Raw genomic sequence first — 57,671 nt, 5'->3', positions numbered from 1 at the left:
TGTACCGCAGCGGCGACCTCGGCCGCTGGCTGCCCGGCGGGGAGCTGGAGTTCCTCGGCCGGCGTGACCTGCAGGTGAAGGTCCGCGGCTACCGGGTGGAGCCGGCGGAGGTGGAGGCGGTGCTCTCCGAGCATCCGGGGGTGACGGGCGCCGTCGTGGATCTGAGAGGCGGGCGCCTGGTCGCCTACCTGGTCGGACAGGCGGGCCCGGCCGCCCCGGAGGCCGCCGAGATGCGGTCCTGGCTGGCCGAGCGGCTCCCCGACTACATGATCCCGGCCCGCTACGTGTGGCTGGACGAGCTGCCGCTGAAATCCCACGGCAAGGTCGACAGGTCGAAGCTGCCGGATCCTGCCGCCGAGGTCTCGGCGGCGGGGTTCGTGCCGCCGCAGACCGCGCTGGAGGAGACGGTCGCCGGGATCTGGGCCGAGATCCTGGAGGTGGAGCGGGTCGGCGCGCTCGACGACTTCTTCGATCTGGGCGGCCACTCGCTGCTCGCCATGCGGGTGATCGCCCGGCTGCGCGCGCAGGTCCCCGAGCGGGCGGTGACCGTGCTGGAGCTGTTCAAGAACCGCACGGTCAGGGAACTGGCCCGGCTGCTGGAGACCGGCGGCGACGGCGGGCGAGAGCTGCTGCACCGGCTCACCCCGCCCCGCGCCGCCAGGGCCACCATGGTCTGCGTGCCGTTCGGCGGCGGCAGCGCCGTCGTCTACCAGCCGCTGGCCGACGCGCTGCCCGCCGACTGGGCGCTGTACTCGGTCGCGGTCCCGGGGCACGAGCTCGGCGAGCGGTCGCGGCCGTTCGACGAGGTCGCCCGCGAGTGCGCCGAGGAGATCCTCACCGGGGTGCGCGGGCCGCTGGTGCTCTACGGGCACTGCGGGCTCGGCGTCATGCTGATCGTGGAGATCGCCCGGCACCTGGAGGCGGCGGGCCGCCCGGTCGACGCCATCTACCTCGGCGGCGTGTTCCCCTTCGCCCGCCCAGGGCGCGGCCTGGGCTGGCTCGGCACCCTGATGGACCGCATGACCAGCGACCAGGGCAGGATCAACGCGCTCTCCGCGGCGGGGCTCGACGTCGAGGAGTTCGAGCGTGACCAGCTCAGACTGATCATCGAGAACCGCCGCCAGGGCACCCGCATGGCGGAGCGCTACTTCACCCGGCTGTTCGAGGAGGAGGAGGCCCGGCCCTTCGCGGCACCGGTCATCGCGGTGGTGGGGGAGCGGGACCCGGCGACCGAGTTCTACCAGGAGCGCTACCGCGAGTGGCTGCGGCTGTCCGGCACCGCCGCCTGCGTGGTGCTGGACGAGGCCGGGCACTTCTTCGTGAAGTACCGGGCGCGGGAACTGGCCGACATCCTCACCGGTACCCACCTGGCCCTGGCCCGAGGACAGACCGCGCCGCTGGAGCGCGCCGAGGACTCCACCTGGTGGCTCCAGGGCGTCTCCGGTGAGCCCCACCGCTCCGACTCGCCTCCCGCCCTCGTCCCCGTGTCCGGCGCCGTGGAGGGCTCCGACGGCGCCATGCGGACCGGCGGCAGCGCCGATCTCCGGGCCGATCTCCGGATAGTCGGCCCCGACGAGCCCGTCACCGCCCCCGTCACCGCCCCCGCCACCGCCCCCGCCGCCGGCGGGCCTCCGCCCGGCATGCGGCGGTTCCTGCTGGTCTCGGTGGGGCAGCTGGTCTCGATCACCGGGTCCGCGCTGACCGAGTTCGCCATCCCGATCTGGATCTACCTGACCACCGGGTCGCTGGCCAGGTTCGCGCTGTTCGCGGTGCTGGGACTGGTACCCGGCATGCTGGTGGCGCCGCTCGCCGGAGCGATCGTGGACCGTTACGACCGGCGCAAGGTCATGCTGTGCGGGGACATCGGCGCCGGGAGCACGCAGCTCGCGCTGGGCGTGCTGCTCTGGACCGGAAATCTGCAGATCTGGCACATATATCCGTTGCTCGTCTGCCTGTCGATCGCGCTGACCTTCCAGCGGTTCGCCTACGGCTCGGCGATCCCGCAGTTGGTCCCCAAGCGGTTCCTCGGCCACGCCAACGGCGTCGTCCAGATGGCCACGGGCACCGCCCAGCTCGTGGTGCCGCTGATCGCGACCGGGCTGATGGCCACGATCGGGCTGGAGGGCATCCTCGTCATCGACGTCGCCAGCTACCTGGTCGCCACGCTGGTCCTGCTGTTCGTCCGCTTCCCGACCGCCATGCCCTGGCGCCGCAGGGAGAGCGTCCTGGCCGAGATGGCGAACGGCATCCGCCACTCGTGGGGCAACCCCGGCTTCCGCGGCATGCTGGTGTTCTTCGCGGTGCTCAACGTCTTCCTGTCGCCGCTCTTCCTGATGATCTCCCCACTGGTCCTGTCGTTCGCGACGCTCGACGACGTCGGCAGGGTCGCGTTCGCGGGAGGGCTCGGGGTCTTCCTCGGCGGCCTGCTGATGACCGTCTGGGGCGGGCCCCGCAGGCGGCGGCTGTACGGGGTGCTGCTCGCCACGCTCGCCCTGGCGGTGTTCTGCGTGCTCACCGGATTCCAGCAGAACCTCGCCCTGATCGCGGTCGGCTCGTTCGGCATGTCGTTCTGCCTGACCCTGCTGAACGGCGTCTACGCCACGATCATCCAGGTCAAGGTGGCACAGCGGTTCCACGGCCGGGTCATCGCGCTCAACACCCTCGTCGCCTGGTCCACGCTGCCGATCGGCTTCGGCCTGGTCGCACCGTACGGCAGCGCCCTGTTCGAGCCGCTGCTCGCCCCCGACGGCCCGCTGGCCGGCACCGTCGGCCTGCTGATCGGCACCGGCGAGGGCCGCGGCATCGGCTTCATGTACGCCTGCTTCGGGCTGGCCATCGCCGTCATCGCGCTCGTCGCCATGCGCGTACGGGTGCTGGCCCGCTTCGACGCCGACGTACCCGACGCGCTCCCCGACGACCTGGTCGGTTTCGAGGCTCTACGGAGCCGTACCCGCAAGAAAGAGGAGGTTGGGTCATGAGTTTCCTGGTGGTGCTCAACGACGAGGAGCAGTACTCGATCTGGCCGGCGGGCAGGGAACTGCCCGCCGGATGGCGGGCCGAGGGTTTCGAGGGGGACAGGGAGGGCTGCCTCGCCCACATCGACGAGGTGTGGACGGACATGCGCCCGCTCAGCGCGCGCGGGGAGGGGGCATGACCGACCCGCTGGCCTCCAGGATCGCCGGGATGATCTCCGTTGCCTGCGACGGGCGGCTCACCGCCGACGAGATCATCGGCTCCGGCACCTCCCTGTCCGCGCTGGGCGTCACCTCGCTGGCGCTGCTCCGGCTCATCGACGCCGTCGAGGACGAGTTCGACGTCGCCCTCGACCTCGGCGGGGGCGCCGCCTACCTCGACAGCTTCCCGCTGCTGGTCGGTTATGTGAGCGAGCGGACCTCGTGAGCCCGGAGACCGTGCCGCAGCTGCTCGCGCTCCGCGCCGAGCAGGACCCCGAACGGGAGGCGGTGATCGTCGAGGGCGTCGCGTCGATGACGTTCGGCGAGTGGGACCGGCGCTCGGACGACGTCGCGCACGGGCTGCTCGACCGCGGCGTGCGGCGGGGCGACCGGATCGGGCTGCTCTTCGGGAGCCGGGACTGGGTCGACTTCGCCGTCGCCTACTGCGCGGTCCAGAAGGCCGGCGCCGTCGCGGTGCCGCTCTCCGACCGGCTCGCGCCCGCCGAGGTACGGCACATGCTGGCACACTGCTCGGCCTCGGCCCTGCTGTGCGGGCGCGACCTCACCCCGCCGGACGGCGACCGCTGGAGCGCGGCCGTCGCGGAGCTGGAGGGTGGGGCGGCGGGGCCGCCCGGAGTGCGGGTCGAGCCCGCGGACCTGGCCCAGATCCTCTACACCTCGGGCACCACGGGGCTGCCCAAGGGCGTGGGCGCCAGCCACGCCAACCTGGCCTTCGGCTGCGAGATCCGCCCCAACCGCCGCAGGTTCGGCCACTCGCGCCACCTGCTGCACGCCTTCCCGATCGGTACCAACGCCGGTCAGACGATGCTGATGAACGCGCTGGACGCCCGTCCGGCCATGCTCACCCTCGGGCGCTTCACCCCCGGCCGCCTCGCCCGGCTGATCGAGTCGCGCCGGGTCGGCACCGTGTTCGTGGTACCCGCCATGGCCATCGAGTTCCTCAACGCGGGACTGCACGAGCGCCACGACATGTCGAGCGTCCTGCTGCTCGGTTCGGCCGCCTCGGCCCTGCCGCCCGCGGTGGCCGCGCGCCTGGCCGAGGCCTTCCCCAACGCGACGGTCACCAACTACTACACCTCCACCGAGGCCGCTCCCGCCCAGACCATCATGATCTTCGATCCGTCCAGGCCGGGGGCGCTGGGACGGCCCGCGTTCGGCGGGGCCCTGCGCATCGCCGACGCGCACGGCGACCCGCTGCCCCCGGGAGAGACCGGCGAGGTCTGGATGCGCTCACCCACCGCCACCCGCTTCTACTACCGGGACGAGCAGGCGGGCGCCGAGGCGTTCAGGGGCGGCTGGGTGCGGATGGGGGACATCGGCCGGCTGGACGCCGAAGGCTACCTGCACCTCGTCGACCGGGAAAGCGACGTGGTCAAGTCGGGCGCGTTCAAGATCTCCACGCTTCAGGTGGAGGCGGCGCTGCACGAGCACGAGGCCGTCGCGGAGGCCGCGGTGCTCGGCGTTCCGCACCCGGTACTCGGCAGCGTACTCGCCGCGGCGGTGGTGCTGCGGTCCACCGGTACCTCCGGCGGGGATCTACGGGCCTTCCTGATGGACCGCCTGGCCGGGCACGAGCTCCCCGAACGGGTGCTCGTCGTCGACACCCTGCCCAGGAACCAGTCGGGAAAGGTCGTCAAAAGGGAGCTGCGGGGCCTGTTCGAGGTCGCCGCGACAGGTCAGACGGAAGGCACTTGACATCCTCCCTCTCCTGAAGGAGAGGGATTCCAACAGCAACTACCCCACCAGGAGGAGGTCGCGTTGAGGTTCACGGTTCACAGGCTCCGGAAACCCGGCGCCTCCCCGCGCAGCCACCGTCTGCCCCACGGCGGTATCCCTGATGTTCTTCGCGGCGTTGACATCGGCGTTGTCCCGATGCCCGCAGGCCACACACAGGAAGAGAGCTTGGCTCTCGCGACTCTCCCCGGCGCGATGCCCGCAGGCGTTACAGGTCTGCGACGTATACCGCGGATCGACCTTCCGCACCCGACCCGGGGCCTTGTGCTCCAGCCGGGTTACCAGCCGGCCCCACCCCGCGGCGAGGATGCCCCGGTTCAGGCCCGCCTTCTGACGGACGCTACTTCCCGGCGCCTCCAGGGTGCCGCGAGCCGACCGCGTCATACCGGCGATTGTGAGGTTCTCCACTGCGATGAGGTCGAAGTCGCGGGCCAGATCGGTGCTGGTCTTCTCGATCCAGTCCGTGCGCCGGTCGCTCTCGCGGGCCTTCAGTCTCGCGATGGCCGCCTTCACCCGCTCACGCCGCTTCGAGCCGCGCCGAGCCTTGGCCAGCTTGCGCTGCAGGCGCAGCAGGCGCGCCTTCTCCCTCTCACGCAGCGTGGGAACGTTCAACAGGTCGCCCGTGGACAGGGCGGCCGATACGGTCACTCCCCGGTCCACGCCGACCGCCTTCCCGGTTGCGGGGGCGGGGATCGGCTCGGGGATCGTGGCGAACGCGACATGCCAGCGGCCCGCCCGGTCACGGGTGATCCGAAACGACTTCGCCTCGGCGCTCACGGTGCGAGACCGGCGGAACCGCACCCACCCCACCTTGGGGACCCGCACCTCACCGACGTGACGCGACAGGCGGCGCACATCGCCGGGTTTGACCGCGACGATGCGAAATCCCTCGGCCTGCCCGCGCCTGCGCCACGTCGGCCGCTTGTGGGTTTTGCCGAAGAAGTTCGCCATGGCCTGGTGGAAGTCCTTCAGCGCCTGCTGCTGCACGATGATCGACCCGCCGCGCAGCCACTCGAACTCCGCTCGCGCCTCGGTGAGCTGACGGCACTGCTCGGCGAACCCCGGCGCCGATTTTCGGCCGCGCTTCCAGTGAGAGTGCTGCTCCACGGCGAGATTCCACACGAACCGGGCGTGCCCGCAGTGCTCGGCCAGTGCCGCCTCCTGGGCGGGCGAAGGCTGCAGCCGGAAACGGGACACGCCGATCAACCTACCGAAAGGCACCGACAGAACATGGACGAACAGAAGGGCTTCCTCCCCTCCCTGAAGGACGGGGCATCCGCCCTAGATGTCGGGTGAAGATGTCGATGTCGCTCACAGCGGGATGGGACCGGGCGACCTTCGCCCAGCACGGTATGTGGATCACCGAGCGGATGGGGGCCGGTGGCCGGGTCTACGCGATGCCGCTCACCCTGCGGCTCGACGGCCCGCTCGACACCGGCGCGATGCTCGCCGCCTGTGCCGCGGCCGTCGAGCGACATCCCGTGCTCGCCGCGGTCCTGGCGGAGCGGGACGGCGAGGTTCGCCTGCTCCCCGGCAAGGTGCCCCCGCCGATCCGCTTCGAGGAGACTCCGCCCGAGCCCGGCCGGCTTGAGGAGGAGGTGGCGCGCCCCTTCGACCTGGAGTCGGGTCCGCCGGCCAGGTTCACCCTCTTCAGGCTGGGGGACGAGCGGCACCTGCTGCAGATCGTCGCCCACCACGCCGTCTTCGACGGCGTCTCCAAGGATCTGCTGCTCCGTGACATCGCCGCCGCCTACGGGGGCTCCGCCCTCGCCCCCCTGACGCTCTCCTGCGACGAGATCGCCCGCGCCGAGCAGGGCCGGGTCGCCGCCGCGCTGGAGGCGGCGGCGGAGTTCTGGCGGCCGAGATGGCAGGACGGGCAGGACCTGCTGCTGCCCGGCCTCACCCGCACCTCGCTGCGCGCCGCGCCCGGCGACACCGTGGAGTTCCGCCTCGGCGGCGAGGTCGCCGCCATCGCCGACCACCTGGGCCTGACCCGCTTCGAGGTCGTGCTGGCCGCGCTGCACACGCTCCTGTACGGGTACGGCAACGCCCGCGTCACGGTGGCGGTGGACCTGTCCACCAGGACCGAGGAGACGCGCGAGCACGTGGGGGCGTTCGTCAACGAGCTGCCCGTGGCCTCCAGCCCGGCCGGGACGTTCGCCGAGTTCGCCCTGTCGATCAGGGAGGAGCTACGGGCGATCTACCGCCATCGCGAGATTCCCCTGGCCAGGGCGCTGGGCGGGATCAGCCCGCGCTCCGCGCTCACCCCCGTCTCGGTCAGCTACCGCAGACGCCCGGCCGGTGACCCCTCCTTCGCGGGACTGGACGCCTCGGTCGACTGGGCGGCGTCCAACGGCGCGGTCCGCAACACCCTGCACCTGCAGATCGTCGACGGCGCCGACGACACGGCCGGGGCCGAGGCCCGGCTGCGGTTCAACCCCGAGATCCTGGACCGCGCCGCCTGCGAGGGCGTCGCCGAGCAGCTGCGGGTCCTGCTCGCCGGCATCGCGGCCCGCCCCGGCGCCCCGCTCGACGAGCTGCCCCTGCCTCCCCGGGTCGTCCCCGCCGATCAGCCCGATCAGGCCGATCACGGCCTCGTCACCGGTCCGGTCTCCGGCGGCGAAGGCGCCAGGGGGGAGGACACCGAGCTCCTCGGGCAGGTCACGGCGATCTGGTGCGAGGTGCTCGGCGTGGACACGGTCCAGCCGGACGACGACCTGTTCGACCTCGGCGGTCACTCGCTGACGATCACCCAGATCATCGCCCGGGTCCGGGACGGGATGGGCGTCGAGCTCTCCTTCGAGGTGTTCATCGACTCCCCGACCGTCGAGGGCGTCGCCGAAGAGATAGCCAGAGCCCGATGACGGCCGAATCCGGACGGCCACCGGTGGTGACCGTCGAGTTCTCCGGGACGCGGGGCGGCGAGTCGCCGCTCACCTGGGGCCAGCTGGCCATCTGGAGGATCACCCGGTGGCTTGAGGACGGCGACCCGTACTTCAACATGCCCTGGGTGCTGCCCGTCTACGGCAGGCACACCCAGGGCGCCGTCATCGGCGCCCTGCGCGGCCTCGTCGAGCGGCACGAGACCCTCAGGACCACCTGTGAGGAGACCGCCGGCGGGCCGGTCCAGCGGGTGGCGAGCCGGGGCCGGTTCGACGTCGAGGTGGTCGACGCCGGGGAGGACAAGCCACTCGCCGCCGCCAAGAGGGTCTCCGCGGGGCTGGCCTCCAGGGGATTCGAGTACGCGGTCGAGTTGCCGTTCCGCTGTGCCGTCGTGACCGTCGGCGGCCGCCCGCGCGCGGTGGCCTTCGCGCTGTCCCACCTGGCGGTGGACGGCTGGGCGCTGGACGTGCTCGCGGGTGACTGGCGGGCGCTGCTGGCCGGGGACGAGCTGCCCGCGCCCGGGTGGCAGCCGCTGGACCAGGCCGTCTTCGAGCGTGAGGGGGCGGGAGCGGCCCGCGGCGAGCGGGCGCTCCGCCACTGCCGCGCCGAGCTTTCGAGGGTGCCGGAGACCATGTTCGACTTCCCCCGCATCACGGCGGAGGAGCCGAGGTTCGTCCGGGTCGGCATGGAGTCGGTGGCCGTCGCCGCCGCCACCGAGATCCTGGCCGGGCGGTGGTCGGTCAGCACGGCCAGCGTGCTGACCACGGCGAGCGCGGTGCTGCTGGGCGTGCTCACCGGGCACCGCCGGGTGGTCATGCAGCTGATCGTGGCCAACCGGCACGACCCCAGGACCGCGGCCATGGCCGGCACCGCGGTGCAGGACGGGCTCCTCGTCCTCGACCTGCCGGACGGGACGTTCGCCGACGTGGTCCGTGCCGGGCACCGGCGGGCGTTGATGGCCTACCGCAACGCGCACTACGACCCGTACCGGATGACGGCGCTGCGCGAGGAGATCGGAAGGGAGCGCGGCACCCCCGTCGACCTGTCCGCCTACTTCAACGACACGCGGACCGTCGCCCACTGGCCCAACCTGCCCAGGGTGGAACCCGCGGGCGACCCGGCCGCGGTCGCCGCCCTCACCGAGCGGACCAGGTTCTTCCTCGTCGGAGCCTGGCCCGAGGTGGACGCCACCGCCTTCTTCGCCACCGGTCCCGCCACGAACACCTGCCAGCTCTACCTGCTGACGGACACCGCCTGCCTGCCGCGCTCCACCGCCTACGCGCTGCTGGGCGGGGTGGAGAGGCTGCTGGTCAGGGCCGTGGCCGAGGAGGTGGCGCTGGACGAGATCGCCGAGCTGTGCGGCATCGTCCCGATCGAGCGCCCCGCCGTCCGGGAGACGGCCTTCCCCGATACGCCGGAGAACGAGGAGGGCCCCGTGGCGGCGAGGTCCAGGGAGGTGGCCGGTGACCACGCCTGACCCCCGCGTCGCCGCGGAGACGGACCTCACGGTGCGGGAGTCCGCGCCGGATGCCGCCCCGCGGGAGCACCCGGCGCAGGACCGCCGCGAGGAACTGCTCGGACGGCTGGCGCGGCTGTCGCCGGAACGGCGCGCGGCGCTGCTGGCAGAGGCGCGGGGGCGGGACGGGGGCAGGCGGTGGCCCCTGTCGTTCGGGCAGGAGCGCCTCTGGTTCCTCAGCAGGTTCGACCCCGGTGACACCACGTACCACACCCCCTGGTGCGTGCGGCTGCGCGGCCCCGTCGACGTGGCGGCGCTCGCCGCCGCCTTCACCCGCGTCGCCGAGCGGCACCACGTGCTGCGCACCCGGTTCCGGCTGGCCGGTGACCGTCCCGTCCAGATCGTCGTGCCCGTCGCGCCGGTGCCGGTGGAGCGGGCGGACGTCACCGGCGACCCGGCCCCGGCCGTCGTGGAGTTCGTGAACCGGCCGTTCGACCTCGAAGGCGGCCCGCCGCTGCGCGTGGCGCTGCTGCGGCTGGGCGAGGAGCACTTCCTGCTCTGCATCGTCCTGCACCACATCGTCGTCGACGGCTGGTCGCTGGACGTCCTCATGCGGGAGGTGACCGAGTGCTACGCCGCCCACCGCGAGGGCAGGCCGCCGGCGCTGGCGGAGCTCCCGGCGCAGTACCCGCAGCTCGCCGAGGAGGACAGACGCCGCGCCGAACAGGACGAGGACGCCTCCCACCTCGACCACTGGACCCGCACGCTCGCCGGGGTGCCGGCGCTCGACCTCCCCGCCGACCACCCTCGTCCCGCCCGCTGGAGCGGGCGCGGCGGGCAGGAGAGCCTGCTCGTGCCCGACGAGGTGATCACCCGGCTGGAGGACGTCGCCAGGAGCGCGCGCTGCACGCTCTTCATGGCGCTGCTCGCCGCCTACCAGGCGACCCTCTCGCTGGCCTCCGGGCAGCGGGATCTGTGCGTCGGGGTGCCGGTCTCCGGCCGGGACCGTACCGAGATCGAGCCGCTGATCGGCTACTTCGCCGGCACGCTCGTGCTCCGTGCCGACCTGTCGGGCGATCCCACCTTCCTCGAACTGATGAAACGCACCCGGCTGACGCTCTTCCGGGGGCTCCAGCACGCCGGCACGCCGTTCGAGCGGATCCTCGCCTCGTTGCGCCTGCCCCGTGACCTGAGCAGGCCGCCGCTCTTCCAGGCCATGTTCAACCTGCACAACCTGCCCAAGGACGACCTGCTGCGGACCACGATGGGCGACCTGTCGGCCGAGGGCTACCCCGTCCCCGCGACGGGCCGTACCAAGGCCGAGGTGTCCGTGGACGCCTGGCGGGGGCCCGAGGGCCTCGGCGGCGTCCTCGACTACAGCAGTGACCTGTTCTCCGCCGGAACCGCGCGGCGCCTGGCCCGCACCTTCACCGACGTGGTGGAGCGGGCCGGGACCGACCCGGGCCTCCGGCTGTCCGACCTGAGAGGTGTACGACCGTGGTGATGTCCTTCCCGGCGCGAAAGCCGGGACTCACGGCACCAGACCCGCAGGGAGAGGGCATGGTGACGGTGCCGGAACTGATACGCGACCGGCTGGAGACGGCACCCGACGCGGTGGCGGTCAGCGGGCAGGGCGGCGAGCTGACCTACCGGGAGCTGCACCGGCGGGTCGACGACCTCGCCGCGGTGCTGCGCGAGTGGGGAGTGGGCCCCGAGGTCCCGGTCGGGCTGTGCATGGAGCGCACCACGGGAATGGTCGTCGCGGTCCTGGCGGTCTGGGCCGCCGGAGGCGCGTACGTCCCGCTCGACCCCGCCTTCCCCGAGGACAGGCTGTGGCTCATGCGCGAGGACGCCGGGATCGGCCTGGTGCTGACCCAGGCCGGCGTGGACCGGCGCCTGCTGGCCGGAGTCCCCCGGATCCTCGTGCTCGCCCCGGACGGCACCGCCCCCACCGCCCCCACCGCCCGCCGCGGCACGCCGCGAGAACCGCGGGGCGACCTGGCGTACGTGATGTACACCTCGGGTTCCACCGGGCGGCCCAAGGGGGTGGAGGTGCCGAGGCGCGCCGTGCAGAACCTGCTCGGCTCGTTCGCCGAACGGCTGAAGCTCACCCCCGAGGACCGCTGGCTCGCCGTCACCACCCTGTCGTTCGACATCTCCGTCCTGGAGTTGCTGCTCCCCCTGGCGTGCGGGGCGCGGGTCGTCGTGGCCTCCGCGAGCCAGGCGGCCGACGGCCGAAAGTTGCGGGCGCTGGCGGTCGCCGAGCGGATCACGGCGCTGCAGGCCACCCCGGCGACCTGGCGCATCCTGCTGGAGGCCGGCGGAGTGCCGGAGACGATCCGCACCCGGCTCTGCGGGGGAGAGGCGCTGCCGCGCGACCTCGCCGACGCGCTCCTCGCCCCGGGGACGAGCCTGTGGAACGTGTACGGGCCGACCGAGACGACCGTGTGGTCCACCGCGGGGATCGTCGCGCCCGCACCGGCCCAGGTCGTGCTGGGGGAGCCGATCTCCGAGACGTCCCTGTACCTCCTGGGCGACGACGGCCTGCCGGTCGCGGACGGCGAGGCCGGGGAACTGCACATCGGCGGGGCCGGGGTGGCCCGCGGCTACCGGGGCATGCCCGCCCTGACCGCCGCCCGCTTCCTGCCCGACCCCTTCGCGGCCGGCGGGGGGACACGCATGTACGCGACCGGCGACCTCGTCCGGCGCACCCCGGACGGCCGCCTGGAGTACCTGGGCAGGGCCGACGGCCAGGTCAAGGTGCGGGGGTTCCGCATCGAGCTGGAGGAGATCGAGACGATTCTGCGTTCGGTGGAGTGGGTGCGCCAGGCCGCCGTCGGCGTCCACCAGGGGCCGGACGGCCTGCCCACGCTGGTGGCGTACCTGGTCGGTGCGGAGGGAGCGGCGACGGAAGGGCCGTGGGAGGCGCTGCGCGCCAGACTCAGGGCGAGCCTGCCCGAGTACATGGTGCCCGCGCACCTCGTCACCCTCGACGCCCTGCCGCTCACCCCCAACGGCAAGCTCGACCGCGCGGCGCTGCCGGCACCCGACAGGGCCCGGGCGTCGACGACCCCCTACCGGGCGCCGTCGAGTTCGGCGGAGGACGAACTCGCCGCGATGTGGGAGGAGGTACTGGGGATCGAGCGGCCGGTCGGGGTCGACGACGACTTCTTTGAGCTCGGCGGGCACTCGCTGACGGCCGCCCAGATCATCGCCAGGGTCCAGGCGCGCTTCGGCGTCGCCGTGCCGCTGGTGGCGCTCTTCGAGCATCCGACCGTCGCCGGGCTCGCCCGGCAGCTGGACCGCCTGGACGACGACGACCTGGACCTCGTCGAGGTCGCCGCGCTGCGCGAGCAGCTCGACGGCCTCGGCGCCGAGGAACTCGCGGCGATCTTCGACGAACTGGGGCCGGGCGCATGAGGGCGCCCCTGTCCCCGGCGCAGGAGCGGCTCTGGATCCTGCAGCGCGTCGATCCGGACGACGCCTCCTACAACATGTATCTCGTACGCCTGCTGCGCGGCCCCCTCGACCAGGCCGCGCTGATCTGGGCGCTCACCGACGTGCTGACCCGCCACGAGAGCCTGCGCACCAGGTTCACCGAGGCGGACGGTGTTCCCTGGGCCGTGGTGGAGAGCGGGGCACCCGGGATCGAGTGGCTGCGCTCCGGGAGCCGCGAGGACGCGGAACGCCTGGTGGCCGAGCGGACCAACGAGCCGTTCGACCTGGCGGCCGGGCCTCCGCTGCGGGTGGCGGTGATCCGGATAACCGACGACCGGCATGTGCTCTGCGTCACGATGCACCACATCATCTCGGACGGCTGGTCGCTCAACGTCATCCTGGACGACCTGGCCGACTGCTACACCGCGCGCCTCGCCGGGGCCGAACCCCGGCTGCGCCCGTTGCCGGTCCAGGCGGGCGACTACGCGCGCTGGCAGCGGCGCAGGGCCGAGCGGGCCGTGCCGTACTGGCGGGAGAGGCTCGCCGCGCCGCCCCCGGTCGAGCTGCCGTTCCGCCGGGAGGGGGCGGGGAGCGGACGAGGCGAGTTCCAGTATGTCCGGTTGTCACCCGAGACGGCGCGGAGGCTGGAGCGGCTGGCCGCCGAGCAGCGCACCACCCTGTTCACCGTGCTGGTCGCCGCGTACCAGACGTTGCTGCTGCGGCACACCGGGCAGACCGACGTCCTGGTCGGCACCGTCGTCGCGGGCCGGGACCGGGTCGAGCTGGAACCGATGGTCGGATACGTCTCCCAGACGGTGATCCTCCGCGGGGACCTGTCGGGCGACCCGCCGTTCACCGGCCTGATCGGCCGCAGCCGTGGCGAGGTCCTCGCCGCGCTGGGCAACTTCTCGGTCCCCTTCGAGCAGCTCGGCCACCCCGTGGAGTCGCTGCTGTCCTCCATGCTCATCCTGCACAACCAGGACGCCGGTCCCCGGCGGGCGTTCGGCGGGCTGACCGTGGCCGACATCGACGCCGGGTTCCGGCAGGCCAAGGTGGACCTCCTCGTCGAGGTGTGGTCCGACGAGAACGGGCTCGGGCTCTCCCTCTGCCACGACACGGGCCTGTTCGAGGCGGCAGAGGTCGGCCGCCTGGCCGCCAGGTTCGCCCTGCTCCTCGAATCCGTCGCGGCCCGCCCCGGCACCCCGCTCTCCGCCCTGCCGATCTGGACCGACGCCGACCACGCCGACATCCACACCCTGTCGGCCGGGCCGTCCGGCTCCGAGCTCACCGGGGACGTCCTGGTTCCCGAGATGATCCGCCGGGCCGCGCGGCGGACGCCCGAGGCCGTCGCCGTGGTCTGCGGGCGGGAGAGCGTCACGTACGGCGAGCTGCTGGCCCGCGCGGGCAGGCTCGCCGGGGTCCTCCGTGACGGCGGGGTCGACCGCGGCGACGTCGTCGGGGTCTGCCTGCCCCGCTCGATCGAGGCGATCACCGCGCTGCTCGCCGTCTGGTGGGCGGGGGCCGTCTACCTGCCGTTCGACCCCGACGTCCCGGACGAGCGGCTGGCCTTCTCGATGGCGGACAGCTCGGCCACCCACCTGATCACCCTGCGCGAACCGCCGCCGGGCGGTGTCCCCGTCGTCGCCCCCGTACTCTCCGGGCGCGATTCCGACGCCCCTTTGGACGTGACCGGGCCGCTGGACGCCGCGTACGTCATCACCACCTCGGGTTCCACCGGCGTGCCCAAGGGCGTGCTGGTGGAGCACGGCGCGGTGGCCGCGCGGGTGCGGTGGATGCGCGCGGACTACGGCCTGACCTGCGGCGACCGGGTCGTCCAGTTCGCCTCGCTCAGCTTCGACGCCCATGTCGAGGAGGTCTTCCCGGCGCTGGCCGCGGGGGCCACGCTGGTGCTCCTCCCCGACGGGGCGACGAGCCTGCCCGACCTGCTGGCCTCGCCGGAGGGTGAGGCGGTCACCGTGCTCGACCTGCCGACCGCGTACTGGCACTCACTGGCCGAGGAGCCCGGCGAGACCGCCTGGCCGGCCTCGCTCCGTCTGGTGATCCTCGGTGGCGAGCAGGTCTCCGCGGCGGCGGTGGAGCGCTGGCGCGGCCTGCTCGGCGACCGGGTCCGGCTGGTCAACACCTACGGCCCGACCGAGGGGACGGTGATCGCCACCGCCGCCGACCTCGGGGCGCGTGACGTCGTGGGCCGCCCGCCGATCGGCGGCCCGATCGCGGAGACCACCGTCCGGGTGCTCGACGACGGGGGAGAGCCCCTGCCACCCGGTGCGGCCGGGGAACTGGTCATCGGCGGGGCCGGGGTGGCCCGCGGCTACCTCGGCAGGCCGGCGCTCACCGCCGGCGCCTTCGTCCCCGACCCGTACGGTACCCCCGGGGCGCGCCGCTACCGGACGGGGGACCGGGCGCGGTGGCGCTCCGACGGGCGGCTGGAGTTCCTGGGGCGGCTGGACGCGCAGCTGAAGATCCGAGGTTTCCGGATCGAGCCGGGTGAGGTGGAGAGCCGCCTGCTCGCCCATCCGCAGGTGGGCCAGGCCCTCGTGACCGGCCGGGGCGAGGAGCTCGTCGCCTACGTCACCGGCACCGCGGATCCGGCGGACCTCAGGGAACACCTGGGGCACTCGCTCCCGCGCCAGCTCGTCCCCACCGCCTGGGTGAGCCTGGAGGCGTTCCCCCTCACCCCGGGCGGCAAGATCGACCGTGCCGCGCTCCCCGAACCGGTCGCCGCCTCCTTTGCCGAGCGGGTCGCGCCGCGCACGGACGCGGAGAGGCTGGTGGCCGGGATCTGGGACGAGCTGCTCGGCACGGGGGCGGTCGGTGTCTTCGACGACTTCTTCGCACTCGGCGGGCACTCCCTGCTGGCGACCCGGGTGGTGGCGCGGATCAGGCGGGCCACCGGCATCGAGGTCCCGATCCGGACCGTCTTCGCCATGAGCACCGTCGCCTCACTCGCCGAGGCGCTGGAGGAACTGCTGATCAAGGAACTGGACGCCCTGACCGACGAGGAGGTCATGGACCTGCTCGCGGGCACCGACCATTCCTGATCCCGCCGGTGGCGCTCTCGGGCGCGCTCCTGGCGGGAATCCGGTGTCGGCCGGGGGCTGTTGGTAAGGGGGAGAGGCGGCGTAGCATCCGGGCACGCCTCGTGTTGTCGGGCGCTTGTTCGGAGTCGTGAGTCACGAGGATGCGAGGCCCCATGAGTGTTGTCCAGCCTGTTCCCGACCCGAACGCGGCGCTCGCGGAGCCGACGCGCAAGGTGGGGCCCTGGTGGGTGGCCGGCATCTCGCTGGCCAACCTGGCGCTCTGGATGGGGTACTTCGGGCCGCTCCAGGTCCTGCTTCCCTCGCAGGTGGCGGTGATCGACCCGGCGGGCAAGGAGGGGGCGCTGGCGCTGGTGACCGGACTGGGGGCCGCCGTCGCGATGCTGTTCAACCCCGTCGCGGGGGCGCTGTCCGATCGCACGGCGGGGCGGTTCGGGCGCAGGCACCCGTGGTCGCTGGCCGGGGCGCTGGTCGGCGCGGGGGCGCTGGCCCTGCTGGCGGGGCAGGGGTCGATCGCCGGCCTGGCGGCCGGCTGGTGCCTCGCGCAGATCGGGCTCAACGCGATGCAGGCAGCGCTCACCGCCGGGGTGCCCGACCACGTGCCGGTGAGCCAGCGAGGTGAGGTGTCGGGCTGGATCGGGATTCCCCAGTCGCTGGGGGTGGTGCTCGCCGTGGTCCTGGTCACCATGGTCGCCACCACCACCGAATCCGGATATTTCCTGATAGCGGCGCTGATCCCGCTCTGCGTGCTCCCCTTCGTCCTCACCACCTCCGACCCCCGCCTGCCGGCCAGGCCACCCTTCGAGCTCGGGGCCTTCCTGAGAGGTTTCTGGATCAGTCCCCGGGCCCACCCCGACTTCTTCTGGGCCTGGCTGACCCGCTTCCTGATGCAGCTCGGCAACGCCGTCGCCACGCTCTACCTGCTGTACTTCCTCACCGACGCGGTCGGCTACGAGCGGCTCTTCCCCGGCGAGAAGGCCGAGGACGGCCTGCTCGTGCTGATCCTGATCTACACCGCGATGGTCGTGCTCACCACCGTCGTCGCGGGCGTCGTCTCCGACCGGCTCGGCCGCCGCAGGGCGCTCGTCACGGCCTCCGGCGTGATCAGCGTGGTCCCCGCGGTGATGCTCGCGTTCTGGCCGCAGTGGCCGGTGGCGATGGCCGGCGCCGCGATCATGGGGGTCGGCTTCGGCATCTACCTCTCGGTCGACAACGCCCTGGTCACCCAGGTCCTGCCGGCCGCCGAGGGGCGTGCCAAGGATCTCGGCGTCATCAACATCGCCAACTCGGGACCCCAGGTGCTCGGCCCGGTCATCGCCGGTCCCATCGTGGCCGGTCTCGGTGGCTATCCGGTCCTCTACCTGACCTCCGCGGCCCTCGCCCTGCTCGGTGCGGCCCTCGTCTGGAAGATCCGCTCGGTGCCCTGACCGTACGGCCGGACGCCGCCCGCCGCCGGGAGCCGTGCCCCGCGCGTGCGCGGTACGGCTCTTCGTTCCCGGGGGCGCCGACCGGCCGGTCGGCGCTTCAGCGCCCGCTCAGGCGGCGGACGGCGAGGGAGGCCACCCGGACGGCGGCCGAGGGAGAGAGGCGGGTACCGCGCCAGGCGAGGCGGCCGGCGGCGGGCGCCACGATGAGGGCACGGTTGCGGGCCATGCCCCTGATGATGTCGGCGGCCAGCGCGTCGACGGAGTAGAGACGGCCCATGGTCCTGCTCGCCGACTCGCGGGCACCGGCACCGGTGCGGGTCTGCGGCAGGCCGGGATTGGCGTTGTCGAGCAGCGGGGTGTCGGTGAACCCGGGGCAGACCACGCTCACCCGGACGCCGTGGGCGGCGGCCTCGGCGCGCAGGGCGAGCGAGAGCCCGACCACCGCGTGCTTGGTCGCCGTGTAGGGCGCCATCAGCGGCGCGGGGACCAGCCCGGCCAGGGACGCGGTGTTCACGATGTGCCCGAAGCCCTGCCGCTTCATGATCGGGTAGGCCGCGTGGACGCCGTGGACGACGCCGCGCAGGTTCACGTCGATCGTCCGGTTCCAGTGGTCGAGGGTGAGCTCGTCGACGGTGCCGCCGACCGCGATTCCGGCGTTGTTGAAGACGACGTCGAGCCGTCCCCGCTCGGCCGCCACCCGCTCGACGAGGTCGGCCACGGCCCGCGCGTCGGAGACGTCGAGCGTCGCGGCCGAGCCGTTGAGCTCCTTGGCGGCGCGCTCGGCCCCGGCGCCGTCCAGGTCGGCGATGACGACGTGCGCGCCGCGCCCGGCGAACTCGCGGGAGACGGCCAGGCCGATGCCGGAGGCGCCCCCCGTCACGATCGCCGTTCTCATGCGCCCGCCTTCGCGGTCCGCGCCGCGGTGGGCGCCGGGGGCGCCCAGATGCCCATCGCCTTCCACACCCGGCGCTGGACGGGGTTCACCAGGCCCAGCTCGGCGCAGAGCTCGCGGGTCCTGCCGATCGAGTCGCGGATCTCCGCGGCCGTCTCGGGGTTGCCGGTGTAGACCTCCCTGACGACATCCTCGGGGATGCCGAACGTCCTGATCATCGAGCTTGGCGGTGAGAGCATGATCCGGGCCATGATGCCCAGGATGACAGGGGAGACGAGGCCCAGGGTGAAGCGCCGGTAGCGGGGCATCCGGGGCACCCGGCGGCGCAGGTAGTGGCGGGCGAAGGAGATGTGCCTGGCCTCCTCGGCGATGTGGATCCGTATGATCGTCTCCTCCAGCGGATGCCGGGCCCTGCCCGTTTTGATCATCTTGCGCTGCACGTGGTCGATCGGGTCCTCGCCGCCGAGGACGAAGACGAAGAAGAGCTCGGTGGAGATCAGCGGGATCCACGGGGTGATCTGCGCGAGCAGGCTCAGCGGCCCCGGCATGCCCTTTATCGGAAGTTTCGTGCGGTTCACGAACTCTTGGAACATCATCCCGTGATGTCCCTCTTCGATGGTCTCGTGGTAAACGTAGCGGAACTCGGGAGAGCCGTTCGGCAGCCGGTAGGCGTAGTTCAGCAGTCCGCGTTTGAGCAGGTTCTCGAACTGCAGGCCGATCTTCATGGCGGTCGCCACCCGCCACAGCCCGATCCTGGCGCGGATCTCGGGAGGCTGTGCCCGGTACCAGGCATGGCCGCCCAGCCTGTCGACCTCGGGCAGTTCCCAGCGCGGGTCGTCGGCGAAGACGAGGAACTCCTTCTCGTCCCAGGGGATGTCGGCGTACGGCTCCCAGTGTTTGTCGACGGACGCCTTCGAGAGGCGCTCTATGACCGCCTCGTAGGCGCGTCTCTCGGTGACCTGCTGGTCGCCCTCTCGGTCCGCGGCGGTCTCTGGGGCTGGTGTCATCGCTGCCCTCCCATCGGATGTCTGCGTTAATTGTACGAAGCATCCAATAAGACGGAAAGCCCCGCGGAGGTATGAGGTCCCTCGCGCCGGTGTGACGTCCTTCACTCAGCGTTGTATTAAGGCCACTCCTGCTCCGGTCGGTGACCTGTCCGTCGCTGCAGGTGATGTAACCCTTCGACTATGGCAGTGGTTGCAGCCCCCCGGCCCCTCCTGGGAATCGCGCTCCTGACCTTCGTCAGCGCCGCCTGGGGGTCGGCTTTTCCGCTGATGAAGGACCTCATCGTCCGCATGCCCGTGGCGGACCTTCTCGCCGAGCGGTACGGCATCGCCACGGTGGTGCTGGTCGCGCTCCGCCCGAGTAGCCTGCGAGGGCTCTCCGAGAGCACCTGGCTGATCGGCATCCTGCTCGGCCTGCTGTTCGGCGTCGGCCAGACGGTCCAGGCGGTCTCGCTGCACGACCTGCCCTCGTCGGTCTCGGGGTTCACGGTCGGCTCGTACGTGGTGATCACCCCGGTCCTCGGGCTGGTCCTGCTCGGCGCCAGGACCTCGGCCAGGATCTGGGCCGCGGTGGCGCTGGCGACCGTCGCGATGACCGTGTTCACCCTGCTGAAGGGCGTGGAGGGTGACATCTCCCCGCCCGCGCTGGTCGCCACCCTGGTGTCGGCCGTCCTGTACGCGGCCCACACGCTGGTGCTCGGCAACTCCGCCGAGGCGCGGCGACACGCCTATGCGGTCACGGTCATCCAGCTCGGCGCCATCGCCGTCATGACGGGCGTCCTCGCCCTGCCGGGCGGTCTGACCCTGCCCGCCACGCCGGTCGACTGGGTGATCCTCGGCCACCTGTCGATCGTGGCCTGCGCGCTGGGTTTTCTGGCCCGCTCGTGGGGCCAGGTCCACGTGCCGCCGGTGCCCGCCACGGTGATCCTGTCCACACAGCCGCTCTGGGTGACCGTCCTGGCCGTCGCGCTGTACGGGGAGTCGCTCACCCCGAGCGTCTTCCTCGGCGGAGGGCTGATCGCCCTCGCCATGCTCCTGGTCGTGCTGCCCGGGGGGCTGTTCAGCGTGATCTGGCGTGGAATCCCGGGCATTTCACGCCCGGGAGGAAACGACAGCACGGCAGGGCCGCCAGGGCCCGAGCGGTGCGGTGACCGGTAGGCCGTCGAGCGGCTCAGCCCGGGCGTCTCTGGTCTTCGATGTACCCCTTGATGATGCTCAAGGGTGCGCCACCACGGGAGGCGACAAAGTAGGACGGTGACCAGAAATGGCCGCCCCACAGATACTTGCGGATGTGCGCGGAGTACTCCTTGCGCAGCAGGCGGGCCGAGACGCCCTTGAGGGAATTGACCAGGGTCGAGAGGGCGACCTTGGGTGGGTAGTGCACGAGCAGGTGTACGTGATCTTCCTCGCCGTTGAACTCGACCAACTCCGCCCCGAAGCTGTCGCACACCTCGATCATGATGTCTTCGCAGCGGCGCAGGATCTCGTCGGTGCCCCCTCCCCCCGCCGATACCTCGGGACGAAGACCAAATGCGCATGAAGCGCGCTAACAACGCTTCTACCTCTTCTTGTATCGGGGTTCGGTTCCCATCTCGGTGACATGGACCCAACGCTAAAGTGTTCGAGGTGAATCGTCGCCTACAAGGCGGCCCGTGCCGGTGTCGCTGTGGTGTACGTGGACCCGGCCTACACCTCGCAAAGCTGCTCGGCCTGCGGGCACATCGACAAGAAGAACCGGCCCGACCAGGCCACCTTCGCCTGCACGTCGTGCGGCTTCGCTGAGCACGCCGACGTCAACGCAGCTCGTAACATCGCCGCACGCGGTGTCACAAGCTGGGCAGTGAGTCACGCTGCCTGACGCGGACCAGACCGTCGAAGCCACCGACGGCGAGGAGCTGCAAGCTCAGTTCTTCAGGGCTGAGAAGCTGACCTCAGTTCGGCGGGGGAGAGGCCCAGTTCCGCCGCGGCGGCCGTCTGGATGAACTCGGTCATGCGCGCCCGGGAGAGCAGCCGCCTGTGCACCGTCACCTGGGTGGCCAGGCCGTCGATGAGAGACATGATCCGCCAGGTCGAGCCCTCGGGGTCCGCGCAGACGAAGGCCCCCGCCTCGACGCCGTCGTCGATGATCGCGTGAAGCGCCTCCTTCCACCGCGTGTCGATCCTGCGGGACGTCTCCTCAAGCTCGGAGTTGCGCATCGACTCGGCCCAGGCGTCGATCCACAGGGCCCACGACGTGGTCTTTCCGCCGGGGGGATAGAACCTGAGCAGGGCCCGCAGCCGGTCGAGGGGTGAGCCGCCCGACTCCTCCATCCTGGCGAGCGCGTCCAGACGGAGTTGGGCCGCGTAGGAGAAGGCCTGGGCGAACAGCTTCTCCTTGGTCTCGAAATGGTAGAAGAGCAGCGCCTGGCTGACGCCGGCCGCCTGCGCGATGTCCGCGGTTCGGGTGTGACCGAACCCCTGGGCCGCGATGACATCGCAGGCGGTTCGGAGCAGATCTTCACGACGTAATCGCCCAAATCCCCTTGCCACAAGGGAACCCTAGCGGGTCAGGGGGCGCCGCCCTGGTCGGGGTGCAGGGGGATCCGCAGGACGAACCGCGCGCCCCGGACGCTGTCCTCCAGCCTCAGGATGCCGCCGTGGGTGCGGGCGATCTCCCTGGCGATGGGGAGTCCCAGTCCGGTGCCTCCCTCGTCCCTGTTGCGGGAGGCGTCCAGCCGGGCGAACCGCTGGAAGACCAGCTCCCGCTGCTCGGGCGCGATCCCGGCGCCGTCGTCGAGCACCTCCACGACGGCCGTTCCGTCGTCCCTGGTCACGCTCACCAAGACCTTGGAGTCGGCATGCCGTTCGGCGTTGTCCAGCAGGTTCGTCAGCAGCCGGGCCATCCGGAGCCGGTCGCCGGTGATCGCCACCCCCGGCTGCAGCTCCCTGTCGATCCGGACGTTGCGCCGGTGCCTGTCCAGCTCGTCGCAGACCAGCACGCCCAGGTCGATCCGCTCGTAATGGGCGGGCACCCCGGAGTCGAGCTTGGCCAGTGTCAGCAGGTCCGAGACGATCGCCTGAAGCCGGTCCAGGCTGGCGAGCATCGCGTGGGCCTTCGCCGTCCAGTCGACGTCGTCGGGGTAGCGTAACGCCTCCTCCACCTGGGCGCGCATGGCGGTGAGCGGGCTGCGCAGGTCGTGCGAGGCGTCGGAGGCGAACCTGCGCTGCTGCTCGGCCGAAGCCTCCAGCCGGTCCAGCGTCTGGTTGATCGTCTCGGCCAGTTGCCTGATCTCGTTCCGCGCGGCCGGCACCGGCACCCGGCGGCCGATGTCGGTCGCGGTGATCTCCTCCAGCTCGCGTCTGATCGCCTTGACCTGCACGAGTGCCGTCTTCACGGCCCTGAGTGTCACGATCGTGAAGGCGGCGCCGCCTATCACGATGGTTGTCGTGACGGCGGTGAGCGTCAGCCGACGGTGTACCGACCGCGCGTTCCCCGCGAACACTTCACTCCTCGGCGCTAAATAGAGCCACTAAACGGATTAGTTGCCGTTTCCTGGTGATTGATGGCCAAGAAGGGGCAAATATCCTTTCACCTCCCCCTGTAGATCATTGCTCTGTACGGCTGATCGGGCGCTGGCTAGAGTAAGTGAGCACTGATTGGAGCGGACATGAATCTTCAGGAGTACCGGCGGCGTGCCAGGACCTGGCTGGAGGCCAACGCCGGAGACGCCGAGACCACCCCGGACGCGGGTGGGGTCGCCGCCGCGAAGGTCTTCATGGCGCGCATGTACGACGCGGGCTACTCGGGGATCGGCTGGCCGAGCGAGTGGGGCGGCCAGGGGCTGACCCAGGCGGAGGAGCGGGCCTTCGCCGAGGAGGCCGCGGGGTTCACGCTGCCGACCTACGTCTTCTCCATAGGACTCGGGATGTGCGGGCCGACCCTCGTCGACCTCGGCACCCCCGAGCAGAAGGCCAGGCACCTGCGTCCGCTGCTGCGTGGCGAGGAGATCTGGTGCCAGCTCTTCTCCGAGCCCGGCGCCGGCAGCGACGTCGCCGCCCTGCAGACCCGGGCCACCCCGGCCGAGGACGGCTGGACGGTCACCGGGCAGAAGGTCTGGACCTCGGTCGCCCAGCACGCCTCCTACGGGCTGCTGCTCACCCGTACCGACGTGGACGCGCCCAAGCACAAGGGCCTGTCGATGTTCATCGTGGACATGCGCGCCCCCGGCGTCACGGTCCGCCCGCTGCGGGACATGACAGGCCGCGCCCACTTCAACGAGATCTTCTTCGACGACGTGCACATCCCCGCGGAGAACCTGGTCGGCCAGGTCAACGACGGGTGGAGCTGCGCGGTCACCACACTCCTGCACGAGCGCCTGTCCATCTCCAGCGGCGTCGGCATGGGTGGCCGCAAGGACAACCCGGTCGCCTTCGAGGTGCTGCGCCACACCGCCGACACCGCCGACCCGGTGGTCAGGGACCAGCTCGTCGAACTGCACATCCGCTCCCGCGCGCTCGCCCTGTTCAACGAGCGCCTCTCCCAGGAGACCAAGGCCGGCGTCTTCCCCGGGGCCAGAGGCAGCGCGGCCAAGCTGCTGCTGGCCGAGCTGACCATGTTCCAGGCCGACCTCGCCACCTCGCTGGCCGGGCCGGGGGCCGTCGCCTACGAGGAGGGTGGTGGGCGGCTGGCCGAGGCCGTCTCACTCGCTCCCGCCATGGCCCTCGGCGGCGGCACCAACGAGATCATGCGCAACATCATCGGTGACCGGGTGCTCAACCTGCCGCCCGAGCCGCGGGTGGACAAGAACGTGCCGTTCAAGGATCTCAAGGTGAACGGGTGACCTCCGGGCTCGCGCGGAAAGGCGGAAACACATGAAACTCGTGCTCACCGAGGAGCAGCGGGAACTGCGCGGCGCGGTCCGTGCCTTCCTCGCCTCCGCCTCGCCGCTGCCCGAGGTCCGGCGGGCCGTCGAATCCGAGACCGGCCACGACCCCGAGGTCTACCGCAGGCTCAACGGTGAGCTCGGGCTCGCCGGCCTCGTCGTCGGTGAGGAGCACGGTGGCGCGGGGGCCGGGTACGCCGAGCTCGCGGTGGTCCTGGAGGAGACCGGCGCGGCGCTGCTGCCGGGCCCCTTCCTGGCCACCACCCTCGCCACGATCCTGCTGACCGAGGTGGGCGACAAGGAACTGCTGCCCGGCATCGCCGCGGGGAGCACGCTCGCGACCGTCGCCCTCGACGGCGGCCGCGCGCTCAACGGTGCCGAGGCCGACGTGGTCCTGGCGATCGAGGGGTCGCGGGTCCTGGCGGTCAGAGGCGGTGACCGCACCCCGCTGACCACCCTGGACATCACCCGCAGGCAGGCGAAGGTGGATCTGGGCACGGGTGAGGAGATCGCCTCGTCGCCGGAGGGCGTGGCGAGGGCCAGGGACCTGTTCGCGGTCGCGGTGGCCGCCGAGCAGCTCGGCGTGCTGCGCGCCTCGCTGGACGCCATCGTCGGCTACGCCAAGCTCCGGGTGACCTTCGGCCGCCTCATCGGCTCCTACCAGGGCGTCAAGCACCGGCTCGCCGACATGCACTGCAAGCTGGAGCAGGCCGAGTCGATAGTCCGCTACGCGGCCTGGGCCGCGGACGAGGCGCCCGACGAGCTCTCCTCGGCCGCCGCGCTCGCCCAGGCCTACGTCGGCAGGGCCTGCTTCGAGGTGGCCCGGGACAACCTCCTGCTGCACGGCGGCATCGGTTTCACCTGGGAGCACGACGCGCATCTCTACTACAAGCGGGCCAAGGCCGACGAGGTGCTGCTGGGCACGCCCCGCACGCACCGTACCCGCCTCGCCGAACTGCTGGAGCTCTGAGGAGGAACGTCCATGGCCGACATCAGCGGGCTACCCACCTTCTACCGGATCGCCGAGGCCGATCCCGGCCGCCGCGCGCTGATCCACCTCGACGGCGCCGTGACGACCTACGGAGAGTTGCTGGCCACGGTCAACCAGGTCTCACACGGCCTGCGGGCCCGCGGGCTCGGCCGAGGCGACGTGGTCGCCGGAGTGCTGCCCAACGGCATGGACGCGGTGGTCATGCTGATGGCCACCGGGCAGGTGGGGATGTACTACGTACCGGTCAACTGGCACCTCACGGCCGCCGAGATCGACTACATCCTGACCGACTGCGACGCCCGGATCGTGGTCGCCGATCCGTCGTACTCCGTCGAGAAGGCCGTCGGCGTGGCCGAGCTGGCCGAGGGGCAGCCCACGACCGCCCCTGACGACCGCTCGGGCGGCGGCGTCATGTGGTACACCTCGGGCACCACCGGGTTCCCCAAGGGCGTGCAGCGCCCGCTCTCCAGCCACGAGCCGGAGGTGACCGCCCCGCTCTACACCTGGTTCCTGGGCGAGGTCTGCGACCTGCGGGCCGGTGACGAGATCCACCTGGTGACCTCGCCGATGTACCACTCCGCGCCGTGCGCGCACACCATGTTCGCCCTCCACCTCGGGCACACCCTGGTGATCGCGCCCAGATTCGAGCCGGAGGCCATCCTGGAGCTGGTCGACAGGTACCGGGTCGGCAACGCGCTGATGGTGCCGACCATGTTCCACCGGATGCTGCAGCTTCCGGCGGAGGTCAGGGCGCGCTACGACGTGTCGTCGCTGCGGCAGGTGATGCACACCGGCGCGGCCTGCCCGGTGGCGGTCAAGAAGGGCATCATGGACTGGTGGGGGCCGGTGCTGTACGAGTACTACGGCTCCACCGAGACGGCCATCGCCTTCTCCGTCAAGCCGCACGACTGGCTGGAGCGTCCCGGCACGGTCGGCCGCCCGGCCCCGACCTTCGAGGCGAGGATCCTCGGCGCGGACGGGGAGGAGCTCCCCGCGGGCGAGCCCGGCATGATCTACGTCAGGTCGGGCACCGGCGGTTTCGAGTACCGCAAGGACCCGGAGAAGACCGCCGCCAGCATGCGCGGTGACTGGTACGCCCCCGGTGACATCGGCTTCATGGACTCCGACGGCTTCCTGTTCCTCTGTGACCGCCGCACCGATCTGATCATCTCCGGCGGGGTGAACATCTACCCCGCGGAGATCGAGGCGGCGATCCTGGAGCACCCGGCGGTCGCCGACGTCGTGGTGATCGGCGTGCCCGACGAGGAGTGGGGCCACCGGGTGGTCGCCCTGATCCAGCCGGTGCCCGGCCCCCGCCCCCCGGTCGAGGAGCTGCTGGAACACCTCGGCCCGCGGATCGCCCGCTTCAAGCACCCCAGGGTCATCGAGTTCCGCGACGAGCTGCCCCGCACGCCCACCGGGAAGCTCTCCCGCTCCAAGGTCAGGGAGGAGTATCTGGCCTCCTGACCTCCAGCGTCCACGGCTCGCCTCGGGATTCCGGCCACGCGCTCGCGCCCCTTGTCGTGGAAAGCAGCGTCAGCGGGTGATCCACTCGGTGGAGGTGGTGACCTCCCGCAGCACGCCGGGGATCGGCTCGACGCCGATGCCGGGTCCGCCGGGGACGTCCAGATGGCCGTCGCTCAGCTCGAAGGGCGGCGTGATGTCCGTCGTGTAGTAGCGGCGGGAGGCGGAGAGGTCGCCGGGCAGCGTGAAGCCGGGCAGGGCGGCCAGGGCGACGTTGGCGGCGCGGCCGACGCCCGTCTCCAGCATGCCGCCGCACCAGACGGCGACGCCGTGGGCGCGGCACAGGTCGTGGATGCGCCGGGCCTCCAGGTAGCCGCCGACCCGGCCGGGCTTGACGTTGATCACGGAGCAGGCGCCCAGCGAGATGGCGGCGGCCGCGTCGGCGGCCGACTCGATGGACTCGTCCAGGCAGATCGGGGTGGCGATCCTCTTCGCGAGTTGAGCGTGCTGGACGATGTCGTCGTGGGCCAGCGGCTGCTCGATGAGCAGCAGGCCGAAGGGATCCAGCCTGGCCAGGTGGGGTGCGTCGGTGAGGGTGTAGGCGGCGTTGGCGTCGACCTGGAGGAGCAGGTCGTCGCCGAAGCGCTCCCGTACCGCGCGGACCGCTGCCAGGTCCCAGCCGGGCTCGATCTTGAGCTTGATCCGGACGTAGCCCTCGTCGAGATAGCCCGCGACGGTGTCCAGGAGCTCGGGGACGGAGTTCATGATCCCGATCGACACCCCGGCGGGGACGCGGTCGGCGGTGGCGCCGAGGAAGGAGGCGAGGGACTGGCCGGACGCGCGCAGCCAGGCGTCCAGGACCGCGCTCTCCAGGGCCGCCTTCGCCATCCGGTGGCCTTTGAAGGGCTGCAGCGCGCGGCCCACGCCGTGGACGTCGGCACGGGCGGGCAGGGCCGGGATGAGGAAACGGCGCAGCACGTCGGCGGCGGCGTCGACGTACTCGGGGGAGTAGAGCGGGTCGGACATGGCCACGCACTCGCCCCAGCCCTCCGCCTCGGGGGTGACCACGCGGAGCAGGAGCACGTCGCGTTCGGTCTCCGTGCCGTAGGAGGTACGGAACGGCGTGACCAGCGGCATCGCGACCCGCCTCACCTCGATCCCGGTGATCTTCAAGCTTCCTTCTCCCATTCGTCGCACCGGGTTCCATTGTCGTGCCGGGCGTCATCGTCGTGTCGGGCGTCGTGTCGGGCGTCGTGCCGGGTGTTCGTCGTGCCGGGGGCGCTCCCGCGTCGGGAATGCCCGTCTGGGGGCCGCCGCTCCACGAGGTGGCCCGTCTTACGGCCGAAGCCGATCACCCCCTTGCCGGGCAGGCCGCCACCCCGTCCCATCTCGGCTCATGCCCCCGCGAGGCTCAGGCGGGCCTGCCCAGCTCGGCGCGGAACAGCCGGTGCACGTTGCCGCCGATGATCTTCACGATCTCCTCGTCGGCGAAGCCGTGCTTGAGCAGGGCGTCGGTGACCAGGGGCAGGCCGCTCGGGCCGGACAGTCCGGGCAGGGTCGCGCCGACGTCGACGCCGCTGTAGCCGGGCTCCTCGCAGCACGGGGGAGTGACGTCGTGCATGACCTCGCGGATGAAGTCCGGACCGAGCCCCACATGGTCGATCCCGCCGACGCTCACCACGTGCTCGATGTGGTCGACCAGCCGGTCCACCGTGTACTCGGTGACGTCCTCCGTCAGGAAGGCGGGCAGGAAGTTGACGCAGACCACGCCGCCGGTGGCGGCGACGGCGCGGATCTGGTCGTCGGTCAGGTTGCGGTGGTGGTCGCGGAGCGCGCGGGCCGAGGAGTGGGTCGCCATCACCGGCCTCCTCGCCAGCTCCAGCACGTGCCCCACCCCTGAGGCGCCCAGGTGGGAGATGTCGAAGATCATGCCGAGCCGTTCCATCTCCCGGACCGTCTCCACCCCCGCCGCGGTGAGCCTGCTGCCGGTGGCGTCCTCGCCGCTGCCGTCGGCCAGCGCGGTACGGCCCCAGTGCGCGATCGAGGCGACCCGCACGCCCAGCCGGTGCAGCGTGGCCACCAGTTCGACGGCCGAATCCAGGCCGGGCATGCTCTCCAGCGCCAGGACCAGGGCGATCCTGCCCTGGGCGAGCGTCTCGTCGATCTGCGCGCCGTCCAGGCAGAGCCGTACGGCGTCGGCGTTGCCCTCGGCCAGCACGTGGGCGCACTCGATCATGCGCAGTGTCTGCCGGAGCGCGCCCTCGGGGCGGTACTGGTCGTCGATGAAGACCGGCAGTACCTGGAGGTTCACCCCGCCCTCGCGCAGCTGGGGCAGCCAGCGCTCGCGGAAGAACGACGCCCACCGGGCAGGGGGTCTGGCGGTGACGGCCATCAGCAGGTCGTTGTGGGTATCGGCGACCACGGAGTCGCGGTGGAGGTCGGCGGACACAGCGGGCCCTTCTGCGCGTACGGCTCTCGTTCGCCACGACGGTATCGGCACTTCACCTCCCGCGTCTCGCGGGGGAGTGTGGGTCAGCGCGCGAAGTGGAAGGCGTCCGGGTCCGGGGCGCCGGTGATGCGGCGGTAGGAGGTCGTCGTGCCCGGCCAGTTGTTGGTCACCCGGCCGGTCTCGTTCTTGTACCAGCTCGTGCAGCCCGCCTGCCAGACCATGCGCTCCATGGCCGCCTCCAGGCTCCGCCGCCAGGTGGCCATCGTCTCTAGCCTGACCTCCATCGGCCCGCGCGCGGCCAGCTGCGGCAGGCAGCCCATGACGTACCGGACCTGGCACTCGATCATGAAGACGATCGAGCTGTGGCCGAGGTTGGTGTTGGGGCCGTACAGCAGGAACAGGTTGGGGAAGTGCGGTACGGCGATGCCCAGGTACGCCTCCGCGCCGTCCTGCCACTCCTCGGCCAGGTGCCGGCCGCCGCGCCCGGTGACCTGGATGGGAACCAGAAAGTCGGAGGTCTCGAAGCCGGTCGCGTAGACGATCGCGTCGGCCTCGCGAAGTCCGGCGGCGGTCTCCACACCGGCGGGGACGATCCGGGTGATCCGGTCGGTGACGACGTCCACGTTGGGGCGGGTCAGCGCGGGATAGAACTTGCTGTCGGCGACGATCCGCTTGCAGCCGACCGGGTAGTCCGGGGTCAGCTTGGCCCGCAGCACCGGGTCGGGGACCTGGGCGTGCAGGTGTTCCAGGGCGCGCTTGCGGATCGGGTCGGAGCTCCAGCCTCCGGCCAGGGCCGGGTAGAGGGCGATCTCCGCGTACCGGTAGATCCACTCGCGGTAGGCGCGCTGCAGGAACGGCACGTAACGGAAGGCGGCCCTGGCACCGGAGCCGAAGACGGCGTCCGCTTTGGGGATCACCCAGTTGGGCGTCCGCTGGAAGACGTCCAGGTGATCGGCTACCTCGGCGACCTTCGGGATCAGCTGCGCCGCCGAGGACCCGCTGCCGATCACGGCCACCCGCCGGCCGGTCAGATCGAAGGAATGGTCCCAGCGGGCGGAGTGGAAAGCCGTGCCATTAAACGTTGACATTCCCGGAATGTCAGGCAATCGGGGGCGGTTGAGCTGTCCCACGGCCGACACCACCACGTCGAACAGCTCGTCCCCGGCCGTGGTGCGGACCCGCCACTTCCCCAGCGACTCCTCGAAGACGGCGGCGACGACCGAGGTGTTCAGCCGGAGGCGGGGTCGCACGCCGTACTTGTCGGCGCACCTCTCCAGGTAGCCCAGGATCTCCGGCTGTTCGGGAAAGCGGCGCGTCCAGCTGGAGTACTTCTCGAAGGAGAAGGAGTACAGGTGTGAGGGGATGTCGCAGCCCGCCCCCGGATAGGTGTTGTCGCGCCAGGTGCCTCCGACGTTGTTCCCCTTCTCGAAGATCGTGTACGAGCGGATGCCGGCCTTCTCCAGCTGGATGGCCATGCACAGCCCGCCGAATCCGGCACCGATGATCGCGATCTTCGGACTCATGCGCACGCCCCCGGGTCGGTGTTGTCGCGGCAGCGGTCCCCGATGCCGGCAAGGATCAGGCGCTGGTGGACGTCCCCAAGCTCCGGCTGCCGCCTGCGTCCACGTCTCCCCAACTCCACACCTCTTCATATGCGACAAATACTGGAATAAATACTGGAATCAACTGCTCCCCCATGGGTCAGTATCCACTTACATTAGGTGATCCGTTCGCGCCGGGGAATAGGCCGATAGTCTGCGCGGGTGCCTACGCTTGCCGACATCGTCACAGAGTTGGAATCCCGCTACGACCCACGCTGGGCGGAGTCGTGGGACGCGGTCGGACTCGTCTGCGGAGACCCCGCCGCGGAGGTACGCAGGATCCTGTTCGCGGTCGACCCGGTGGCCGCCGTCGCCGAGGAGGCCCTCGACTGGGGCGCCGACCTCATCGTCACCCACCACCCGCTCTACCTGCGCGGCACCACGAGCGTCGCGGCCACCACCTTCAAGGGCCGCCTGATCCACACGCTGATCAGGAACGATGTCGCGCTCTTCACCGCCCACACCAACGCCGACGTCGCCGATCCCGGCGTCTCCGACGCGCTTGCCCGCGCCGTCGGCCTGACCGGGCCGCTCGTCCCGCTCATGCCCGCGGCCGACGACCCCAGGCGCGGCCTGGGCCGGATCGGCTCGCTGCCCGTCCCCGTCCCCCTCGCCGAGTTCGCCCGGCAGGCCGCGCGCGGGCTTCCCGCCACGGCGGGCGGCCTGCGGGTCGCCGGAGACCCCGGCCGCCCCGTCCAGCGGATCGCGGTCAGCGGAGGGTCCGGAGACTCCCTGCTCGGGGTGGCCCGCGCCGCCGGGGTCGACGTCTTCCTCACCGCGGACCTGCGCCACCACCCGGCGAGCGAGTTCATGGAGGCCGACGGCCCCGCGCTGATCGACGCCGCCCACTGGGCCACCGAGTGGCCGTGGCTCGCCGACGCGGCGCACCATCTGGCGTCCGCATCGGCCGCCAGGGGGATTACTGTTGAGACGCGCGTTTCCGAGACGGTCACGGACGCCTGGAAAACAACAGCAAAGTGCGAGGATTTCACGTGAAAGCAGCCCCTGCGGCCCAGAAGCGTCTGCTTGACCTGGCCGAACTCGACTCCGCCCTCGACCGGCTGGCCCACCGCCGCCGCACCCTGCCCGAGCTGGCCCAGATCGACGAGCTCTCCGCTCGCGTCGCCCGCATCGCGACCCAGGTGATCGCCGCCGAGACCGAGTCCGGCGACCTCGCCCGCGAGCAGACCAAGGCCGAGGCCGACGTCGACTCGGTCCGCATCCGCGCCGAACGCGACCAGAAGCGCCTCGACTCCGGACAGGTCTCCTCGCCGAAGGACCTGGCCAGCCTCCAGTCGGAGATCGCCTCCCTGACGCGCAGGCAGGGCGACCTGGAGGACGTGGTGCTGGAGATCATGGAGCGCCGCGAGGCGGCGGACGCACAGGTCGCCAAGCTGGTGGCCGAGCGCGACGAGCTCACGGGCACCCGCGGCGTCGCCGAGGACCGCAGGGACGCGGTCTTCGCCGAGATCGACAAGGAGAAGGACGAGGTCCAGCGCAGGCGGGCCGAGGTCGAGAAGGACATCCCGGCCGACCTGCTCGCCCTCTACGGCAAGCTCAGGGAGCAGTTCGGGGTGGGCGCCGCGATGCTCCAGGGCGGCCGCTGCCTCGGCTGCCGCACCAGCCTGTCCATCGCCGAGATCAACCGCATCAAGGCCGCCTCCCACGACGAGGTCATCCGTTGCGAGGAGTGCCGCCGGATCCTGGTCCGCACCGCGGAGTCCGGCCTGTGACCTCGTACGTTGTGGAGGCCGACGGCGGCTCGCGGGGCAACCCCGGGCCGGCCGGCTACGGTGCCGTCGTCAAGGACGCCGCCGACGGCCAGGTGCTGGCCGAGACGGCCGAGTCGATCGGCACCCAGACCAACAACGTCGCCGAGTACCGCGGGCTCATCGCCGGCCTGACCAGTTTGCTGGCCCTGGCCGGAGACGGTGCGAAGGTCGAGGTCCGGATGGACTCCAAGCTGGTCATCGAGCAGATGGCCGGCCGGTGGAAGGTCAAGAACGAGGGCCTGCGCCCGCTCGCCCTACAGGCCGCGGCCCTTGCCAGGCGCCTGAAGGTGACCTGGCGCTGGATCCCGCGCGAGAAGAACAAGGACGCCGACCGTCTGGCCAACGAGGCGATGGACGCCGCGGCCAAGGGCCGCACCTGGATCGCCTCGGCTTCCTCCGCTCCCGTCGGGGGAGCGATCGGCGCCTCCGGGACCGCTGTCTCCGGGAGCGGTGCCGCCGCCACCCTCACCGGTGGGGGCCCCGCCGAGGACCTTCTCCTCTTCGACACCGATGACCTCGGCGCCGGTGATTCCGGTGGCGGTGTCGTCATCCGGGAGCCGGCGGGACGGACGGCCGTGTCCACCGGGCGCGGCACCGGCTGGCGCCCGCCCACCTCGGTCGCGACCTCGCTGTACCTGCTCCGGCACGGTGAGACGCCGCTCTCCGTCGAGCGCAGGTTCTCCGGGCTCGGCGATCCCGAACTCACGCCCAACGGCATAGCCCAGGGCGAGGCCGCCGCCGCCAGGCTGGCGGGGGAGTCGTACGGCATCCAGGTGATCGTCAGCTCACCGCTGAGGCGTGCCCGTGCCACCGCGGAGATCGTCGCGGCCAGGACCGGTCTTGAGGTCGTCGTCGAGGAGGGTCTGCGGGAGACCGACTTCGGCGACTGGGAGGGCCACACGTTCACCGAGATCCAGTGTCGCTGGCCGGACGAGCTCGCCGCGTGGCTGGCGGACCCGTCCGCCGCGCCGCCGGGTGGGGAGAGTTTCGGGGAGGCGGCGCGGCGGGTCCAGGCGACCGGGGACCTGCTGATCGAGCGCTACGAGGGTAAGACGATCCTCGCCGTCTCCCACGTCACGCCGATCAAGATGCTGCTGCGATTCGCGCTGCTCGCTCCCCTCAGCGCGCTGTATCGCATGCATCTCGACCTGTCAGCCCTGTCCCTGATCGAGTACTACGCCGACGGTCCGGCGGTGGTGAAGGCGTTCAACGACACCTCCCACCTGCGCTGAACCGGCGGTTTCGGGTCCGAAGGATCTCGGCGCGAAGGGCGGTACGGTGCCGGGCCTCCGGCCGACGATCGAACCCGATGCGGGAGACGGCCGACACTCGCCTCCCGCATCGGTGCGTGTGTCCACCCCCGGTGGGATGGCCGTATCCCATCACACCGGTGCGGATCCCGGCAGCGCGCGGGACCGGTCATCCTTGCTCTCATCGCTTTCCCCTGACGCTCGTCTGTCCCGTCCCGCTTGATTCATATTTCAGCGCAGCCGACTTGCCGTTCGGTTGGAGTCCACTTGGGACCCGTTAGGCTTGGAACACGGCGGACGAGCCGGCCGGGCGGCCGCGTCGGGTCTCTTCGGAGATCCGCCGAGGAAGGTCCGGGCTCCACAGGGCAGGGTGGTCGGTAACGCCGACCCGGGGTGACCCGCGGGACAGTGCCACAGAGAACAGACCGCCTCCCCTCGCGGGGAGGTAAGGGTGAAACGGTGGTGTAAGAGACCACCAGCGCCCACGGTGACGTGGGCGGCTCGGTAAACCCCACCCGGAGCAAGGTCAAGAAGGGGCGCTCTCCGGAGCGTCCCGCGCGCGACGCTTGAGGGCTGCCCGCCCGAGCCGCGCGGGTAGACCGCTTGAGGCCGCCGGCAACGTCGGCCCTAGATGGATGGTCGCCTCCTCACGCAAGTGAGGGACAAAACCCGGCCTACAGGCCGACTCGTCCGCCCTGTCCTTCTCTGACCTGCGGCGAAGCTTTGATCGGGCAAGATCAAAGGGGCCGTACAGCAGCCGATACAGCAACACCGCCTTACAGGATCACCCTCCACCGATCCGCAACCACCACCTGAGCAGGGTGAGACGCCGCTGACGAGGCATCCGCCCTTCCCTACGGATCAGAAGGTTGGGGTTTCGAGTACCTCCGGCCGCACAGCAGGTCAAAGGCCCTCCGGGATCACCTCGGAGGGCCTTTTTCGTGCCCATACAGCAACTGGTCCTCCCCTCGTGCTGTGGAGGTTCGACCCAAGGGGGACGGGTCATGGGAGGGCTTTCTGGGATCTTTGAAACCTGCCGAAGGTCAGAGAGCACAGGCCGACCGTGACGGTCACGTCCTGTGTGAACTCCTCACAGAATGATCTCTCAGGGCGTTGTGACGGTACGGTGTGCCGATGGGGGACATCTATGAACTCGTGCTGTCGGTGGACATCCGTGCTGACGTGACCGACGACGAGCTCGCCGAGCTGCGGTGGCATGTGGGGCAAGGGCCACGACCTGAGCGGCTGCCGATCGGCACTGACAGATACGTGGAAACCTATCCACTCGGTGATCCCGACGACCCCGATTGCGAGTGGGAGGACGCGGAGGCGGAGCCCGTGTTCGCGCGGCGCGGCGCTGCCTGGCGGGTGGGGGGCGCGCTCGTCGCCGAGTTGGTCGCGCGAGAGCGATCGGACGGCTGGGCGCTGACGGTACGCCAAGAACTCCATCCCGGCGACTTCTACCGGCTCCGGACACTGCTGGACTGGCTCGGCCGGTGCTCGGTCGGCGCGAATGCCGGCGGTGTCGAATCCTTCGTCGGCTATCTGCGCTTCCACGAGAGCGCCGAGATCGCGCCACTTGTTCTCGTGGACGGGCGGATTCGCGTGCCGGAGGACATCGAATCGCATACCCCGCACTGGGAGGACGCCACGTTGTGACCGGCCCGGCCCGTGACATGGTGGAGGAGACAGGTGATCAAGAAGGATCCGCTGAGATTCGGGCCTGGACGGGCACGGCGCTCCTGGCTGATGTTCGTTCTGAGCGTCGTTTTGGTGCTCACAGTCGGAGTCCACATGGCCGACCGTGACGACCTGGAGAAGGCGAGGCGATCGGTCACCACGCCGGCCGGGGAGGACGACACATCGAACGCGAAGATCATCGACAAGGATCAGCGCATCGAGATTGACGAGGGCAGCCCGTTCTGGCCGCTGATCGAGGAGCTTCGAAGTGCTTCCCCTCACAGTGATTCCACGGCCACGGATTCCAAGAAGGAGTGATCGGACCGGCTGCGAGCGACCGCCGGCCCGGAGAGGTCATGGAACGATCATGTTCCGGGTGATTGTTGATCGAGAGATTCTCGCAGGTCAGAGCAGGTGTCTTGCCGGATGAGTGATCGCTCTCCTAAGGCGGGTGTCGCATGTTCGAATCATGCCGGGGCACTGTTCTGGTCAGCCACTTAGCTCTTGACCTGGGGCTCAGCCCGCCCCCCTTTTAACGATCACATGTAGCCGATTGCCGTCATATGCAGCCGTAGGTCAAAGGTCACGGAACAAGCGCGGGACGATCTTGGAGATGTTTCGTCAGGTCGTCACCAGCAACTCAGCCATTAGCGGTACGAGTCGACGCCTTCCGCCGGCGCGACTTAACCATGAGGTCGCGGCATGAGAGTACACGCATCCGCCGTGTTCTCCAGCGTGTCGACTGCGGCAATGCACACGTCATGAGATGGCGGTGAGTGCCGGCATACAGGCCCGTACGACCGAAAACCGGTTGCCTCGCGTGGTGGGCTCGGGGAACGTGGTGTCCATGACGCTCTGACGGACAGCACCCCGCCACTCCGAGATGCCACGGCGCCGACGCGCCCCGCAATGCTGTCACCCCATACCCCTTTGAGGGAAGAGAGCCTTTTTGTCTCAGCAACACTCCCGGCAGGAGTCCCCGCTGCCGTCCACCACGGTCATGGGGCCGGCCACCGTCACCGTGTTCGCCTCCTCCGCGAGCTGGATCGAGTCCGACGCCCTCGCGCAGTGCCACCAGGTGGCCGCCCTCGACGGCATGACGCACGTCGCCGCCATGCCGGACCTGCACCCCGGCAAGGGCGCCCCGATCGGCGCCGCCATGGCGTCGACCGTGCTGTACCCGTTCCTGGTGGGCTCCGACATCGGGTGCGGCATCGCCGTGTTCCCCATGAAGCTCAAGCGCGCCGTACCCGAGAAGCTCGCCACACGCTTCCCCGACCTCGATCGCGCGCTGGATCCCGAGCAGGATGCCGACGACCCGGCCTGGGCCGTTGTGAAGGGCGATATCCCCGCCGGTCACGTCGAGGGCCTCGGGACGGTCGGCCGGGGCAATCACTTCGTCGAGCTGGCGCGGATCGGGACCGTCTTTGAGCCGGGCCACGCGAGCCGTCTCGGGCTCGCCGACGGCGACCTGGTTCTCATCGTCCACAGCGGTTCCCGGGGGCTGGGCGAACGGATCCTGCGGGCGCACACCGCGGTCCACGGCGCGGGCCCCGCCCCTGATCCCGGCGCCTACCTGGCGATGCATGACGACGCCGTACGCTGGGGATCGCTCAACCGGCGGTTGCTGGCCGCCCGGGTCGCCCATGCCCTGGGGGCCGAGCCCACCGAGCCGCTCGTCGACCAGTGCCACAACCTGGTCGAGGTTCGCGACGGGGTCTACCTGCACCGCAAGGGGGCAGCGCCGGGTGACGGCCGCGACGTGCTCATCGCCGGTACGCGAGGCACCCCCTCCTACCTCGTGGCCGCCCACGCCGGGCCGGACGCCGGCCATTCCGTCGCGCACGGCGCGGGCCGCAAGATGTCGCGTGCGGACGCCCTGCGCCGGGGCCGGGCCAAGCACACGGTCGAGGAACTGCGTCGCACACCGGTGGGGTCGCTGGTGGTGTGCGGAGACCGCCGGCTGCTCTTCGAGGAGGCGCCGACGGCCTACAAGCGCATCGAGCAGGTGATCGCCGACCTCGTCGACCATGACCTGGCCACGCCCGTGGCCACCACGATCCCTCTGGTCACCTACAAGACACCCGACCTCGGATCCACCCCCCGGCGGGACCAGCGCCGCAAGCGAGGCGCGCGGTGAGCGTCCACCTGCTCCTGTCGGCCGGGCGTGGCCCGCAAGAGTGCGCCTGGGCGCTGGCCCGGCTGCTGCGCCGCCTGGAAGCCGACGCCACCCGGCAGAACCTGGAGACCCATCGGGCCCAGGCCGTTCCCGGTGACCGGCCCGACACCTACCGATCGGTCCTGATCCGGATCTCGGGAGCCGGCGCCGAGGCGTTCGCCGCCTCGTGGACCGGAACCCTGTGCTGGCAGGCTCCCAGCCCGTACCGGGCCGGCACCGGCCGGAAGAACTGGTACGTCATCGCCCAACCGTGCCAGGTCGACACCCCGCGCACGACGTTCACGGAGGCGGACGTCGACATCGTCGCCTGCCGCACCGGCGGCCCCGGCGGTCAACATCGAAACAAGGCAAGCACGGCGGTACGGGCGACCCACCGGCCCTCGGGGATCGTCGTCGTGGTCGACACTGAGCGGCAGTTCAGCCTCAACCGCCGCATCGCCATGCGGTTGCTGCGACAGCGCATCGAGGACGGCGACGAGACGGCGGGGCGCGCCGTCACCACCGCCCGCCGGCGCGTCCACGATGAGCTCGTACGCGGCGACCCCACCCGTATCGAACGCCCGGAAACGCCGAAGCAGGACCTGGCTTCACAGGAGCAGACGCGCCGACGACCGTGACGGTTCACCCGACCATGCCCTACGTTCTGAGCTGCCAGTCTTTGCTATCGGCTTCTGACTGCCTTTCCCCACGGACCGGAAGGTCCGAGCCTTCGTCGGTCGGCCCTGACGATGCACCCGTGGTAGCTCTGGATCGGTTCGTTGCCCGGTTCCTGATCTTGTCTCACCCGTCTGCGAAGATCTTGAACTCCATTCACCTGAAGTGACGGAGTTTCACGACATGAGCGATGGGCGGCCTGCGGGCTCCGACGTGTACGGCTACTACCGGCGTCTGCTCAAGGATCACTGGCTGGAGAATGCCATCTGCTGGACCGTTGTCGTCCCCGATGACGGGAAACCGTTCACGCTCGCCGAGATCGGACGAGCTGACCACGGGGGCCAGGTTGAGCCAGGAGTGGCTTGACCAGGAACGCCCGTATCTCACCTGCCAGGACCCCGTGGTGGACTGAGCGGGGGCAATGGCTGTGGGATCCGAGCGGCCCGGAGAAGGCCCTCGACGCCCTGAGACGTGCAGAACCTGGATAGGAGCCCGCGGACCTGGAGAGTGTCGTGCCGGTGCCGGCCTTCGTCTCGACCGACCCGATCCGGCGGCTTCCCACGACCCGCTGGATCGAGATGCGAAGGCGGCGGATGACGCCGGCCACGAAGTTCAGTCATGGTTGCGGTGCGCCCGCTCCACTGAGGAGGATCCCGTCACCGAGCCTGAGCTGGAGCGGCATGGTGAGTCTCGCCGTGTTCTGGGCCACCGGAAAGCCCTCCACGCTCCACGTTATGCTCGCCGTGCAGTCGCCCGCGCGCAGGCTCATCAGGCGACCGTTGCGAATGCTCGCCTGGAGCAGGCCGACGCCGAACTCCAGGTCGATGCCGAAGCCGATGCGGGCCACGTACTGACCCTCGATGTACACGTCGACGTAGGGGGCGTGCTTTGACGTGATCGTATGTCCGGTCAGGCGCACTATTTCGGTGCTTCCGGGTTGTTCGACGCTCCTGCGTGCGGCGAGCCCCAGCTCCCGGTACTGCAGCCAGCCGCCGAGCAGGACCGTGCCCAGCTCGATGCCGCGCAGCAGTTCGCCGCCCGCGTCGGCGACCCTGCCGTTGAGCGCGCCGCGGAAGGCCGAGCCCGCTCGCTGGGTGCCGTCCTCGACCTGCTCGAGTGTGCGGCGCGCGTCGAGGGCCCGCGACAGCTCCGCCGCCGCGTCCCTCGGGTCCGGGAAGAGCAGGAGATCGGCGGTGCCCGGCTCGGTTTCGATGTGGACTGTCACGATACGACCTCTCTCAGTTCCTGGCGGCCGGGGTCCGCGAACAGTTCCACCCGAATGTCCGGCACCGGGGCGGACGGGGCCGCGCCGGGCGGCGGAGAGCCGGTCAGGTGGATCTCCAGGCGCGGGGCGGGATCGGGGTGCGGATCGCAGTGGATCGACGGCACCTGCTGGGGCTGGATTTGAGATGGGAGCTGGGGATACGGCAGGGTTTGGGCCGGGGCCGGGGCCGGAGACGGGGACGGGGCCTGGTGCGGGTCGCTCCCTCGCACGGTACGGCGGGCCCGCAGGGTCCGGGCGACGAGGACGAGGACGAGGGCGATTGCCAGTCCCGGGAGCACGATCCCTACGAGCGCTACGGGGATCAGCGGTGAGGAGGAGCCATTGTCGGTCCCGGGGATCTCCCCAGGGCCCGTTTCGCCCTCGTTTCCACCTCCGCCCGGGTTTGGCGCCTCCGTCACCGCCTCCCGCAGCGACACCGTCACGGTCGCGCCCTCGGAGACCTGGCTGCCGGCCACGGGATCCTGGCTGCGGATCTCCCCCGTCCCGGGCGAATCGGGATCCACGCGGAGCACCAGGCCGGCCTCCGAGAGCTGCAGCCTGGCCGCTGCCGGGTCGAGTCCGATCAGCGACGGCACGGTCACCTGGGGCCCGGGCTTCACGGGCGGTGGTGCAGGAGTGGTGATCTCGGACGGGGGCGGATTCGGGGAGAGCAGGTCTATTCGCACGGTCGTGCCGAAGCTCACCAGTTGGCCCGCGGGCGGATCCTGGCCGGCGACCTTCCAGTCGGCGCTCGCGCTCGCCGGCTGCGGGTCCTTGCCCAGGCCGGCGGCGTCGAGAGCGGTTTCAGCGTCGGTGCGGGAAAGACCTTGCACATCTGGGACCTTCGGGCCGACCGTGAGGACGACCGTGTAGGCGACGTCGTCCCGGGCGGCGATGCCACGGTCCGCCGAGCAGTCTTCCACCACGTAGTCGATGACGTAGGACGTCGAGGTCGGCAGGAGGGTCTGGGGAAACACCTGAATGTCGATGTCCGCGTCCGGCACGTTCCGAAGCGTGTCTATCGCCACCTGGAGCTCCTGACGCCGTACGTCGGGTGGCTCACAGCCGTCGGGCACGGTCGGCGTGGGGGACGGTAGCACCGGGCTTATGAACACGGCCAATGACACGGCGAGCATCGAGAGGTGGCGAAGCATCGGCTACTCCGCGGGGGATGCGGTCATGACGCCCGGGACACGGCTGGTGCTTGACATTTGATTCACTCCCCTTGAACGAGGTCACTTACTCAGGGCGATGATGAGGAAGAAGAGCACGATCAGCACGGCCCCCGCCACGACCGCCCACTTCACTTTTCCTCCCGAACCTGCCGAGGTGGCCGGCCCCGGAGGCGTGGCAGTGATCGGGGCCGGTGTCACGGCCGACTCGCCCGTCGGCCAGGGCTTCTTGATGAAGCCGTCCACGTTGACGTAGAGCCGCTCCCCGATGACCATCCTCGGCCACACCGCGGCCGCCTCTCGGAGCCGCTCCCGCACACCGGGCGGCGGCAGGGTACGGCTGCACTCGATGAGCGTGTCGGCGAGGGCCGACGGCATGACCCTCCGGAGGACCACCGGATCCGGCTGCCAGGTTTCGACCGTCTCCTGGACGCAGCGCACCACCGCCCAGGCGAACTTGTAGTGGTCCGAGGTCACGTCGAAGGCCACCCCACGCCGCTCCACCGGAAGCTTCCACTGCTCCGGGTCGACAGGAGGCATCGCGCCCTCACCCAGGAGCGGCACGCAGGAGTCGCAGTCGAGGAGGTACGCCTTGGGGCGCGGATCGATCGTGAAGACGGCGTTGCGCAATTGCAGATCCCCCACCGCGTACCCGTGCTGGTGCAGCCAGGTGACGGTGTCCAGCAGCTCACCGAGCACGGCCAGCTTGTATGGCGGCTCGTAGTACGCCTTCTTCACCTCGTACCGTTGCGCGATCCGCCTCGCACGGTCCGGACTCCGGGTGAGCTCGTCGAGGTGACGCGGGGTCTCGGTCACCTCGCCCGAGCCGGAGGTCCGCTGTTCGAACATCGACCTTTCGGCGAGCCTGATCAGGATGCCCTCGGCCCTGGCGGGCGTGCCGACGACGGCGATCGGCCAGGCACACCTCCCGTCCAGCACCGCACGCTCCTCGTCCGGGAGCTCCCTGCGCCAGCGGATCATGGAATGCAGCGCGGGGACGCGCACCTCGTCGGCGGTCTCGGACTTGTACCTCTTGAACAGGTAGGTGCGCTGGTCGGGGGCGATGCAGAGCCGCAGTCCGTCCGTCTGCCCTCCGTCGCGGAGCACCGGCCCCTCACCGGTGAATGTCAGCTCGCCGACGCGGACGATCATCGGAAGATCCGTCACGGCACGGCCGTATCGTGGCGTCCGGCCCAGATCGCGACCACCGTCCGGTCGTCGTCGAAGGTGGAGAGGCGGAAGTCGACCTCCCGGACGAAGTCGACCAGGCTCGGCGGCGTGCGCCAGGTCTGGGACAGCCGCTGGGCCAGTGGGGTCCGGCCGCCCGCGACGCCCGCGGCGAAGCCGTCGCTGCTGAGCACCAGCAGGTCACCCGCGCGCCACGAGAACATTTGGACCTGGATGTCGGCGAGGTCGCCCGGGATCGCCGCCGTCACGTTGTCTCCTCCTCCCCCGCCCACCAACGCCTGCCACTGGCCGCCGGTGACGAGGATGGCCGGGGAGTCGCCGACGGCGGCGCACACGGCTTGCCCCTCTCCCTCCGAAGGGAGGACGGCCACGGTCAGAGTGGTCCCGGGCCGTGCGGAAGGGGCGCGTTCGGTATTGGTGCCCGGCCGCGGCGAGCCCAGGGACTCGGTGGTCCGCCGGACCGTGTCGGACACGTAGGCGAGCACGGATTTCCAGTCCCAGCTCTGCGGGCGTTCACCGGACCGCAACGCGGAGTCGATCCCGTCCAGCGCGGCCCTGACGGCGACCGTGGATGCGATCTCCGCGTGGCGCGCGCTGCCCAGGCCGTCGGCCACGACCGCGATGACCCAGCGCTCGTCGCTGCTGAGCCGCACGCCGTACGCGTCCTGCCGGGTCTCGCCGCGGAAGCTGTGCGTGCGGCCCCGTACCGTGGCGGCGCGCACTGTCGTGCCCTTGACCAGGCCTCCGTCGAGTGCAAGCCCGGCATCGGCCGAGGTGGTGCTCCAGGGCAGGTGCACGGCGATCCGCCTGGGCTCGGGACCGACGACCACGCGGGTGTCCTGCGTGGCAGCGGACCGCGGCGCATTGGGGGGCGCCACGTCCGGCTGCCTCCCCCCACGCACGGCGGTCGTCACGGGACGCCAGCCGAGGAGGTAGAGCGCGGTGAACGCCGCCGCCCCGCCCAGCAACAGGGCCAGGATCATCTGTGCCAGCGGGAACCCGGACGACGTCGACACGTTGTCGCCCGCCCAGTCCCTCGCCACGTCGGCCGGCCTCTTCCCGCTGTTCCTCACCTCGGTGAGCAGACGGTCGACGACCTGCGGGGTGAGCGCGTCCGTCACCTCCTGGAGCACCCGCTCGGCCTCCGGATCCCCCTTGGCGACCTGGTCGCTGGCGAACACGCTCAGCGTCCGGGGGGGCAGGATATTGTCCGGGTCTTCGAGCGGGACGAGGTTCCCCTTCTTCGAGCCGGCCGGGACGATCGCGCCTCCCGTGAAACCGGACTGTGTCAGGGCGGCGTCGAAGTCGGCCTGACTGCTGACGGCGAGTCCCCGGTCGGTCAGCGCCCGGTTGAACACGCTGAACTCTGGCGGGACCAGGACAGTGACACGGGCCGTGTCGTTCTGGTACTTCTGCGCGAATTCGGCAATCGTCCGGACGTCCCGCCGCAGCGAGGGGGACACGGCGAGCACCGCGCGGCTCTGGATCGCCGTCCTGCTCACGAGTGTGTGCCCGGGGAGGGCTGTGGGGAGTCGCTGGTCGTCCGGCGTCGACGGGGCCGGCGACGCGGCCACGAGCACGTCGAGGTCGTAGTCGACGGCGACCCGTGCGTCGTCCGGCTGCTTCGCGTAGTCCGCGACCTCGGCCACCTTCTTGGCGACGCCGTCGACGTCGGCCCGGTCGAGCGCGGCGGCGTAGATCTCGGCGACGAGCTGCTCACGCTCTCCCGCCCGCGCGTTGACGATGATCTGCCGCCCCGAGTCGCCGGACCCGCTGCAGCCCGCGAGGGCGAACCCGATGACGAGGGTGGCGACCGCGCTGGTACGGACCCGGCCCGGCGGGCCCATCAGGAGCCTCCGCACGGGAGCCGGCGCATGCCGGCCGGAATCGGGATCACGAAGTCGGAATTCCTGATCGAGCTGCCGATGCTGTCCTGGACCGCCTGGGCTATCGCCGCCACCACCTTGACCGCCTGGATCGACTCGTCCGCGACGTACGCCAACGGGTTGTTCCGGAAGGATGTCGCCACCTGGCAGAGGGTCTGCTCGGTGACCTGGCCGAAGCCCATCGCCGTGATGTGCGGGCGGTGCGGGAACGCGGGGTCGGTCAGCCTGGCACGGGCGGGCAGCCAGACCTCGGCGGGCTGGCGGCCATTTCCGACGAAGGGCTCGCCGTCGGTGATGAAGAAGACCACCGGGGTCTTGAGCTGGTACTGCCCGGCCAGGCGGGCGCAGTCGGCCTGGATGAGCTGCCGCAGGGTCAGGAACACCTGCTCGTAATTGGTCTGACCACCCTTTGGCAGCGCGGGGATGTTGCTCGCGTCACAGGGCCGGGTGAGTGGGAGCACCACGTCGGCCCTGTCATGGAAGGCCACGATGGACACGTGCGCGGCCTCGCTCACCCCCGGATCACCGGCCTCGAGCTGAAAGAGCAGCTCCCCGACACAGTTGGAAAGGATGTCGAACGGAGTCTGCCTGCCGTCCTCGCGGGGGGCGTGCATCGAGTGGGACACGTCGCACGTGATGTAGAAGGGAAATGCCCTCGGAAGGGCATAATTGTAGGTGGGCTCCGGAGAATGCGACACGGCGACTACTCTCCTCAAGATCGCTGACGCGGACGGCCCGAGGTACGTGATACGGGCCCCCTCACCCCATTAGATACGCCGTGAAGGCCCCAGCATTACTCATTTTCGGGAATTAATAGCTGCGGCACGGTGACAGGCTCCGACAACGCCGGTCTGTAGGGTCAGAATAGCGATCTATAACGCGAAGGGATTCGCCGGTCCACTGGCCAGACCCTTTGAAAGCAGGGATGGCCCTTTGCTATCCGTGCAGCATGTTGTCCCGTGATCGCTTGTTGCTCCCGGTTGTCGGCGGCGTCGGAAGCGGCGAGTGCGGGCAACTGCTCCTATCGCGGGTGCGAGGTGGGTAGCGGATGGTGCTTGGTCTGGGTGCGGTTCTCGCCCTTCGTGGGAGGTGGGGCACAATCGCCGGCTGGGTGACGGCGGCACTGTTCGTGGTGATCGCCGTGGTGTTCACGATCCCCTTCGCCATCGAGATCGTCACCGATGACTGCCGGAACACGCTCCGTTGCGGGGGATGGAACATCATCAAGGTCGGGCCGGTCATGCATTATTTGGGCGGCGCGGTGCTGGTCATGTTCTTGTCGCTGTTTCGGCGTGGTGAGACGACCGTTATGCCTCGGTGAGGAGAAAGCTGCGTCCGATTGAATGGGGCTCATGACCGCTCATGACGTGGCCCGGCTGCTGCCTGATATCCCGGTGCTCCGCGACCTATGCCGGTCCATGGCGGTGCTGGAGGCCGTCCTGAGCCCGGAATGGTCCAGCCGCTACCACTCTTTCGACGCGGACTGGAGTCCTGGGGAGGAGATGGCCTCGATGCGGAACGGCTCCGGAGACGAATACTCCATCGTCTTCTCCGCGGCGGGCGCCTACATCCGCGGCTTCGACCACGAGGCGGTGATGAGCCCGTACGGCAACGACGGGCCGTGGCCGGGGGTACTCGACTCCGTCCCCACGTCTTTCGCCACTGTGTAGAAGAACCTGCGTTCTGCGACGAGGACGGCATGCCAGTCGTGACCGCTGTCGCCCTGCTTCGTGACGAGGGCTACGTGGTAACGATGCCGCAACGAGGATCGTTCGTCGCCGACCGGGAAAACCGGCCGGCCAAGTAGGCGGCACCCCAGATCAGGGGACACGTCCGGATACTGCCCAAGCTTGAAATTGCTCACTCTGAGTAGTCATATGGAGCGTGCAGTAACGGACGGGGCGGTCCGCAGCAGGCGGGACGCCCCTGCTCAAAGGAGAGAACCGCGGATGAACCGCAACACGATCGCCGCCGCACTGATTGCCCTCGGCTCCGTCCTGGCCGCGCCCGTAGCCGCCGGCCCGGCCCACGCAACGCTCCTAGCCGACCCCGTCGGCGATCTGGTCAACGGGATCAAGGGCTCCAGCGACTCGCCCCCCGATGATGATTTCGACCCCTTCGACTCCCGCTCCGACAGCGACTCCGACAGCAAGTCCGACAGCGACTCCCGCTCCGACAGCAAGTCCGACAGCGACTCCGACAGCGACTCCCGCTCGGACAGCAAGTCCGACAGCAAGTCCGACAGCGACTCCCGCTCCGACAGCAAGTCCGACAGCAAGTCCGACAGCGACTCCCGCTCCGACAGCAAGTCCGACAGCAAGTCCCGCTCGGACAGCAAGTCTCGCTCCGACAGCAAAGCCAACTCCGACAGCGACTCCGACTCTGACTCCGACAGCGACTCCGACTCCGACAGCGACAGCGACTCCGACAGCGACAGTGGCTCCGGCTCCGGCTCCGGCAGCTAGACTCGTTCTTCGCACATCACCCTGTTTTACCTGTGGTGATTACTCACGGCGATAGAGGTCGCACCACTTTGGCGGTAGCGATACGGCATGTGCGAAGAACAGGGGGAGCGGGCCGTGGAAGGCAGGGAGGGCGGCGAAGGACTTCACGACCGACGCCTGCGGCACCCCGGTTCACGTCCTGCCCGACGATGATCGGCCCCGCCCGGCGCTCTCGCAGGCAACCCGCCATCCCTGCCGCCCAGGGCGGTTCTCAGGGGTTGTGGCGGCACCCGTCCAGGGCTGCCTAAAGCGCCTGGGTTGCAGGTCAGGAGGGGTCTGGAAAGCCCAGGTGGGAGGGATCTGAAACCAGATCCCTCCCACCTGGATCTAGACCCTTCCTGGACCGGTCTTAGACGATGATCTAGGCCCTCTCCAGCTCTCGGAGGCCGGCGGATCTATGGTCACGTAGCGGAAGCTCCGCCGCTGCCCCCTTCGCGCAGGTCGGTTCGTCAAAGCGATCCTTATCCCTCAGACCCGCGAAGCAGGATGAAAACGCTCATCCCCCAAGTCGGAGTGCTTCGCCGCTGCTCTTCTCGGCGGTCAATCCGGGTGGTCGGTTGGTTCCAACATGGGCACGAGGAACTGCCGGGCCACCGCGGCCAGTTGCTCGTCGTCGTCGAGGTCGATGATCTGACTGGGGATCGCCAGGAAGGAGGCGGAGACCCGGACCATCAGTTCGGCCACGAGGTCGGCGTCCAAGTCGCTCGACACGTTGCCCGCGCGTTGCTCGTGGCGGAGCTGGCCTGCGACGAACTGCCGCACGGTGGCGAGGGTTCGGCCCCCGTCGCTGATCATGGAGGGGACGACCAGATCCGGTTCCGCGGTGATCAGACCGCCGATCAATGGGTTATGGCGGATGGCGCGCAATGAGCTTACAAAGCCAAGAACCGCCCGATCAGCGGCGGTATGAGCCTGTTCGATGTCGATGAGGAACTGGTCGAAATATCGGCGGAATTCTCGACGTACCACATGTTCGACCAGCGCGTCCTTGGTGGCGAACCGCCGGTAGACCGTGATCCGCGAAACCCCGGCCCGGCGGGCCACGTCCTCCATGGTCGACCGCCGGATACCCATGCGGCAGAACTGCTCATACGCCGCGTCGAGTATGCGCGCACGGGTCTCGTCCGTGTCGTCGACCTGTTCGACGGCATCAATGTACGCGCGCTCCAACAGCGACTCCGAGTCCGACGGCGCCATGAGCCCGGACAGTGCAGATTCCACGATCACCTCCTGTGATTGATTCTGCCTCAATCCCTGACAATCGCTGTCACGGTCTTGTGATGTCCGACACTGTGTGCTGTATTGGTGATACTCAGATCCGTCTCATGTTTCATCGTATCAGCAATGCTCTCGACCTCACGAGGAGAAAGGACGAAGGCATGGACAAACTCAGCAGGCGCGACATGCTCCGGGCCGGAGGGACGTTGGGCGCATTCGGTGCGCTGACCGTCGCGACCCCCGCGCAGGCGCGCGTGTGGACGTGGTCGCCCAGTGGCTCGGTGGTGGGCACAGGGGCAGGCCTCGACCCGCGATGGGTGTGGGACCCGGAGGCCGACACGCTGGTCGCCTCGCTGATCACCCGGGGCGACGTACCCAGGGTCAACACTCTGCTGCGGACCTGGACCAAGAACGGTCAGCCGTTGCCGGCCGGACTGCCGGCGGACCTGAAGGCCTTCATGGAGAAGGCCCGTCAGCTGCCGGCCTGGGCCGACAGAGACAAGATCGCCGCCGCGGCCGACTTCAACAACAGGCGGGGGCTCTACACCGGCGTGCTGTACGGCTTCGCCAGCGGCATGATGAGCACGGTCATCCCCAAGGAGGCGCGGGCGGTCTACTACTCGCAGGGTGGTGCGGACATGCAGGACCGCATCTCCAAGACCGCCAAGCTCGGGTATGACATCGGGACTCGGAACGCCTACGACGCCGACGGCGAAATGATCGTGACCTGCGTCAAGACCCGGCTGGCGCATGCGGCCGTGCGCCACCTGCTGCCGAAGTCCCCGCACTGGCAGGGGGCCGCCGACGAGGATATTCCGATCAGCCAGGCGGACATGATGGTCACCTGGCACAGCCTGCCCACGACCGTCATGAAGAATCTGGTCGCGTGGAAGGTGCCGATGCCCGCCGCCGACTCCGCGGCCTTCCTGCACACCTGGCAGCTGGCCGCGTACATGCTCGGTATCAAGGAGGAGTACATCCCCGCCTCGTGGGCCGAGGCAAATTCCCAGGCCAAGCAGGTCCTGGACCCGGTGCTGGCCCCGACGCCCGAGGGCATCAAGCTGGCCAACATTCTCCTGGAGCTCGGCGCCACGATCGATGCCGGCCTCCTCACCAAGCGCGTACTCGGCTCGTTGACGCGCTTCATGCTCGGCGACGAGATCGCCGGATGGCTGAGTATCCCCAGGTATCCGCTCTGGGATGGGCTCCTCAACACGTTCTGGGGACCCTTCATCGCCGTCCGCGAAGGCGTACTCAAGGTGTTCCCAGGGGCGGACAGCACCTACTGGCTCTTCGACGAGCTCCTTCGCAAGGTACTCCTGGCCTACCTGTCCGGAGCGCAGCAGATCAGCATCGAGATTCCGCTGACCAACAACCCGAACTACCCGAACTCCTGAGCCGGCCCCTCGGCCCGGAAGTGGAGGAAAGCCCCCGGCCTGGCTTGCTTTCCGTAGGTCAGGACACCGTTACGAATTCTCGGGCCCGGAATCCAGCAGAGTCCGGGCCCCAGACCTTCCGTTCGAGTCCCTTATGCCTCTTCGGCATCGATGAGAAACAACCGAAATACCGAGATCCGGTCCGGGGTCGCAAAGCGACCAGTTGTTTTTCTGAACGTTTTCGACTCGGCTCGCACTCTAGTTAAGACACAAGTAAACCTGGTATGTATCGCCGTATCATCGGCTTGCGGAACTCAGGAGGAGTCCGGCATGGCGGAGCTGAGCAGGCGCAAGATGCTGATCTCAGGTGGAGCCCTGGGGGCGCTCGGAGCGCTGGGGACGGCGTTCCCGGCTCGGGCGATGCCCTGGACCTGGGCACCGGGCGGTTCGATCGCGGGTGCCGGCGCCGGCGCCGATCCGCGGTGGGTCTGGGACGAGGAGGCCGACCCGCTGGTCGCCTCGCTGCTCGATCGCGGCGCCGTCCCCGAGGTCAACCGCCTGCTGTGGGACTGGACCCGTAACGACCAGCCCCTGCCCGCAGGGCTGCCGGCGGATCTGCGGGACTTCATGGAGAGAGCACGTCAACTGCCGTCGTGGGCGGACCACGGCAAGCTGAACACCGCGGCCGAGTTCAACAAGTCCAGAGGGTTGTACCTCAATCTGCTCAACGGCGTGGGTGGCGGCATGCTGAGCACAGCCATTCCCAAGGAGGCCCTCGCGGTCTACTACTCCAAGGGCGGCGCGGACATGGAAGACCGCGTCGCCAAGACGAGCATCCTGGGATTCGCCGTCGGCGCCCTGAACGCGTACCGGCCCGACGGCTCCTGCGTGGTCGAGGCCGTGAAGACCCGGCTGGTGCACGCGGCGGTACGACACCTCCTGCGGCAGTCCCCCCACTGGACCGGCGACATCCCGATCAGCCAGGAGGACATGCTGGTCACCTGGCACACCCTGCCGACCTTCGCCATGCGCAGGATGCTCGAATGGAAGGTCCCGATCAGTGCCGCCCACTCCGAGGCGTACCTGCATGTGTGGCAGGTGACCGCGCACATGCTCGGCATCAAGGACGAATACCTCCCCGCCACCTGGGCCGCGGCCAACGCCCAGTCGGATCAGATCCTGCCCCGGAACATGGGGCCGACGCCCGAGGGTGTGGAGCTGACCGACATCCTGCTGGGTCAGCTCGCCGAGCAGACCAGTCCCGCCGGCATCAGCCGGCCGCTGTGCAACGCGCTCGCCCGGTACCTGGTCGGCGACCAGGTGGCCAACTGGGACGGCATCGAGCGCGAGCCGGTGTGGGACCTGCTGATCCCCACCATCTGGCCGAAACTGGTGAGATTCCGCGAGGGCCTCATTCCGCTGCCGCTGGTACCCGAGACCGCCTGGGTCCTCGACGAAGCCGTGCGGAAGTACATCCTGTTCTATCTCACCAAGGCCAAGGAGACCAAGATTGAGATCCCCACGATCAACCGTCCGGGTTTGAGCTGAATGATGATGGGATCGAATGGTGGCGGGCTGAACGAGGCCATCGGGCGGCGCCGGTTCCTCGGGTATGTGGTGGCGGCTCCGACCCTGGTGGTCGCCGCCGAACTCAATCTGACGCCGGCGCCCGCCCTGACGCCGGCGCCCGGCATCCAGTTGCCCTCACCGGAGCTCACGGAACTGCTCGACCTCAACGACATGATGACCGCGGCGGCGCTGCCGACCTCGGGCCTGATCTCGGTCGAGGTCAACCCGGACGGCACGGTGTCGTTCGCGTTGCCGCGGGCCGAGGTGGGGCAGGGCATCACCACCTCGACGGCCATGTTGATCGCCGAGGAAATGGCCGTGCCACTGGAACGGGTGCGTGTCACGCTGGCCGATGCTCGGCCGGAGCTGGTGTTCAACCAGCTCACCGGCGGGTCGAACACCACCATCGCCACCTATACCCCGATCCGGGTCGCCGCCGCCATCGCCAGGCTCCGATTGCTGGCGGCCGCGGCGACCGAACTCGGTTCCGCGGTCACCGACCTGACGCTGAAGGCCGGAGTGATCACCGCTCGCTCCGGTGACAGTGTCGACATCGGTGCGCTCGCCCAGAAGGCCGCGAGCACGCGGACCCAGCGGGTGTCGGTGGAGCTCACGTCACGCGAGAACTTCACCGTCATCGGCAGACCGCACAACCGGATCGACGCGCTGGACGCGGTGACCGGGCGCAAGAAGTTCGCGATGGACCTCGACGTCCCGGGCGCGAAGCCGACGATGGTGTGCCGCCCGCCGACCATCAACGGCAAGGTCGGCTCGGTGGCCAACCTCGCCGAGGTCCGCGCCATGCCGGGCGTCACCGATGTCGTGACGATCTCCACCGGGGTGGCGGTGCGCGCCGAGACCTTCGGCCAGTGCATCGACGCCGTACGCGCCCTGCGGGTCTCCTGGAAACCCGGTACCGCGGAAGGAAAATCCGACGAGACCGTGCTCCGGGAACTGGAGGCCGCGGAGCTGCCGCTCGGGCTCAGGCCGCTGACTCCGACCGTCGAAGGCAAGTTCACCTTCTACTTCCGCAGCAACAGCGCGCTGGAACCCAACTGCGCGATCGCCGACGTGCGGGCCGACCGCGCCGAGATCTGGTCGGCGTTGAAATCGCCGCTCGTCGCCAAGCAGACCATCGCCGCCAAGCTGGGGCTGCCGCTCGGCAGCGTCACCGTGCACGTCACCGAAGGCGGTGGTTCCTTCGGGCGCAAGCTGTTCTTCGACGCCGCGCTGGAAGCCGCCGAGGTGTCCCAGCGGATCGGCAAACCCGTCAAGCTCATGTGGCACCGTGCCGACGACTCCCGCCAGGGCCGCACCCACCCGATGGCCACCTCGCGGGTCCGCGTCGCCTACCTCGGCAACACCGTGCTGAGCTACAAGCAGCGGCACACCAGCGTCTCCACGGACCTCGGCCACGGGCTCGGTGAGATCATCACCGCCATGGCCGCGAGGCTTCCGGTGGGCGACATCGGCTTCTCCCAGACGTTCTTCCATCTCAGTCAGGCGATGTCCTACAACTTCGGCGCCAGTAGCCAGTTGCTGAACGAAACCGACAAGGGCTTCAACACCGGCAGCATGCGTAACGTCTACTCACCCGACGTCACCTGCGCCCGGGAACTCATCGTCGACCAGCTCGCCACGAGGATGGGCAAGGACCCCTACCGGTTCCGGCATGACTTTCTCCGCGATGACCGCTCCCGGGCGGTGCTGGCGAAGGTGGCCGAGGTCGGCGCCTGGGGGCGGTCGATGCCGGCCGGCACCGCGCAGGGCATCGCGTTCCACGCCGAGTACAAGGCCGTCAGCGCGGTGCTGGTGGAGATCGACTGCCGGCCAGAAACCGTCAACCGCCCCATCCGCGACGGCGTGGCCGGACCGCGCGTCACCAAGGTGGTGATCGCGGTGGACGTCGGCCTTGCCGTCAACCCCCGAGGTCTGGAAGCGCAGATGATGGGCTGCGTCATGGACGGCATCGCGCTGGCCCTGACCTCCAGCCTGCACCTGCGCGACGGGCACTTCCTCGAAGCGAGCTGGGACAACTACTTCTACACCCGGCAGTGGAACACCCCGCCCGAACTCCGGATCATCGTCATGCCCAGCACCTCCGAGGAGCCCGGCGGTGCCGGGGAGCTGGGCGTCGCCGCGTCGCTGGCCGCGGTCGCCTGTGCGTACGGTCGCGCGACCGGAACGATGCCCACCAGCTTCCCGATCAACCACGGCACGCTCTCCTTCACCCCCAAACCGACCATCCCGCCTGTTCCCCCATCCCCGACCGACGGCCTGAACCACGCCCGCTGAAACAAGGAGATCTGAGTGCCTGAGCACACCTTCCGCGTCAACGGCGAGCAGGTCACCGTTGACGTCGACGGCGACGTGCGCCTGCTGTGGGTGCTGCGCGACATTCTCGGCATCACCGGCCCGAAGTACGGCTGCGGCATCAATGTCTGCAAAGCGTGCACCAGTCACATCAACGGCAAAGCGGTCAACCCCTGTGCGATCCCCGTCGCAGATCTCCAGCCGACCGACGAGGTCACGACCATCGAAGGGCTTCCGGCCACGGTCGGCAAGGACCTGCACCCCATGCAGCAGGCGTGGCTCGACCGCGACGTCGCCCAGTGCGGCTACTGCCAGCCCGGCCAGATCATGGCCGCCGTGGCACTGGTCCGCCGCGCCAAGGCCGAAGGCCGCGGAATCACCGACGCCGACCTCGACGGCCTCCGCAACATCTGCCGCTGCGGCACCTACTCTCGTATCCGCGAAGCCGTCAAGGCCGGAGCCGAGAACATGTGAGGCACATGTGTGCCCGGGGACCCCGTGCGCGTCGCCGCAGCGTCCGTCATGACCTGCCGTGAGGATCAGGTTCGTGACGTGCTGCGGTTCCCGCAGCGTCTGCGGCTCTCCGCCATCTGGCAGGGACAACAGGTAGCTGCCGGGGCGCGCCCCCATGGGCAAGGACCACGTCGACCACCGCGATGCCTCACGGAAATTCAACCGTCCAGGCCGGTCAGGAGGTCGACAACGCGGATGGTGGCGCCGTGCTCCGGGCCGTAGAGCCTGGTGAGGTCCTCGCACAGGGTCGTGAGCGTCGCTCGGCCTCTGTCCACGGCGCCGACGCCGATTTCCAGTTCGCCGATCTGGCGACGCAACTCCAGAAGTCGTGCGTCGTCCTCGGGGAAGCGGCTTCCCTCGTCCGCCAGCAGCTCACGCATGATGTGCAGCGCGAGCTCGGGATCACCGGCGTGAACATGGCAGGTCGCCTCCTGCAGCCTGCACTGGGACACCCGCTCGTGGTCGGGCTCCGGTCGCAGGAGCAGGTCGTCGGCGATCCGCCGGAACTCCTGGGCCGCGCGACGGTAGTCCTGCCCCGTGAGCAGGACGTCCGCGAGCTGCCCGCGCAGATCGATCACTTCGGTGTCGGCGGCGCCGAGCTTCCGGCTCGCCGCCCCGGCGACCCTCGCGAGCAGGCCTGCCGCATCGCCGTACCGCGACTCCCTGACCAGTGACACCGCCTGCCTGCGGGCACGCCCGATGTCACCGCGGCTGAAGTCGTCATCCACCAGGGCATCGCCTGTGGCGGGAACCGTGGCGGAAACCGTGGGCTGTGCTCCGGCGGTGAGAGTACGGCTGACCGCGTGCGCGTACATCCGGGCAGGGCTGGAACCCGGAGCGGTCATGTCGCCGAGCGGCCCGGTCCCCGCGAGGTACGGCATGAGCCGATCGTGGACCTCGGCCGCCGTCGCCGGGCGGTCCTCCGGACGCTTCTCCACCATCGCCAGGATGAGCTCGTCCAACTCCTTCGGCACGTCCGGCCGGAGTCGCCCGACCGCCGTGGGACGCGCGTTGACGTGCTGGTTCATCACGCTGTACTCGGAGGGGCCGGTGAACAGCTGCCGTCCGGTGAGCAGTTCGTGCAGCACCGCGCCCAGCGAATAGACGTCGCTTCGCCCGGTGGGCTGCTCGGCGTTGACCTGCTCGGGTGACATGTACGCGGCGGTGCCGAGCTGCTGACCGGTCCTGGTCAGCTTGGTCATCCCAGGGTCCTGCATCAGGGCCAGGCCGAAGTCCACCACCTGGATGGAGCCGTCCCGGCGCAGCATGAGGTTGGACGGCTTCAGGTCACGATGAAGGATGCCGAGGCCATGTGCCGCCGCCAGGACCGCCGCCACCTGGGCGCCGATGGACGCGACCCAGCCCAGCGGGAGCGGCCCGTGCTCGGCGACGATGTCGTCGCCCCCTACCCCCTCGACGAACTGCATCACCATGAACAGCCGGTCGCCCAGCTGCGGATCCCGATAGTCGCCGAAGTCGTGCAGCACCGGCGCGCCGGGGTGGGCGAGCCGTGACATGATCTTCGCCTCGTGGGTGAACCTGGCTTCGAGCTCCGGGTCGCGCACCCCGTCGGGGAACCGGATGAACTTGATCGCCACCCGGCGGCCGAGCTTTTCGTCCTGGGCGCCCCAGACCACGCCCATGCCACCCTTGCCCAGGTGGACGGGGTCAAGCCGGTAGCGCTTGAGGATGAGGGTCACCCATGTCTCCAGGGGGGATCAGTCGGGACGCAGGCTCCCGTCGAAGAGACCGTCGATGCCGGCCGCCACAAGATTATCGCTGATCTCGCGGAGCGCACGGGTGGCGTCCTCGTAGGCGAGCAACTGGCGGAAGACCACGCCGTACCGGCGCTGCTCGTCGATCGGAAGCCTGGGCAGTCGCGCACGACGGGGATCGAGCCGCATCGAGGAACCGAGCCGGATGCCGGAGCCACCGGCGGCACGCAGGCAGCCGGCCAGGAAATGGGGGTCCAGGCGGTCGGGATCGGTGCGGATGAGGAGGAGTTGGGGGCCGAGAACGGCTCCCGGCTCGGTCATGACCCGCGGAACCGAACCGCTGCCCGTGACCACCGGGGCGACGACATCGTCGCGCTCCACCTGCACCAGGCCGGGTGCGTCGGCACTGTGACCCGTGGGCGCCCGGCCGAGCAGGAGGTCCTTCGCGGTGAGGACGGGAAGATCGCCGCCGCCGGGAAGCTTGAGCGGGCCCTGAAGGATGGTGACGGCGCCCGCGCGGGCGAGTTCCCCGAGGCTGGACATCGCCGGCTCACGACCCCGGACCGCGGACAGGCGCGGCAGGATGGAGCTCAGCGACCCGGTCAGGGCCACCGCCTTCTCACGCAGCGCGGTGAAGCTCGACGGACCCGGCTGGTCGAGGACGGCGATTCGCCGGCTGGTCGTCAGATCGACCTCCTCGTCCAGCAGGTCGATGATCCGCACGGTGTCGCCGCCCTGGGGCAGGTCTTCGCCGTCGCGGAAGGCCTTCCACGACGCTTCGGCCAGGGCGAGGTCCTCCCCGGCGTGCACCATCAGCACCTCGGACGGCGGCTGGGCGCCGGGCTCGGGCCTGCGCAGGACCCACAGGTCCGGCGCCCCGCTGGAAGCCGGGGTGGCGCCTGCGGAGAGTGTGATGATCGCCCGGAGTGCTCCGGCGCGCAGTAGGTTGCCCCGGACCCGGCGGCCGGCCCGGCGGCTCGCGGCGACGCCCGGCATCACGATGACCACCAGGCCGCCCGGCCGGACATGTGCCAGGCAGTGCTGCACCCAGGCCAGCTCCGACTCGCCGCGGGGCGGCAGGCCGTACTCCCAGCGCGGGTCGTTGGCCAGCTCCTCGTAACCCCAGCCGCGCTCGTTGAACGGCGGGTTGCAGACGACCACGTCGGCCTGTTCCCCGGGGAAGGCGTCCGCGCGCAGCGAGTCGCCTGTCTCGACGCACGAGTCGTGGCCGTGCAGTCTCAACCGGATGCCGGCCAGGCGGGCGGCGCTCTCGTTCACCTCCTGGCCGAGCGTCCGTGCCCCGGCGGATTCCAGAAGCAGGGTTCCGATCCCGCACGCGGGGTCCAGTACGACACGCCCGGCCGTTTCACCGATGCGGGCCATGAGGTGGGCCACGCCCCGGGGAGTGGTCAGCAGCCGGCGGGAGTGCAGGCTCACATAGCGGTCGCAGATGCCGTCGAACGCCGCGACGGGCCCCTCGGCCCGGCCCACCTCGGCGATCGCCCCGACCAGTTCCGCGCTGACGTCCAAGCCGTCGGGAACCAACGGGGACAGTCGTTTGAACAACGTCTTCGCGTTGAGGCCGGGGTCCTGTCGTTGGTGCAGGAGTACGGTTCCGGCGAATCCCACGGCGTCGCCGAGCCGCAGGTCGTCGGTGGTGGCTCTCAGCCGCTGCCAGAGCCGCTCGATCGGCGCCACCTCCACGTAGCGGTCGTGGCGGCGTAGCCAGGTCTCCACCTCTGCCAGGGAGAACGCCGGGCTCGACGCGGTCCCGCCCACCGGCTGGGGGAAGTCGTCGAACCGCTTGCGCCAGTTGCTGACCGCGGCCCGGCCGACATCGGCGAGCCGGGCGATGTCGGCGGCGTTGACCATGACCTCGTCGTGCATCATCGCCCTTTCTCGGGCAACCAAAGATCATTACCGGTACGGCGGAGCCGCTCCCGATGGTCCTCGTGACCGGGCAGCGCCCGCTCGACGATCCGCCAGAACTCGGCGCCGTGATCGGCACGGTGGAGATGTGCGAGCTCGTGCACCAGCACATAGTCAATCAAACTCGGCGGAAGCTGCATGGTCGCCCAGTGGATGTTGACCTGACCGTCGGGTGAGCACGAACCCCACCGGTAGCCGAGCGGTCGCACCCGCAGCCCGGCCGGTTCGACCCCCATCCGCGCGGTCCAGGGCCGGATCCGCCGGGTCAGCCATCGCGCGCCGACCCGGCGATACCAGTCGACCAGCTCCTTCGCGCCGCCGCCCCGGGCCAGCTCCAACCGCCCGTGGATCAGGCGTACCTCGCCGGAGTCGACGACGCGCAGCCGGTGGGAGCGCCCGAGATAGAGGAACCCCTCACCCGAGACGAACTCCCGCTCCGGCGGGGCCTCGCCGAGATCGCGCTTCTCGGCGAGTTTGCCGTACAGCCATGACCGTTTCGCCTCGACCAGCTTGGTGAGCTCGGCCCGGGAGACCTGCGGGGGAACGACAGCGGTGACCGAGGCGTCCCGCTCCACGGTGAGCCGTACGCTCTTGCGGCGGTCACTCACCGAGACGGTGACGTCGAGGTCACCGACCCGCAGGACTCCAGGAAAATCACTCACGGTCACCAGCATGCCAGTATCAGGCTCTCGGGATGTCCGCCCGATTGTTCCAGATAACGTCACGCGCCTTGTCGGCGACCTGATCCAGCCGGTGGAAGTCTCCCAGATTCCGGGTGACCAGAATCTCAAAGATCTCCTTCCGGAAATCCTCGACGTTCGTTCTCTTCTTCCAGAAGTCAACGAGACCGATGGTCCGCGCCGCCAGCTGGTAGATCTCCCGGCAGGCCTCGACGAACCGCAGATCGTTGATGTCCTCGGCGGAGGTGGCCAGCTCGGTCAGCAGCAGGCCGTACAGGGCGCTCTCGGCCGGGCCGAAGCCGTGCGGGTTGTCCCGCCGGTCCTCGTTGATGTCGGTCATCAGTTTCTTGAACGC

At 70.1% G+C, this 57,671-nt stretch carries 47 protein-coding genes, 1 other RNA gene and 2 pseudogenes (2 of these 50 only partly in view); 31 read left to right on the top strand and 19 right to left on the bottom strand.

What is annotated here, in order from left to right; genetic code table 11:
* The 4 genes in view from ACQP0P_RS33540 to ACQP0P_RS33525 are tightly spaced (each overlapping or abutting the next) and all read left to right on the top strand, a layout consistent with a single transcriptional unit that may run on beyond the window.
* Positions 1-2,978 carry the 3' portion of a non-ribosomal peptide synthetase/MFS transporter gene (locus ACQP0P_RS33540; protein ID WP_433362638.1) on the top strand. Its footprint begins 2,686 nt before the window's first position, so only the last 2,978 of its 5,664 coding nucleotides appear in the window; its start codon lies off the left edge, out of view; the stop codon is at positions 2,976-2,978.
* Entirely contained in the window at positions 2,975-3,154 is a 180-nt protein-coding gene (locus ACQP0P_RS33535) for an MbtH family protein (RefSeq protein WP_433362635.1), read from the top strand. The genes ACQP0P_RS33540 and ACQP0P_RS33535 overlap by 4 nt, the downstream gene beginning before the upstream one ends.
* A complete protein-coding gene (locus ACQP0P_RS33530) occupies positions 3,151-3,399 on the top strand; it encodes an acyl carrier protein (RefSeq protein ID WP_433362632.1) in 249 nt (82 codons plus the stop codon). Before ACQP0P_RS33535 ends, ACQP0P_RS33530 begins: the two co-directional genes overlap by 4 nt.
* Positions 3,396-4,889: a class I adenylate-forming enzyme family protein gene (locus ACQP0P_RS33525; RefSeq protein ID WP_433362629.1), complete on the top strand. Its 1,494-nt coding sequence runs from the start codon at positions 3,396-3,398 to the stop codon at positions 4,887-4,889. Before ACQP0P_RS33530 ends, ACQP0P_RS33525 begins: the two co-directional genes overlap by 4 nt.
* Before the next feature lie 39 nt (positions 4,890-4,928).
* On the opposite strand, the gene ACQP0P_RS33520 is transcribed toward ACQP0P_RS33525, so the two are convergent.
* Entirely contained in the window at positions 4,929-6,125 is a 1,197-nt protein-coding gene (locus ACQP0P_RS33520) for an RNA-guided endonuclease InsQ/TnpB family protein (RefSeq protein WP_433362626.1), read from the bottom strand.
* Between the two features lie 107 nt (positions 6,126-6,232).
* Between ACQP0P_RS33520 and ACQP0P_RS33515 the strand changes: the two genes are divergently transcribed.
* The 6 genes from ACQP0P_RS33515 (at position 6,233) to ACQP0P_RS33490 (ending at position 17,191) form a co-directional block, all read left to right on the top strand.
* Entirely contained in the window at positions 6,233-7,792 is a 1,560-nt protein-coding gene (locus tag ACQP0P_RS33515; RefSeq protein ID WP_433362623.1) for a condensation domain-containing protein, read from the top strand.
* Positions 7,789-9,288, top strand: coding sequence for a condensation domain-containing protein (locus tag ACQP0P_RS33510; protein ID WP_433362620.1), 1,500 nt, complete (start codon positions 7,789-7,791; stop codon positions 9,286-9,288). The genes ACQP0P_RS33515 and ACQP0P_RS33510 overlap by 4 nt, the downstream gene beginning before the upstream one ends.
* The gene (locus tag ACQP0P_RS33505) at positions 9,275-10,771 is read left to right on the top strand and encodes a condensation domain-containing protein (RefSeq protein ID WP_433362618.1); all 1,497 of its coding nucleotides are present in this window, start codon (positions 9,275-9,277) and stop codon (positions 10,769-10,771) included. The genes ACQP0P_RS33510 and ACQP0P_RS33505 overlap by 14 nt, the downstream gene beginning before the upstream one ends.
* Positions 10,772-10,827: 56 nt before the next feature.
* A complete protein-coding gene (locus ACQP0P_RS33500) occupies positions 10,828-12,687 on the top strand; it encodes a non-ribosomal peptide synthetase (RefSeq protein ID WP_433362615.1) in 1,860 nt (619 codons plus the stop codon).
* The gene (locus ACQP0P_RS33495; RefSeq protein ID WP_433362612.1) at positions 12,684-15,767 is read left to right on the top strand and encodes an amino acid adenylation domain-containing protein; all 3,084 of its coding nucleotides are present in this window, start codon (positions 12,684-12,686) and stop codon (positions 15,765-15,767) included. Before ACQP0P_RS33500 ends, ACQP0P_RS33495 begins: the two co-directional genes overlap by 4 nt.
* Positions 15,768-15,919: 152 nt before the next feature.
* Positions 15,920-17,191, top strand: a complete 1,272-nt coding sequence (locus ACQP0P_RS33490) for an MFS transporter (RefSeq protein ID WP_433362609.1) — start codon at positions 15,920-15,922, stop codon at positions 17,189-17,191.
* A gap of 97 nt (positions 17,192-17,288) precedes the next feature.
* Here ACQP0P_RS33490 and ACQP0P_RS33485 read toward each other — a convergent pair whose 3' ends face one another.
* Both ACQP0P_RS33485 and ACQP0P_RS33480 read right to left on the bottom strand, forming a co-directional pair.
* A complete protein-coding gene (locus ACQP0P_RS33485) occupies positions 17,289-18,086 on the bottom strand; it encodes an SDR family NAD(P)-dependent oxidoreductase (RefSeq protein WP_433362605.1) in 798 nt (265 codons plus the stop codon).
* Positions 18,083-19,090, bottom strand: coding sequence for an AurF N-oxygenase family protein (locus ACQP0P_RS33480; RefSeq protein WP_433362602.1), 1,008 nt, complete (start codon positions 19,088-19,090; stop codon positions 18,083-18,085). Before ACQP0P_RS33480 ends, ACQP0P_RS33485 begins: the two co-directional genes overlap by 4 nt.
* Before the next feature lie 180 nt (positions 19,091-19,270).
* On the opposite strand from ACQP0P_RS33480, the gene ACQP0P_RS33475 reads away from it, so the two are divergent.
* Positions 19,271-20,245 (top strand): DMT family transporter, encoded by a 975-nt coding sequence (locus tag ACQP0P_RS33475; RefSeq protein WP_433362599.1) that lies wholly within the window; start codon positions 19,271-19,273, stop codon positions 20,243-20,245.
* Positions 20,246-20,258: 13 nt separating this feature from the next.
* On the opposite strand, the pseudogene tnpA reads toward ACQP0P_RS33475, so the two are convergent.
* Positions 20,259-20,689 (bottom strand): annotated as a pseudogene (gene tnpA, locus ACQP0P_RS33470) (IS200/IS605 family transposase).
* Between the two features lie 31 nt (positions 20,690-20,720).
* On the opposite strand from tnpA, the pseudogene ACQP0P_RS33465 reads away from it, so the two are divergent.
* Positions 20,721-20,945: pseudogene (locus ACQP0P_RS33465) on the top strand (zinc ribbon domain-containing protein); the annotation flags it as partial.
* A 53-nt stretch (positions 20,946-20,998) separates the two neighbouring features.
* Here ACQP0P_RS33465 and ACQP0P_RS33460 read toward each other — a convergent pair.
* Complete coding sequence (locus tag ACQP0P_RS33460; RefSeq protein WP_433362596.1) at positions 20,999-21,616, bottom strand: TetR/AcrR family transcriptional regulator; 618 nt, start codon at positions 21,614-21,616, stop codon at positions 20,999-21,001.
* A gap of 17 nt (positions 21,617-21,633) precedes the next feature.
* On the bottom strand, positions 21,634-22,461 hold the full coding sequence (locus ACQP0P_RS33455; protein ID WP_433362593.1) for a sensor histidine kinase: 828 nt from the start codon (positions 22,459-22,461) through the stop codon (positions 21,634-21,636).
* Positions 22,462-22,734: 273 nt separating this feature from the next.
* Here ACQP0P_RS33455 and ACQP0P_RS33450 point away from each other — a divergent pair, with 273 nt between their 5' ends.
* Genes ACQP0P_RS33450 through ACQP0P_RS33440 form a run of 3 tightly spaced genes read left to right on the top strand, consistent with a single transcriptional unit; the run spans position 22,735 to position 26,407 of the window.
* Positions 22,735-23,907 (top strand): acyl-CoA dehydrogenase family protein, encoded by a 1,173-nt coding sequence (locus ACQP0P_RS33450; protein WP_433362590.1) that lies wholly within the window; start codon positions 22,735-22,737, stop codon positions 23,905-23,907.
* Between the two features lie 31 nt (positions 23,908-23,938).
* Positions 23,939-24,919 (top strand): acyl-CoA dehydrogenase family protein, encoded by a 981-nt coding sequence (locus tag ACQP0P_RS33445; protein ID WP_433362585.1) that lies wholly within the window; start codon positions 23,939-23,941, stop codon positions 24,917-24,919.
* Between the two features lie 12 nt (positions 24,920-24,931).
* Positions 24,932-26,407, top strand: a complete 1,476-nt coding sequence (locus tag ACQP0P_RS33440) for an AMP-binding protein (protein ID WP_433362582.1) — start codon at positions 24,932-24,934, stop codon at positions 26,405-26,407.
* Between the two features lie 69 nt (positions 26,408-26,476).
* Here the strand turns inward: ACQP0P_RS33440 and menC are convergent, their stop codons facing one another.
* From menC to ACQP0P_RS33425, 3 genes are all read right to left on the bottom strand, one after another.
* Positions 26,477-27,577, bottom strand: coding sequence for an o-succinylbenzoate synthase (menC, locus tag ACQP0P_RS33435; RefSeq protein WP_433362579.1), 1,101 nt, complete (start codon positions 27,575-27,577; stop codon positions 26,477-26,479).
* Positions 27,578-27,815: 238 nt separating this feature from the next.
* A complete protein-coding gene (locus ACQP0P_RS33430; protein WP_433362576.1) occupies positions 27,816-28,853 on the bottom strand; it encodes a dipeptidase in 1,038 nt (345 codons plus the stop codon).
* A gap of 83 nt (positions 28,854-28,936) precedes the next feature.
* Positions 28,937-30,376, bottom strand: coding sequence for a flavin-containing monooxygenase (locus ACQP0P_RS33425; RefSeq protein ID WP_433362573.1), 1,440 nt, complete (start codon positions 30,374-30,376; stop codon positions 28,937-28,939).
* A gap of 240 nt (positions 30,377-30,616) precedes the next feature.
* On the opposite strand from ACQP0P_RS33425, the gene ACQP0P_RS33420 reads away from it, so the two are divergent.
* From ACQP0P_RS33420 to ACQP0P_RS33380, 9 genes are all read left to right on the top strand, one after another.
* Complete coding sequence (locus tag ACQP0P_RS33420; protein WP_433362570.1) at positions 30,617-31,450, top strand: Nif3-like dinuclear metal center hexameric protein; 834 nt, start codon at positions 30,617-30,619, stop codon at positions 31,448-31,450.
* Positions 31,447-32,187 carry a zinc ribbon domain-containing protein gene (locus ACQP0P_RS33415; RefSeq protein ID WP_433362567.1) on the top strand — a complete coding sequence of 247 codons (741 nt, stop codon included), beginning with the start codon at positions 31,447-31,449 and terminating at the stop codon, positions 32,185-32,187. Before ACQP0P_RS33420 ends, ACQP0P_RS33415 begins: the two co-directional genes overlap by 4 nt.
* Positions 32,184-33,458 carry a bifunctional RNase H/acid phosphatase gene (locus tag ACQP0P_RS33410; protein WP_433362564.1) on the top strand — a complete coding sequence of 425 codons (1,275 nt, stop codon included), beginning with the start codon at positions 32,184-32,186 and terminating at the stop codon, positions 33,456-33,458. The genes ACQP0P_RS33415 and ACQP0P_RS33410 overlap by 4 nt, the downstream gene beginning before the upstream one ends.
* A gap of 316 nt (positions 33,459-33,774) precedes the next feature.
* Positions 33,775-34,169: RNase P RNA component class A (rnpB, locus tag ACQP0P_RS33405), an RNA gene on the top strand.
* Between the two features lie 441 nt (positions 34,170-34,610).
* Entirely contained in the window at positions 34,611-35,135 is a 525-nt protein-coding gene (locus ACQP0P_RS33400; RefSeq protein ID WP_433362562.1) for a hypothetical protein, read from the top strand.
* A gap of 135 nt (positions 35,136-35,270) precedes the next feature.
* Entirely contained in the window at positions 35,271-35,474 is a 204-nt protein-coding gene (locus ACQP0P_RS33395) for a hypothetical protein (protein WP_433362559.1), read from the top strand.
* A 631-nt stretch (positions 35,475-36,105) separates the two neighbouring features.
* Positions 36,106-37,296: an RNA ligase RtcB family protein gene (locus ACQP0P_RS33390; protein WP_433362556.1), complete on the top strand. Its 1,191-nt coding sequence runs from the start codon at positions 36,106-36,108 to the stop codon at positions 37,294-37,296.
* A complete protein-coding gene (gene prfH, locus ACQP0P_RS33385; RefSeq protein WP_433362553.1) occupies positions 37,293-37,952 on the top strand; it encodes a peptide chain release factor H in 660 nt (219 codons plus the stop codon). The genes ACQP0P_RS33390 and prfH overlap by 4 nt, the downstream gene beginning before the upstream one ends.
* 220 nt (positions 37,953-38,172) lie before the next feature.
* Positions 38,173-38,355, top strand: coding sequence for a hypothetical protein (locus tag ACQP0P_RS33380; RefSeq protein WP_433362550.1), 183 nt, complete (start codon positions 38,173-38,175; stop codon positions 38,353-38,355).
* Between the two features lie 250 nt (positions 38,356-38,605).
* Here ACQP0P_RS33380 and ACQP0P_RS33375 read toward each other — a convergent pair whose 3' ends face one another.
* The 5 genes from ACQP0P_RS33375 to ACQP0P_RS33355 form a co-directional block, all read right to left on the bottom strand.
* Entirely contained in the window at positions 38,606-39,214 is a 609-nt protein-coding gene (locus ACQP0P_RS33375) for a hypothetical protein (protein ID WP_433362547.1), read from the bottom strand.
* A complete protein-coding gene (locus ACQP0P_RS33370) occupies positions 39,211-40,281 on the bottom strand; it encodes a PASTA domain-containing protein (protein ID WP_433362544.1) in 1,071 nt (356 codons plus the stop codon). Before ACQP0P_RS33370 ends, ACQP0P_RS33375 begins: the two co-directional genes overlap by 4 nt.
* A gap of 207 nt (positions 40,282-40,488) precedes the next feature.
* On the bottom strand, positions 40,489-41,592 hold the full coding sequence (locus tag ACQP0P_RS33365; RefSeq protein ID WP_433362541.1) for a hypothetical protein: 1,104 nt from the start codon (positions 41,590-41,592) through the stop codon (positions 40,489-40,491).
* The gene (locus ACQP0P_RS33360) at positions 41,589-43,460 is read right to left on the bottom strand and encodes a protein phosphatase 2C domain-containing protein (RefSeq protein WP_433362538.1); all 1,872 of its coding nucleotides are present in this window, start codon (positions 43,458-43,460) and stop codon (positions 41,589-41,591) included. The genes ACQP0P_RS33365 and ACQP0P_RS33360 overlap by 4 nt, the downstream gene beginning before the upstream one ends.
* A complete protein-coding gene (locus tag ACQP0P_RS33355) occupies positions 43,460-44,125 on the bottom strand; it encodes a vWA domain-containing protein (protein ID WP_433362535.1) in 666 nt (221 codons plus the stop codon). The genes ACQP0P_RS33360 and ACQP0P_RS33355 overlap by 1 nt, the downstream gene beginning before the upstream one ends.
* Positions 44,126-44,547: 422 nt before the next feature.
* Here ACQP0P_RS33355 and ACQP0P_RS33350 point away from each other — a divergent pair, with 422 nt between their 5' ends.
* From ACQP0P_RS33350 to ACQP0P_RS33340, 3 genes are all read left to right on the top strand, one after another.
* Complete coding sequence (locus tag ACQP0P_RS33350) at positions 44,548-44,820, top strand: hypothetical protein (RefSeq protein WP_433362532.1); 273 nt, start codon at positions 44,548-44,550, stop codon at positions 44,818-44,820.
* A gap of 31 nt (positions 44,821-44,851) precedes the next feature.
* Positions 44,852-45,169, top strand: coding sequence for a hypothetical protein (locus ACQP0P_RS33345; protein WP_433362529.1), 318 nt, complete (start codon positions 44,852-44,854; stop codon positions 45,167-45,169).
* A gap of 279 nt (positions 45,170-45,448) precedes the next feature.
* On the top strand, positions 45,449-45,964 hold the full coding sequence (locus ACQP0P_RS33340; protein WP_433362526.1) for a hypothetical protein: 516 nt from the start codon (positions 45,449-45,451) through the stop codon (positions 45,962-45,964).
* A 579-nt stretch (positions 45,965-46,543) separates the two neighbouring features.
* On the opposite strand, the gene ACQP0P_RS33335 is transcribed toward ACQP0P_RS33340, so the two are convergent.
* Entirely contained in the window at positions 46,544-47,200 is a 657-nt protein-coding gene (locus tag ACQP0P_RS33335) for a TetR/AcrR family transcriptional regulator (protein ID WP_433362523.1), read from the bottom strand.
* Between the two features lie 182 nt (positions 47,201-47,382).
* Between ACQP0P_RS33335 and ACQP0P_RS33330 the strand changes: the two genes are divergently transcribed.
* From ACQP0P_RS33330 to ACQP0P_RS33315, 4 genes are all read left to right on the top strand, one after another.
* Positions 47,383-48,618, top strand: a complete 1,236-nt coding sequence (locus tag ACQP0P_RS33330; RefSeq protein WP_433362520.1) for an oxygenase MpaB family protein — start codon at positions 47,383-47,385, stop codon at positions 48,616-48,618.
* Positions 48,619-48,927: 309 nt separating this feature from the next.
* Positions 48,928-50,145 (top strand): oxygenase MpaB family protein, encoded by a 1,218-nt coding sequence (locus tag ACQP0P_RS33325; RefSeq protein WP_433362517.1) that lies wholly within the window; start codon positions 48,928-48,930, stop codon positions 50,143-50,145.
* Positions 50,146-52,461, top strand: coding sequence for a molybdopterin cofactor-binding domain-containing protein (locus tag ACQP0P_RS33320; RefSeq protein ID WP_433362514.1), 2,316 nt, complete (start codon positions 50,146-50,148; stop codon positions 52,459-52,461).
* A gap of 15 nt (positions 52,462-52,476) precedes the next feature.
* Entirely contained in the window at positions 52,477-52,953 is a 477-nt protein-coding gene (locus ACQP0P_RS33315) for a (2Fe-2S)-binding protein (RefSeq protein WP_433362511.1), read from the top strand.
* 197 nt (positions 52,954-53,150) lie between these two features.
* Here the strand turns inward: ACQP0P_RS33315 and ACQP0P_RS33310 are convergent, their stop codons facing one another.
* The 4 genes in view from ACQP0P_RS33310 to ACQP0P_RS33295 are tightly spaced (at most 19 nt apart) and all read right to left on the bottom strand, a layout consistent with a single transcriptional unit that may run on beyond the window.
* Positions 53,151-54,692 (bottom strand): protein kinase domain-containing protein, encoded by a 1,542-nt coding sequence (locus ACQP0P_RS33310; RefSeq protein WP_433362508.1) that lies wholly within the window; start codon positions 54,690-54,692, stop codon positions 53,151-53,153.
* 18 nt (positions 54,693-54,710) lie between these two features.
* The gene (locus ACQP0P_RS33305; protein ID WP_433362505.1) at positions 54,711-56,597 is read right to left on the bottom strand and encodes an N-6 DNA methylase; all 1,887 of its coding nucleotides are present in this window, start codon (positions 56,595-56,597) and stop codon (positions 54,711-54,713) included.
* A complete protein-coding gene (locus ACQP0P_RS33300) occupies positions 56,594-57,298 on the bottom strand; it encodes a M48 family metallopeptidase (RefSeq protein WP_433362503.1) in 705 nt (234 codons plus the stop codon). The genes ACQP0P_RS33305 and ACQP0P_RS33300 overlap by 4 nt, the downstream gene beginning before the upstream one ends.
* 19 nt (positions 57,299-57,317) lie before the next feature.
* Positions 57,318-57,671: the end of a type I restriction endonuclease subunit R gene (locus ACQP0P_RS33295; protein ID WP_433362500.1), read on the bottom strand. The gene runs 2,823 nt beyond the window's last position; only the last 354 of its 3,177 coding nucleotides appear in the window; its start codon lies off the right edge, out of view; it ends in the stop codon at positions 57,318-57,320.

The organism is Streptosporangium sp. CA-115845 (genome assembly GCF_050943795.1).
In the GTDB taxonomy this organism is placed as follows: domain Bacteria; phylum Actinomycetota; class Actinomycetes; order Streptosporangiales; family Streptosporangiaceae; genus Streptosporangium.
The sequence above is the reverse complement of the archived record's forward strand: the minus strand, read 5'-3'. Positions and strand labels throughout refer to the sequence as shown.

Excerpts from the sequence above, each read along its gene's own strand:
- ACQP0P_RS33425 (WP_433362573.1), bottom strand. The coding sequence starts at position 30,376 with ATGAGTCCGAAGATCGCGATCATCGGTGCCGGATTCGGCGGGCTGTGC.
- ACQP0P_RS33320 (WP_433362514.1), top strand. The coding sequence starts at position 50,146 with ATGATGATGGGATCGAATGGTGGCGGGCTGAACGAGGCCATCGGGCGG.
- ACQP0P_RS33335 (WP_433362523.1), bottom strand. The coding sequence starts at position 47,200 with ATGGCGCCGTCGGACTCGGAGTCGCTGTTGGAGCGCGCGTACATTGAT.
- ACQP0P_RS33530 (WP_433362632.1), top strand. The coding sequence starts at position 3,151 with ATGACCGACCCGCTGGCCTCCAGGATCGCCGGGATGATCTCCGTTGCC.
- ACQP0P_RS33400 (WP_433362562.1), top strand. The coding sequence starts at position 34,611 with ATGGGGGACATCTATGAACTCGTGCTGTCGGTGGACATCCGTGCTGAC.
- ACQP0P_RS33330 (WP_433362520.1), top strand. The coding sequence starts at position 47,383 with ATGGACAAACTCAGCAGGCGCGACATGCTCCGGGCCGGAGGGACGTTG.
- ACQP0P_RS33510 (WP_433362620.1), top strand. The coding sequence starts at position 7,789 with ATGACGGCCGAATCCGGACGGCCACCGGTGGTGACCGTCGAGTTCTCC.
- ACQP0P_RS33445 (WP_433362585.1), top strand. The coding sequence starts at position 23,939 with ATGAAACTCGTGCTCACCGAGGAGCAGCGGGAACTGCGCGGCGCGGTC.
- ACQP0P_RS33350 (WP_433362532.1), top strand. The coding sequence starts at position 44,548 with ATGGTGCTTGGTCTGGGTGCGGTTCTCGCCCTTCGTGGGAGGTGGGGC.
- ACQP0P_RS33535 (WP_433362635.1), top strand. The coding sequence starts at position 2,975 with ATGAGTTTCCTGGTGGTGCTCAACGACGAGGAGCAGTACTCGATCTGG.
- ACQP0P_RS33515 (WP_433362623.1), top strand. The coding sequence starts at position 6,233 with ATGTCGCTCACAGCGGGATGGGACCGGGCGACCTTCGCCCAGCACGGT.
- ACQP0P_RS33325 (WP_433362517.1), top strand. The coding sequence starts at position 48,928 with ATGGCGGAGCTGAGCAGGCGCAAGATGCTGATCTCAGGTGGAGCCCTG.
- ACQP0P_RS33495 (WP_433362612.1), top strand. The coding sequence starts at position 12,684 with ATGAGGGCGCCCCTGTCCCCGGCGCAGGAGCGGCTCTGGATCCTGCAG.
- ACQP0P_RS33440 (WP_433362582.1), top strand. The coding sequence starts at position 24,932 with ATGGCCGACATCAGCGGGCTACCCACCTTCTACCGGATCGCCGAGGCC.
- ACQP0P_RS33480 (WP_433362602.1), bottom strand. The coding sequence starts at position 19,090 with ATGACACCAGCCCCAGAGACCGCCGCGGACCGAGAGGGCGACCAGCAG.
- ACQP0P_RS33395 (WP_433362559.1), top strand. The coding sequence starts at position 35,271 with ATGGCCGACCGTGACGACCTGGAGAAGGCGAGGCGATCGGTCACCACG.
- ACQP0P_RS33345 (WP_433362529.1), top strand. The coding sequence starts at position 44,852 with ATGACCGCTCATGACGTGGCCCGGCTGCTGCCTGATATCCCGGTGCTC.
- ACQP0P_RS33305 (WP_433362505.1), bottom strand. The coding sequence starts at position 56,597 with ATGATGCACGACGAGGTCATGGTCAACGCCGCCGACATCGCCCGGCTC.
- ACQP0P_RS33340 (WP_433362526.1), top strand. The coding sequence starts at position 45,449 with ATGAACCGCAACACGATCGCCGCCGCACTGATTGCCCTCGGCTCCGTC.
- ACQP0P_RS33475 (WP_433362599.1), top strand. The coding sequence starts at position 19,271 with ATGGCAGTGGTTGCAGCCCCCCGGCCCCTCCTGGGAATCGCGCTCCTG.
- ACQP0P_RS33485 (WP_433362605.1), bottom strand. The coding sequence starts at position 18,086 with ATGAGAACGGCGATCGTGACGGGGGGCGCCTCCGGCATCGGCCTGGCC.
- ACQP0P_RS33490 (WP_433362609.1), top strand. The coding sequence starts at position 15,920 with ATGAGTGTTGTCCAGCCTGTTCCCGACCCGAACGCGGCGCTCGCGGAG.
- ACQP0P_RS33360 (WP_433362538.1), bottom strand. The coding sequence starts at position 43,460 with ATGGGCCCGCCGGGCCGGGTCCGTACCAGCGCGGTCGCCACCCTCGTC.
- ACQP0P_RS33380 (WP_433362550.1), top strand. The coding sequence starts at position 38,173 with ATGAGCGATGGGCGGCCTGCGGGCTCCGACGTGTACGGCTACTACCGG.
- ACQP0P_RS33500 (WP_433362615.1), top strand. The coding sequence starts at position 10,828 with ATGGTGACGGTGCCGGAACTGATACGCGACCGGCTGGAGACGGCACCC.
- ACQP0P_RS33450 (WP_433362590.1), top strand. The coding sequence starts at position 22,735 with ATGAATCTTCAGGAGTACCGGCGGCGTGCCAGGACCTGGCTGGAGGCC.